General features: G+C 38.9%; 39 protein-coding genes. 31 read left to right on the top strand and 8 right to left on the bottom strand.

From position 1 onward, the window contains the following. Nucleotides 1–106: 106 nt before the first annotated feature. The 20 genes from BIV60_RS18345 (at nucleotide 107) to BIV60_RS18250 (ending at nucleotide 23,660) form a co-directional block, all read left to right on the top strand. Nucleotides 107–2,353: an AAA domain-containing protein gene (locus tag BIV60_RS18345; protein ID WP_071357154.1), complete on the top strand. Its 2,247-nt coding sequence runs from the start codon at nucleotides 107–109 to the stop codon at nucleotides 2,351–2,353. Nucleotides 2,354–3,060: 707 nt separating this feature from the next. Further along, nucleotides 3,061–4,425 carry an NAD(P)-dependent oxidoreductase gene (locus BIV60_RS18340; protein WP_071357153.1) on the top strand — a complete coding sequence of 455 codons (1,365 nt, stop codon included), beginning with the start codon at nucleotides 3,061–3,063 and terminating at the stop codon, nucleotides 4,423–4,425. Between the two features lie 45 nt (nucleotides 4,426–4,470). After that, nucleotides 4,471–5,754 (top strand): NAD-dependent dihydropyrimidine dehydrogenase subunit PreA, encoded by a 1,284-nt coding sequence (gene preA / locus BIV60_RS18335; protein WP_071357152.1) that lies wholly within the window; start codon nucleotides 4,471–4,473, stop codon nucleotides 5,752–5,754. A gap of 12 nt (nucleotides 5,755–5,766) precedes the next feature. Then, nucleotides 5,767–7,182: a dihydropyrimidinase gene (gene hydA / locus BIV60_RS18330; protein WP_071357151.1), complete on the top strand. Its 1,416-nt coding sequence runs from the start codon at nucleotides 5,767–5,769 to the stop codon at nucleotides 7,180–7,182. 119 nt (nucleotides 7,183–7,301) lie between these two features. Then, nucleotides 7,302–7,499, top strand: coding sequence for a hypothetical protein (locus BIV60_RS18325; protein ID WP_071357150.1), 198 nt, complete (start codon nucleotides 7,302–7,304; stop codon nucleotides 7,497–7,499). Between the two features lie 153 nt (nucleotides 7,500–7,652). Further along, entirely contained in the window at nucleotides 7,653–9,266 is a 1,614-nt protein-coding gene (locus BIV60_RS18320) for a PucR family transcriptional regulator (RefSeq protein WP_071357149.1), read from the top strand. A 166-nt stretch (nucleotides 9,267–9,432) separates the two neighbouring features. Continuing rightward, nucleotides 9,433–10,893 carry a CoA-acylating methylmalonate-semialdehyde dehydrogenase gene (locus tag BIV60_RS18315; protein WP_071357148.1) on the top strand — a complete coding sequence of 487 codons (1,461 nt, stop codon included), beginning with the start codon at nucleotides 9,433–9,435 and terminating at the stop codon, nucleotides 10,891–10,893. A 96-nt stretch (nucleotides 10,894–10,989) separates the two neighbouring features. Then, a complete protein-coding gene (locus BIV60_RS18310; RefSeq protein WP_071357147.1) occupies nucleotides 10,990–12,345 on the top strand; it encodes an aspartate aminotransferase family protein in 1,356 nt (451 codons plus the stop codon). A 258-nt stretch (nucleotides 12,346–12,603) separates the two neighbouring features. Further along, a complete protein-coding gene (locus BIV60_RS18305; RefSeq protein ID WP_071357146.1) occupies nucleotides 12,604–13,566 on the top strand; it encodes a DNA-binding transcriptional repressor DeoR in 963 nt (320 codons plus the stop codon). 155 nt (nucleotides 13,567–13,721) lie between these two features. Continuing rightward, on the top strand, nucleotides 13,722–14,018 hold the full coding sequence (locus BIV60_RS18300) for a EutN/CcmL family microcompartment protein (RefSeq protein WP_071357145.1): 297 nt from the start codon (nucleotides 13,722–13,724) through the stop codon (nucleotides 14,016–14,018). Between the two features lie 320 nt (nucleotides 14,019–14,338). Beyond that, nucleotides 14,339–14,617, top strand: a complete 279-nt coding sequence (locus tag BIV60_RS18295; protein WP_071357144.1) for a BMC domain-containing protein — start codon at nucleotides 14,339–14,341, stop codon at nucleotides 14,615–14,617. Between the two features lie 127 nt (nucleotides 14,618–14,744). Then, nucleotides 14,745–15,200 (top strand): ribose 5-phosphate isomerase B, encoded by a 456-nt coding sequence (rpiB, locus tag BIV60_RS18290; RefSeq protein WP_071357143.1) that lies wholly within the window; start codon nucleotides 14,745–14,747, stop codon nucleotides 15,198–15,200. A gap of 15 nt (nucleotides 15,201–15,215) precedes the next feature. Next, on the top strand, nucleotides 15,216–15,500 hold the full coding sequence (locus tag BIV60_RS18285) for a EutN/CcmL family microcompartment protein (RefSeq protein ID WP_071357142.1): 285 nt from the start codon (nucleotides 15,216–15,218) through the stop codon (nucleotides 15,498–15,500). A 3-nt stretch (nucleotides 15,501–15,503) separates the two neighbouring features. Next, nucleotides 15,504–15,779, top strand: coding sequence for a BMC domain-containing protein (locus BIV60_RS18280; RefSeq protein WP_071357141.1), 276 nt, complete (start codon nucleotides 15,504–15,506; stop codon nucleotides 15,777–15,779). After that, a complete protein-coding gene (locus tag BIV60_RS18275; protein ID WP_071357140.1) occupies nucleotides 15,779–16,039 on the top strand; it encodes a EutN/CcmL family microcompartment protein in 261 nt (86 codons plus the stop codon). The genes BIV60_RS18280 and BIV60_RS18275 overlap by 1 nt, the downstream gene beginning before the upstream one ends. Before the next feature lie 177 nt (nucleotides 16,040–16,216). After that, the gene (gene deoC, locus BIV60_RS18270) at nucleotides 16,217–16,864 is read left to right on the top strand and encodes a deoxyribose-phosphate aldolase (RefSeq protein WP_071357158.1); all 648 of its coding nucleotides are present in this window, start codon (nucleotides 16,217–16,219) and stop codon (nucleotides 16,862–16,864) included. 203 nt (nucleotides 16,865–17,067) lie between these two features. Continuing rightward, nucleotides 17,068–18,372 (top strand): FAD-dependent oxidoreductase, encoded by a 1,305-nt coding sequence (locus BIV60_RS18265; RefSeq protein WP_071357139.1) that lies wholly within the window; start codon nucleotides 17,068–17,070, stop codon nucleotides 18,370–18,372. A gap of 406 nt (nucleotides 18,373–18,778) precedes the next feature. Then, complete coding sequence (proB, locus tag BIV60_RS18260) at nucleotides 18,779–19,903, top strand: glutamate 5-kinase (RefSeq protein ID WP_071357138.1); 1,125 nt, start codon at nucleotides 18,779–18,781, stop codon at nucleotides 19,901–19,903. After that, nucleotides 19,900–21,141, top strand: a complete 1,242-nt coding sequence (locus BIV60_RS18255) for a glutamate-5-semialdehyde dehydrogenase (protein WP_071357137.1) — start codon at nucleotides 19,900–19,902, stop codon at nucleotides 21,139–21,141. Before proB ends, BIV60_RS18255 begins: the two co-directional genes overlap by 4 nt. 239 nt (nucleotides 21,142–21,380) lie before the next feature. Further along, nucleotides 21,381–23,660 (top strand): ATP-dependent DNA helicase, encoded by a 2,280-nt coding sequence (locus tag BIV60_RS18250; protein WP_071357136.1) that lies wholly within the window; start codon nucleotides 21,381–21,383, stop codon nucleotides 23,658–23,660. 42 nt (nucleotides 23,661–23,702) lie between these two features. Here BIV60_RS18250 and BIV60_RS18245 read toward each other — a convergent pair whose 3' ends face one another. From BIV60_RS18245 to BIV60_RS18235, 3 genes are all read right to left on the bottom strand, one after another. Continuing rightward, on the bottom strand, nucleotides 23,703–24,929 hold the full coding sequence (locus BIV60_RS18245) for an MFS transporter (protein WP_071357135.1): 1,227 nt from the start codon (nucleotides 24,927–24,929) through the stop codon (nucleotides 23,703–23,705). 178 nt (nucleotides 24,930–25,107) lie between these two features. Then, entirely contained in the window at nucleotides 25,108–28,551 is a 3,444-nt protein-coding gene (gene pyc / locus BIV60_RS18240; RefSeq protein ID WP_071357157.1) for a pyruvate carboxylase, read from the bottom strand. A gap of 203 nt (nucleotides 28,552–28,754) precedes the next feature. Beyond that, nucleotides 28,755–29,636 carry a LysR family transcriptional regulator gene (locus BIV60_RS18235; RefSeq protein WP_071357134.1) on the bottom strand — a complete coding sequence of 294 codons (882 nt, stop codon included), beginning with the start codon at nucleotides 29,634–29,636 and terminating at the stop codon, nucleotides 28,755–28,757. A 363-nt stretch (nucleotides 29,637–29,999) separates the two neighbouring features. Here BIV60_RS18235 and BIV60_RS18230 point away from each other — a divergent pair, with 363 nt between their 5' ends. After that, nucleotides 30,000–30,269 carry a DUF1292 domain-containing protein gene (locus tag BIV60_RS18230; RefSeq protein ID WP_071357133.1) on the top strand — a complete coding sequence of 90 codons (270 nt, stop codon included), beginning with the start codon at nucleotides 30,000–30,002 and terminating at the stop codon, nucleotides 30,267–30,269. Between the two features lie 34 nt (nucleotides 30,270–30,303). Here the strand turns inward: BIV60_RS18230 and BIV60_RS18225 are convergent, their stop codons facing one another. Further along, nucleotides 30,304–31,593 (bottom strand): NCS2 family permease, encoded by a 1,290-nt coding sequence (locus BIV60_RS18225; RefSeq protein WP_071357132.1) that lies wholly within the window; start codon nucleotides 31,591–31,593, stop codon nucleotides 30,304–30,306. A 258-nt stretch (nucleotides 31,594–31,851) separates the two neighbouring features. On the opposite strand from BIV60_RS18225, the gene BIV60_RS18220 reads away from it, so the two are divergent. Beyond that, entirely contained in the window at nucleotides 31,852–32,100 is a 249-nt protein-coding gene (locus BIV60_RS18220; RefSeq protein ID WP_071357131.1) for a hypothetical protein, read from the top strand. 62 nt (nucleotides 32,101–32,162) lie between these two features. Beyond that, a complete protein-coding gene (locus BIV60_RS18215; protein ID WP_071357130.1) occupies nucleotides 32,163–32,459 on the top strand; it encodes a 4a-hydroxytetrahydrobiopterin dehydratase in 297 nt (98 codons plus the stop codon). 20 nt (nucleotides 32,460–32,479) lie between these two features. Here BIV60_RS18215 and BIV60_RS18210 read toward each other — a convergent pair whose 3' ends face one another. Next, the gene (locus tag BIV60_RS18210; protein ID WP_071357129.1) at nucleotides 32,480–33,850 is read right to left on the bottom strand and encodes an aldehyde dehydrogenase; all 1,371 of its coding nucleotides are present in this window, start codon (nucleotides 33,848–33,850) and stop codon (nucleotides 32,480–32,482) included. A 100-nt stretch (nucleotides 33,851–33,950) separates the two neighbouring features. Further along, entirely contained in the window at nucleotides 33,951–34,298 is a 348-nt protein-coding gene (locus BIV60_RS18205) for a hypothetical protein (RefSeq protein ID WP_071357128.1), read from the bottom strand. A gap of 214 nt (nucleotides 34,299–34,512) precedes the next feature. On the opposite strand from BIV60_RS18205, the gene speB reads away from it, so the two are divergent. After that, entirely contained in the window at nucleotides 34,513–35,454 is a 942-nt protein-coding gene (gene speB, locus BIV60_RS18200; protein ID WP_071357127.1) for an agmatinase, read from the top strand. A gap of 118 nt (nucleotides 35,455–35,572) precedes the next feature. Beyond that, on the top strand, nucleotides 35,573–36,154 hold the full coding sequence (locus tag BIV60_RS18195) for a TetR/AcrR family transcriptional regulator (protein WP_071357126.1): 582 nt from the start codon (nucleotides 35,573–35,575) through the stop codon (nucleotides 36,152–36,154). A gap of 226 nt (nucleotides 36,155–36,380) precedes the next feature. Here BIV60_RS18195 and BIV60_RS18190 read toward each other — a convergent pair whose 3' ends face one another. Continuing rightward, nucleotides 36,381–36,920 (bottom strand): helix-turn-helix domain-containing protein, encoded by a 540-nt coding sequence (locus BIV60_RS18190; RefSeq protein WP_071357156.1) that lies wholly within the window; start codon nucleotides 36,918–36,920, stop codon nucleotides 36,381–36,383. Between the two features lie 240 nt (nucleotides 36,921–37,160). Here BIV60_RS18190 and BIV60_RS18185 point away from each other — a divergent pair, with 240 nt between their 5' ends. The 5 genes from BIV60_RS18185 (at nucleotide 37,161) to BIV60_RS18165 (ending at nucleotide 40,457) form a co-directional block, all read left to right on the top strand. Continuing rightward, nucleotides 37,161–37,805: an alpha/beta hydrolase gene (locus BIV60_RS18185; protein ID WP_071357125.1), complete on the top strand. Its 645-nt coding sequence runs from the start codon at nucleotides 37,161–37,163 to the stop codon at nucleotides 37,803–37,805. Between the two features lie 39 nt (nucleotides 37,806–37,844). Next, the gene (locus BIV60_RS18180; protein ID WP_071357124.1) at nucleotides 37,845–38,267 is read left to right on the top strand and encodes a DoxX family protein; all 423 of its coding nucleotides are present in this window, start codon (nucleotides 37,845–37,847) and stop codon (nucleotides 38,265–38,267) included. A 24-nt stretch (nucleotides 38,268–38,291) separates the two neighbouring features. Next, nucleotides 38,292–39,071, top strand: coding sequence for a dioxygenase family protein (locus BIV60_RS18175; protein ID WP_071357123.1), 780 nt, complete (start codon nucleotides 38,292–38,294; stop codon nucleotides 39,069–39,071). A 143-nt stretch (nucleotides 39,072–39,214) separates the two neighbouring features. Then, a complete protein-coding gene (locus tag BIV60_RS18170) occupies nucleotides 39,215–39,637 on the top strand; it encodes an OsmC family protein (RefSeq protein ID WP_177177337.1) in 423 nt (140 codons plus the stop codon). A 28-nt stretch (nucleotides 39,638–39,665) separates the two neighbouring features. Next, on the top strand, nucleotides 39,666–40,457 hold the full coding sequence (locus BIV60_RS18165) for an alpha/beta fold hydrolase (RefSeq protein WP_071357122.1): 792 nt from the start codon (nucleotides 39,666–39,668) through the stop codon (nucleotides 40,455–40,457). A gap of 42 nt (nucleotides 40,458–40,499) precedes the next feature. Here BIV60_RS18165 and BIV60_RS18160 read toward each other — a convergent pair whose 3' ends face one another. Next, a complete protein-coding gene (locus BIV60_RS18160; protein WP_071357121.1) occupies nucleotides 40,500–41,654 on the bottom strand; it encodes a glycoside hydrolase family 18 protein in 1,155 nt (384 codons plus the stop codon). Between the two features lie 162 nt (nucleotides 41,655–41,816). On the opposite strand from BIV60_RS18160, the gene pepF reads away from it, so the two are divergent. Further along, nucleotides 41,817–43,604: an oligoendopeptidase F gene (pepF, locus tag BIV60_RS18155; protein ID WP_071357120.1), complete on the top strand. Its 1,788-nt coding sequence runs from the start codon at nucleotides 41,817–41,819 to the stop codon at nucleotides 43,602–43,604. Nucleotides 43,605–43,656: the final 52 nt, after the last annotated feature.

Genomic DNA, 43,656 nt, shown 5'->3' with positions numbered 1-43,656 from the left:
CGAAAAGATGCCACGAAGCATTTAGTTATACGGGACGATGAACTTTTACGAAAAACAACAATCTATGCGAAAATAGCTTTAGTTAAATATAAAAAGGATGTAAGCAATGAGTTCAACAACAACAGTTATAAAAGAATGGCAGCAGACACTCCAAAATGAAATCAACTATTTAAAAAAGTTCGGCAGTAATAAGCTGATTGTTTTAAATGGACGCATTTTAACCAATGACAGGGCTTTTAGCTATTATTTCGATACCTTAAACCCATTAAAAATTCCTGTTGGATCGTCGATTAGACTCGAATGGGGAGAATTAAAACAAAACGGAAGGATTTTATCATCAGAGGGAAGAGGAATCATAATAGCCTTGGAACAGTCATGGGGTGAAGTTATTTCAGAGGCTTTTTTATTTCATGATCCGTGGGAATTATTGGAACAGCTGATTCAACGTTTGGATCAAATCAAAAAAAGCAAACAAAAACGCCTTAGAGTAAAAAGGTTAATGGATCCTTCGATGCCTGCCAAGCATCCCGTCGATAAAATTAAAAGTAATGTTCATGAATTGGTTTTACGCTCCAAATATAATCCCGTTACCTTTGTCTGGGGTCCGCCTGGTACAGGGAAGACCTATACACTGGCGAGAGTGGCAGCGAATAAATATTTTCAGAAAAAAAGAGTCCTGATTCTTTCACACAGCAACCAGGCTGTAAACGTATTAATTAGCGAAATTTCAAGCTTTATTATTAAAATGAAGCGTTTCCGAGAAGGGGATGTCCTCCGCTATGGATTCCATTCTGGTGAAGGCATGGCGAATGGACATGCCCTGACCACCAGTCAGTTAATCGAAAAACAGGACCCTGGACTTGCAGAAAATAAAAATGGCTTAATGGAAGAACGGAAGATGTTGAAACAAGACTTGGCCCACTCATTCAGTAAAAGAGATACTGCTCAATTATTAGAGCTTGAAGCAAAGATTGCCAAGGTATTGGAAAAAATTCGTCAAAAAGAATTACAGTTTGTAAAGGATGCAATGATTGTTGGTACAACACTTGCAAAAGCGGCCAGTGATGCTGCGATATATGAAATGGACTTTGATGTCGTCATTTTGGACGAAGCGAGCATGGCCTATGTACCACAGGCTGCCTTTGCGGCAGCATTGGGAAAACACGTCATTATTTGCGGCGATTTTAAACAATTGCCCCCGATTGCCTCAAGCCGTGATTCTTTAGTAGAGAAATGGTTAAGGGAGGATGTGTTTCATCGCTCAGGTGTTGCTAATTTGGTAAACAATGGACAGCTGCATCCACATTTATTTTTATTAAAAGAACAAAGAAGAATGCATCCTGATATTTCTGCATTTACAAATCGGTTTATTTATCACTCGCTTGTTGGGGATCATGACAGTGTCCTGAAAAGCCGCAATCAAATTGTTGATCAAGCACCGTTCCCGCAAAAAGCATCTGTATTGATAGATGCCAGCTATGCAGGTGCTTACTGTATAACAGAACGGACTTCCAAATCCCGTATAAATTTATGGCAGCTATTTATATCCTTCCAGTTGATCCATGAATCCTATTTAGGCGGGGCTAAATCAATCGGCTATGTGACCCCATACCGTGCCCAGGCAAATATAATGGAGCTTCTATTAGATGATTTATATCAAACGGAACGGAGCTCAGCCGATATCATCGCAGCAACCGTTCATCGCTTTCAAGGGAGCGAAAGAGATGTGATGGTGTTTGATACGGTTGACAGCGGGCCGATGCAACGGGCAGGAATGCTATTAATCGGCAAAGATAGTGAACGGTTGATTAATGTAGCCATTACTAGAACAAAAGGGAAATTCATACATGTCAGTAATCAAGCGTTTATCCGCAAGCATGTTTATTCTGGTAAGACCTTAAGGCAATTGGTCGAATACCAGGTAAATCATGATCAAACGATTACCCAAAGGGAGATTGGGAAGTGGATTCAGCATCAACTTCCCAGGTTGCAGTGGGTGCATGCTTTAAAGCTGGAAAAAATTTTTAAGGATCTCGACAAGGCGAATTATTCCATTTTCATTTCGTTACCGAAACATACCGTTTTGCCTGAGCTTTGGCGGAAGAAATTAAACACCCGAAGTAAACACGTTCAATTGAAAATTTTATCTTCAAGGCGATGGACAGAGCTTTCCGCTGACGAATGGTTCATGAATGACCCGTCTTTCCCCTTCTTGATCATTGATGAAAGAATTTTATGGTTGGGAGTACCGATGGAAGCGGGAATCGACATTCGTCCACCTTTCGTTGCTGTCCGTCTCGATTCCAAAAATCTTGCGAATTATTTATTGGACCAATTTCAAGTTCAATTATAAATGTAAAATTATTTTTGTTTAGTCGTGTCTTTTATAGGAATGCTAATTTTGTTTCAATTGAATTTTTTCCAAAGGAGTTAACAGGCTGCAGTAAAACTTCAGCAAAACGAACCGTTACGGAAGCGGAATGGTAATGAAGGAAAATTAATAATGTTTTTAAAAAGTGACCTAAATAATTCTAGGCACTTTTTTACTTTCCAACAATATTCTGATACTGTCGAAACTTTTTTTAATTTATAGGGAAGATAAATTCATTAATTAGTAGTTTACTATTAATAGAAATGTGCAAAAATAAAGATTTTTTATTTCTTTAGCTTAAGTCTCCTATTAAAGAAAAAAATTTACATTCGAGTAATTTTTACAAAATTTTTAAATAGTTTATGTTAAATTGGGTAAGTATTCAAAAAAGCTAGACAAGAATTCCCCCTCACATTTTTGTTCACTTTTCATCCTGCCAGAATCAACAATATTACTATTTTCAATACGATCAGAAAATTCATTTTACATAATGGTTAATAATTAACTTACACTATTTTACAGTTTGTGTAATGCAATACTATTTTCCGGTCTGTAAAATAAGGATTAAGGTGCAGAATTTTCTGTAATGTTTTTAAAAGGAGGTTGATTTTTTCCGAAATCTATTAAAACGACAAATATAAAGCGCTTACATTTTACTAGAATCCTATTTATATAAGGAGGGTTTCTCATTGGCAAGTGAAAAGTTACAGCGTATTTCCTTAATCAATCTTGAAAAGAACTTTCAAGAGGTAGAACCGGCCCTGACGAATCGTGAGGCGGTCGAAGAGGCGAATCGATGCCTCTATTGTTATGATGCCCCGTGTATAAAGGCCTGTCCAACCGGGATTGATATCCCGACATTTATAAAAAAAATTGCCTCTGGAAATTTGCTTGGATCAGCAAAAACAATTATGTCCTCCAACCCTGTCGGCGCCAGCTGTGCAAGGGTATGTCCAACTGAAGAGCTTTGTGAGGGTGCATGCGTCCTTAACCACTCCACTAAGCCAATCATGATTGGAAACCTCCAAAGATATGCAACCGATTGGGCGATTCAAAATGAACAAACACTTTTTGAGCCTGGAGAATCTAACGGAAAAACAGTTGCCGTGATTGGCGGCGGCCCTGCAGGATTATCAGCTGCAAGAGAACTCGCCCGGTTTGGCTATGATGTAACGATTTTCGAAGCGGAAGAAAAAGCGGGCGGGTTGAACACCTTCGGGATTGTCTCCTTCCGTTTACCACAATCCATTTCCTTCTGGGAAGTCCATCAAGTTGAAAAATTAAATGTAAAAATTAAGACAAACACAATGGTGGGCAGAGACGTGTCCCCTGAATACTTAAACGAAAAATTCGATTTGATTGTTCTGGCAGCAGGGATGGCACATGTTCCGAACCTTGGGATTGAAGGGGAAGAAGTGGATGGTGTTCATGATGCAATCGAATTTGTAAAAGCAACAAAAAGCGGGCGGTTATCGAATGATTTTGTTGGAAAACGTGTGGTCGTTATTGGGGCCGGGAATACCGCCATCGATGGCGCTACTTGTTCCGTCCGTTTAGGTGCTGAAAATGTAAAAATTCTTTACCGGAGAACAGAAGAGGAAATGTCCGCTTATGACTTTGAATATGAGTTTGCCAAACAGGATGGAGTCGAGTTCCGCTGGCTGACGGCACCAAAACGAATCCTTGGAGAAAACGGCAGGGTAACCGGTATTGAGTGCATAAAAATGGAGCTTGGCGAACCGGAAAAGGACGGCCGCCGCAGTCCAATTCCAATTGAAGGCTCTGAATATGTCCTGCCGGTTGATGCGGTAGTAAAAGCCATTGGACAAACAAGGCATCTGCCTTTAATAGAAGCACTTGGATTGGAACATAAAGGCGGAGTTGTGCAGGTTAATCCGGAAACTTTCCAAACATCAAATCCGAAAATTTTTGCCTGCGGTGATATTGTGTTCGGTAAAGGAAAAGGTGATGCAATGGTGGTTACCGCGGCCCAGCAAGGAAAACGGTCTGCCTATGCCATTCATAAGCAATTGACTGCTGTCGGTACAGTTTAATCGTTTATAGATTTATATTTTGGAAAATAGAAGGGAGTAAAAAGGATGGCAGATTTACGAATTAATCTTGCGGGGATTAAGTCTCCAAATCCGTTCTGGCTTGCTTCGGCACCTCCTACAAATTCCGGCTACCAGGTACAGCGGGCATTTGAGGCCGGTTGGGGAGGAGCTGTTTGGAAAACTTTGGGTGACCCGATTTTGAACGTGTCTTCAAGATTTGCAGCTGTCAGCTTTAACGGACAAAGGGTGGCCGGGTTTAATAATATTGAATTGATTACCGACAGGCCACTGGTTGTCAATTTAAAGGAAATCTATGAAACGAAAAAACGCTTCCCGAATCATGCGATCATTGCTTCCTTAATGGTCGAGCCGAAACAGGAAAAATGGCATGAAATTGTTAAGCGTGTAGAGGATGTCGGGGTTGACGGTCTGGAATTAAACTTCGGGTGTCCGCACGGGATGGCAGAGCGCGGCATGGGTTCTGCTTCAGGGCAGGTGCCGGCCCTTGTCGAACGTCAAACCTTCTGGGTGAAAGAAGTGGCGAAAACACCGGTCATTGTTAAACTGACTCCCAATATTACGGATATTACCGCTACAGCAGAAGCGGCTGTTCAGGGTGGAGCAGATGCCATCAGTATGATCAATACTATCAATAGTTTGGCCGGGGTCGATTTGGACACGTGGAATACGATACCGCATGTTGCCGGTAAGGGTGCCCATGGAGGCTATTGCGGCCCTGCGGTTAAACCAATTGCCCTTAACATGGTAGCTGAATGTGCCCGCCGTACAAGAATAAATGTGCCTATTTCTGGAATCGGCGGAATCTCGAATTGGAAGGATGCGGTCGAATTCTTACTGATGGGTGCAACAGGTGTACAAGTATGTACCGCTGCCATGCATCACGGCTTCCGAATTGTTGAGGACATGATTGAAGGTTTAAGTAACTATTTAGACCAAAAGGGAATTGCTTCAGTCAGTGAAATTGTTGGAAAATCCGTTCCTAAATATTCGGATTGGGGTAATTTGGACCTTAACTACAATATTGTTGCCAGGATTAATTCAGATGTCTGTATCAATTGTAATAAGTGCCATATCGCCTGTGAAGATACGTCCCATCAATGCATTGATATGCTGACGGATGCAAATGGCAAAGGCTATTTGAAAGTGCGAGAAGAGGATTGTGTCGGATGTAATTTATGTTCAATTGTTTGCCCGGTTGATGGGGCAATCGACATGATTGAAGTTCCAAACGAACTGCCGTCAATGACATGGAATGAACGCCAAGCAGCACTAAATGCCGCTACGGAATGTAAAGTTGATATTAAATAGGGGGATATTCCAATGAAAAAATTAATAAAAAATGGAACAGTGGTCACCGCTTCTGATATCTTTCGAGCGGAAATTTTAATCGAAGATGGAAAGGTATCACAAATTGGTACGAATCTCCCAACACTTGGTGCTGAAGTTATTGATGCAAATGGATGTTATGTATTCCCTGGAGGAGTTGACCCGCATACCCACTTCGATATGCCTTTTGGAGGTACGGTTACAAAAGATGATTTTGAAACCGGTACAATTGGCGCGGCATTTGGCGGAACAACAACCGTGATTGATTTTTGTTTAACCGATAAAGGTGTGCCATTAAAAAATGCGATTCAAACCTGGCATGAAAAGGCAGGAGATAAGGCAGTCATTGATTATGGGTTTCACATAATGATCGGCGAAATTAATGATGATGTACTTTCCCAGCTTCCGCAAGTCATTAATGAAGAGGGAATTACCTCCTTTAAGGTATTTATGGCTTATAAAAATGTCTTGCAGGCAGATGATGAAACATTATACCGTACACTTGCCTTCGCAAAAGAGCATGGTGCTTTAGTAATGGTTCATGCCGAGAACGGCGATGTCATTGATTATTTAACGAAAAAAGCGCTCGCCGAAGGAAATACCGATCCGATTTACCATGCATTAACAAGACCGCAGGAATTGGAGGGGGAAGCAACAGGCCGTGCAGCAAAGCTTGCAGGACTGGCAAACTCGCAATTATATGTGGTACACGTGACATGTGCCGATGCAGTTGAGCAAATTGCTGAAGCACGAAAAAAAGGCTTTAATGTCTGGGGTGAGACTTGCCCACAATATTTGGTTCTTGACCAAAGCTATATAGAAAAGCCAAATTTTGAGGGCGCCAAATATGTTTGGTCACCGCCGCTCAGGGAAAAGTGGAATCAAGAAGTGCTTTGGAATGCATTGAAAAATGGAGAGCTACAGACACTTGGTTCTGATCAATGCTCGTTTGATTTTAAGGGACAAAAAGAATTGGGTCTTGGTGATTTCTCAAAAATTCCAAATGGTGGACCAATTGTTGAAGATCGACTATCCATTTTGTTCTCTGAGGGAGTTAAGAAGGGTAGAATCAGCTTAAATCAATTTGTTGAGCTCACCTCCACAAGGGCAGCAAAACTATTTGGCCTTTTCCCGAAAAAAGGGACGATTGCAGTCGGAGCAGATGCCGATATCGTCATATTTGATCCAAATGTTGAACGGGTCATTTCCGCAGAAACCCACCATTTGGCAGTTGATTATAATGCTTTTGAGGGTATGAAGGTTACAGGTGAACCTGTTTCTGTAATGGTTCGCGGAGAATTTGTCGTCCGCGATAAGCAGTTGGTTGCTAAACCAGGGTCAGGCCAATTTTTAAAAAGAGCGAAATACAATACACCTGTAAATCAAAACGAGTCTCTGCCAATTAACTAAAATAAATTTACGAATCTGTAATTGTTTGATCAAGCAATTGCAGATTCGATATTTTTTTGGAAGGAAACAATGGGCTTTTTGTAGAATGATAGAGTATAGCATTTAATCGGAGGGATATCATGTCAGAGCATCAGCAGTTTCTAGATGAACGAGATAAAATTGATTATCTTATTCAAAAAGGTTTTCGTATTCATCGAGTTAATGAACATTTAAATGGTGCATCCGTAGATTTTGTTCATCCTGAAGAAAACAAGACCGAAACACTTTTAATTGGTAATGCTAATGCGAGAAAGTATTTTTCAAGTTTGCTAATTTAACAAAATCAATGATGAAAAAAATAAATGAGGATTGGTTTTGACGCCAATCCTTTTTTATAATGAATGGCTCTGTTAAAGGTGCTTATTGAGAGTAATTCAATGGGAAATTTTAACACAGCCAATGGAATGAATACATAAAAAGGGGCCAGATACATGAAAGAAAATTTCCAGCTAAAGGTCTCAGATATTTTGCGGCGAAAACACTTCCAGAATGCTTTAGTGGTTGCAGGTGCAGAAGGGCTGCAACGAATTGTAAAATGGGTTCATGTTGTGGAAGTAAAAAGTATTCGAAACTTATTGAGCGGACAGGAACTTATATTATCAACTGGTGTTGCCTGGCAGGAAGACCACCTATTTTTCACCATGGTAGAACAATTAATTGAAAATAATGCAACTGGCCTTTGCATCGAGTTAGGAACTTATTTAACGGAAATTCCAACAAAAGTGATTGAAATCGCTAATCAGCATCATTTCCCCATCATTGCTTTTCAACAAGAAGTGCCATTTGTTGAGATTACACAGGATATCCACACCGTGATGATTAACCAACAATATCGGATGATTTCCGATTTAGAAAACTATTCACAAAGCCTGAACAAACGGCTTTTATCCATTGAAACATATGAGGATATCCTCCAATTTATTTTTTCTACCTTAGATGTTCAAATTATTTTCCGGTTAAGAAATCAGGAATATGATTTTGTTCCTGAAATCAATGGTGATGAACAAAAGACATTAATAAAAGAATTGGAAGGAGCAAAGACGCTTGCGAATCATCACTTTGCCTATGCTCCGATTCACTTATTTGGGCAGGAATATGCCGAGCTATATCTTTTTTCGCCCGAACTTCCAATCAGTGAATTCGATTTACTGATATTAGATCGTACCGCAACAGCTTTGGCACAGCATTTATTAAGGGATTTGTATGTGGAGGAGAAAAAGCGTGTCGAAGAATTTGAATGGCTCCAAGGGTGGCTGGACGGAGAACATTCAGAGGAAGGGATTAACGAATATTTACTTGAACAAAGCATAAGACCGAAAACAAGCGACGCGGTGGCTTTAATTGCAAAAGTTTCAGCCGTGAAGGAAAAATCCAGTCAAGATGTAACCTATTTAAAGCTTTTATTCCGCTCTGTTTTCGAACAAAATGGGTTTGCCGTTTTCTCTGTTGAAAAACGGAATACCTTGGTGTTTATTTTGTTAAATAATCGAACGAAAAAGAACTTAAAAGAACGAATCAAAAAGGCAATTGAGTCCATCTATGAATCGGAGTTTATGAAAAAACAGGGCAATTCCAAAATGTTCATTGGAACCGGTAAGTTTGTCGAATCTCTTAGTGAACTACATAAAAGTTATTTTACTGCAAAGGAAACAGTAAGAATTCATCAGGAAATGACCAATAAGCAACTCTACACCTTTTATGAGGATTTACATTTATATCGACTTATTTCGCAAATCAACAAACATATTGATTTACAGGAACTTGTCATAGAATATTTACAGCCCGTTATACACTATGACCAAAAATACAATGGTAAGCTGCTAGAAACTTTGAAAGCCTATTTAGAATGTAACGGGTCGAAACAGGAAACTTCAAACAAGCTTTTTATCGTAAGGCAGACCCTTTATCATCGTCTCCAAAAGCTTGAAAACTTGTTGGGTGCGGATTTCATGGATCATGAAAAACGTGTCGCGATTGAATTTATGATTCTCGTAAAAGATTATTTAGCCCCATCAGGGCAGCAAAAAGAATATAAGGCCCGTTAGACTTCTATGTTCGAATATTTTTTAGAAGAGTGTTCACAATGTTGAAAAATTAATGCTTCCAATTTTACACTTTGTCTAATGAAAGCCTTTTAATAATGAGCGATAATTAACGCATAGGGATTTTTAATATTCATAAAATTTCAATTTAAAATAAGGAGGCCAAAACATGAGCGTAACCAAAAATGATACTGAAGTATTAAAAAATTATATTAACGGTGAGTGGGTCAGCTCTAACAGCGAACAAACTCTTGATGTTCCAAATCCAGCGACTGACGAAGTGATTGCCAAAGTTCCGGTTTCTACAAAGGAAGATGTTGCAAAAGCCGTTGCTGCAGCAAAAGAGGCATTTAAAACTTGGAAAAATGTCCCTGTTCCGAAAAGAGCAAGAATCCTTTTTAAATATCATACTCTTTTAACTGATCATCATGAAGAACTTGCCAGATTAATTACTTTGGAAAACGGCAAGGCCTACAAAGAAGCATATGGTGAGGTTCAGCGCGGAATTGAATGTGTGGAATTCGCTGCAGGTGCACCAACTTTAATGATGGGTGAATCGTTATCAGGGATTGCTGAAGATATTGATTCAGAAATGTTCCGTTATCCATTAGGAGTAGTTGGAGGAATCACTCCATTTAATTTCCCAATGATGGTACCGCTTTGGATGTTCCCGCTCGCAGTTGCCTGCGGTAATACATTTGTCTTAAAACCATCAGAACGTACTCCACTATTATCGAATAAATTAGTAGCATTATTTACTCAAGCAGGCGCACCTAAAGGGGTTTTAAATGTTGTACATGGTGCACATGATGTAGTGAATGGCTTACTCGAACATAAGGACATTGCCGCGATTTCGTTTGTTGGCTCACAGCCTGTTGCTAAATATGTTTATGAGCGTGCTGCTGCAGAAGGTAAGCGTGTCCAAGCCCTTTCAGGTGCAAAGAATCACCATATCGTGATGCCTGATGCCGATATAGATAAGGCTGTTCAAAATGTCATTAGTTCCACATTCGGAAGTGCAGGCCAGCGTTGTATGGCATGTAGTGCAGTTGTTGTTGTTGGTGACAATGCACCGTTTATTGTAGCATTAAAAGAAAAAGCAGATGAATTAATCATCGGGAACGGAATGGATGATGAGGTACTATTAACTCCAGTTATCCGTAAGGAACACCGTGAAAAGGTTCTCGGCTATATTGAAAAAGCCGTCGAAGAAGGTGCAGACCTTATCAGGGACGGGCGCAGGGAAATGGGCGAATTCCCGGAAGGCAATTTCTTGGGTCCAACTATTTTTGATCATGTTACTTCTGATATGACTATTGCGAAAGAAGAAATTTTTGGTCCGGTCCTAAGTCTCCTTCGAGCTAATGATTTAGATGAAGGATTGGATTATATCCGTAAATCGAGATTTGGAAACGGTGCAAGCATTTATACGAATAATGCAAAAGCTGTACGTCAATTCCGTGAAGAGGCAGAAGCAGGTATGCTTGGCATCAACGTTGGTGTTCCAGCGACAATGGCGTTCTTCCCATTCTCAGGATGGAAGGATTCCTTCTACGGGGATATGCATGTAAACGGAAAAGACGGAGTAAACTTCTATACTCGTAAAAAGATGATTACTTCCAGATTCTAATTTGAAAACTTTTACGTAAAGATCAGGGGCATTATTCTCTATGACCCTTGGTGATGAATAATATATTGTATAGTTACAAAAAGGAGTGAGCGTAGAATGGTTCAAACAAGCGGTTCTCAAGAAACATTACTCGAGCAGGATGATCGTTATCTTTGGCATGCGATGAAGCCTTATAATCCGAAAGCAACTATCGTGGCACAAAAGTGTGAAGGTTCTTGGATTACCGATACGGAAGGAAACCGCTATTTAGATGCCATGGCAGGTTTATGGTGTGTGAATGTTGGTTACGGAAGACAGGAACTAGCTGAAGCAGCCTATGAGCAATTAAAGGAAATGGCTTATTTTCCGCTTTCACAAAGTCACGTTCCAGCTATTAAACTGGCAGAAAAGCTTAATGAAATACTTGGGGATGAGTATGTTATCTTTTTCTCCAACAGCGGTTCAGAAGCAAATGAAACCGCATTCAAGATTGTCCGTCAATATCATCAGCAAAAGGGTGATTACAACCGTTATAAGATTGTTTCCCGCTACCGCGCTTACCATGGAAACTCAGGAGCAGCTCTAGCGGCAACTGGCCAGGCACAAAGAAAATACAAATACGAACCGCTTTCCGCAGGTTTTGTTCATATCGCTCCACCGGATTCATACCGAGATAATACAAATGTGTCAGATCCGCATGAGTTGCAATCCGTAAAGGATATTGATAAGGTGATGACTTGGGAACTGAGTGAAACGATTGCAGCAATGATTATGGAACCAATCATTACTGGCGGGGGAATTCTCGTTCCACCGGATGGATATATGAAGGCGGCGAAAGAAATCTGTGAAAAGCATGGTGCCCTCCTAATCGCGGATGAAGTTATTTGCGGATTTGGCCGGACCGGTAAGCCTTTTGGATTTATGAACTACGGCGTGAAGCCTGACATCATTACGATGGCAAAAGGAATTACAAGTGCCTATCTCCCATTGTCAGCAACAGCTGTTCGTAAAGAAATTTATGAAGCATTTAAAGGCACGGAGGAATATGATTATTTCCGCCATGTCAATACATTTGGCGGTAACCCGGCAGCTTGTGCCTTGGCACTGAAAAATCTCGAAATCATGGAAAACGAAAAATTGTTTGACCGTTCCCGTGATTTGGGAGCAAATCTCTTAAATGATTTAAGGAACTTGCTGCAAAATAATCCATATGTAGGGGATGTCCGCGGTAAAGGGCTTTTAATTGGGATTGAATTAGTGAAGGATAAGGAAACAAAAGAACCGCTGGATGTTGCGCTAGTGAATCAGGTTATAGCAGGCTGTAAAGAGAAGGGACTATTAATTGGCAAAAACGGTGCAACCGTTGCTGGCTACAATAACGTTTTAACCCTTTCACCACCATTAAATATTGAAGTGGAAGATTTGGAGTTTGTTGTAAAAACATTAACGGAAGCACTTAATAAACTGGTATAAGATGAGAGTTTGCACCCGTATTCCTTGGATTACGGGTGTTTTCTGTTGGGCAGACTTTTATAGACACTTACCATGTAATTGTAGGATTTTTTTCAATATCTTTCGATAATGTCGGAATTTTCCGATAGATTCAATTGACAGTAAAAAATGGTAAGTTATAATAAAATTAACAAAAGTTCAAAAAAAATTTCACATAATTTCAAAATTCATTTGAAATGTAAACGTTTTCTTTTTGAATAAATTAAAGGAGAATCACATATGGCGGATGAAAAAATTTCGCGCTTGGTGGAAGTCGCTAAAATGTATTATCAATTAGACTACAGCCAGCAGGATATTGCAATGAGACTAGGTATATCACGTCCCACCGTTTCCAGACTGCTAGTCCAAGCAAAACAAGAGGGCATTGTCCAAATTAAAATCTATAATCCAGAAGAAGATGTGGAACAAATTGCACAGCAAGTGATGGAAAAGTTTCGGCTTAAACACTGCGTTATTACCCCCGTAGCAAGCTTTGAGGATCCGTTAATAAAGGAAAAGCTGGGAGAGGCAGCAGCCAATTACCTTTATCAGATTGTTGAAAGTGGCGATACAATCGGAATAACATGGGGGACCACTTTATATCAACTAGTAAAAAAAATGCAGCCGAAGAATGTCAAGGATGTTACCATTGTCCAACTGAACGGTGGGGTTAGTTATTCAGAGTCCAATACGTATGCAGCTGAAATTGTTAATGGCTTGGCAAATGCTTTTAATACAACCCCTCATTTTTTACCAGTACCGGCGATTGTCGATTCGATTGTTGTCAAAGAGGCGATTGTGGCTGACCGGCATGTAAAAAAAGTACTGCAGCTTGGGAAAAAGGCCAATATTGCCATTTATACAGTTGGAGAACCGGGCGAGCAATCGACATTGATGCAAGCAGGCTATTTTTTCGACAGTGATATTGAAATCTTAAGGGAAAATAAGACGGTTGGAGATATTTGTTCCCGGTTTATTGATCGGAATGGTCGAATATGTAATGACAATTTGAATGATCGTACAGTCGGAATTGAACCCATGGATTTATCCGAAAAAAAATATGGGATTCTCCTAGCTGGCGGAGCATCCAAAATTGACGGTATTTACGGCGTTTTAACAGGCAGTTATGCCAATATCCTGATTACGGATCAATATACAGCAAAGGCATTACTCGAAATGGAGAGTGCTGACCGAAATAGATAAGGAAAAAATACTAGCGATTGTTGAGGAAGCTGTAAAAGCTTCCTTACAAACATCAAAATATGTACCTATTACTGCAAAAAGCAAGGTAACCCCTGTTACCATAAACCTCACTAAAGAATTTAACATCAAAATCAATCTTTGAAAGGGGTAAAGTAATGATCATTGGGAAAGTGGTCGGAACAATTGTGTCCACCACCAAAGCAGAGAAATTAGTCGGCAAAAAGCTCCTGATTGTCACACCACTCGATATCAAAACATTCAAAGAAGATAGTAAAACGCTTGTGGCGATTGATACAGTAGGATCGGGTGAAGGCGAGGTTGTCTTGGTTGTAAGTGGTAGTTCGGCTAGACAAACAGATATCACGAATGGTGTCCCGGTTGATGCAGCAATTGTGGGGATTGTCGATCAAATTGAAATAGAAGGGTCGCTAACTTTCGTCAAAGGAGGTTGATAGTTTTGCAGATTACCGAATACGATATTAAGAAAATGGTTGAGAAGTTCTCTTGCAACTAGGCTCTAAAACTGACAATGCTGAACCTGAAGATATTTTTCCTCTCGAATCCGATGTATTCATAGCCTTAACCATCGCCAGACCAACTGTTTAGGGATTTACCTCTGCCAAAACGTTTAATCAGCGCCGCTGTGTTTTAGTAGATGGATTAATAATTATCTAGTGTGGTGAAGTTGATTGCCAGATTTACAAGATGTGGGTAAAAAGAAACGACTAAAAAGAAAAAATCAAATTCAGCGGTCCAAATAGGAGGAATAAACATGAGTCAAGAAGCATTAGGAATGATCGAAACAAAGGGATTAATCGGTGCTATTGAGGCAGCGGATGCAATGGTGAAAGCTGCAAACGTAAGGTTAGTCGGAAGAGAATTTGTCGGAGCCGGTCTTGTTACAGTTATGGTTCGCGGGGATGTCGGTGCTGTAAAAGCTGCAACCGAAGCAGGAGCCGAGGCTGCACAGCGTGTTGGAACACTTCTTTCAGTACACGTGATTCCACGTCCAAACAGTGAGGTAGACGGAATGTTACCGAAAGCTGAATAAGGTGACTCAACCTGGAAGCACCGATTGTAAGCTATATTAAAAATCTTGTTAGATATGCATTTTGAACCTTCAAGTCCCAGTCGTTTGACGGAATCATTGATGTATTTGCTAAAGGAGAACATTAGGAATGAAAAAAGTTGCAATAGGCTGTGACCATGGTGGATACGAACTAAAGGAATCATTAAAAGAATATTTAACCGATTTAGACTATGAATATCTCGATTTTGGCTGCCATGCTAAAGAATCAGTTGATTACCCTGATATTGCTTTTTTAGTTGGTGAAACCGTTGCCACGAACCCAGACTATGTGGGCATTATGATTGATGGTGTCGGGATTGGCAGCGGTATGGTTTTGAATAAAATTCCCGGAATCCGTGCTGGAGTGTGCTGGGATTTATCCTCTGTGATCAATAGCCGTGAGCATAATAATGCCAATGTTCTCTCAATTGGCGGGCAATTTATCGGTGAAGGTCTTGCCAAGCAATTAGTGAAGGCATGGCTTGAGACAGACTTCGCCGGTGGCCGTCATGATCGTCGAGTAACGAAAATCATGGAGATAGAAAGTCGCTTCTTAGGACGTTAGAAAGAGGTTTTTAATATGTTCGTAGCCAGAGTGATTGGGAATTTAATCTGCACCCATAAAAATGATAATTTAAGAGGTTTAAAACTGATGATTGTACAGCCAGTTGACGAAGGGTTGAATGATAAAGGAAAACCACTTGTGGCTATCGATACTATAGGACAGTCCGGTGTGGGAGACCTCGTTTACCTGGCAAAAAGTAAGGAGTCTTCCATCCCGCTTGGAAAAGATTTAATCCCTTCGGATGCAGGGATAATGGGAATGATTGAATTTTACAATGTGGAAAAGCGAATGGAGGAATAATAGATGAGCAACGCATTAGGTATGATTGAAACAAAAGGTTTAGTCGGGGCAATTGAGGCTGCAGACGCGATGACGAAAGCCGCAAATGTATCATTATTAGGAAAAGTGCAGGTTGGCGGCGGTTTGGTTACGGTAATGGTTCGCGGTGATGTAGGTGCCGTTAAAGCGGCAACCGAAGCCGGTGCTGATGCAGCACAACGCGTAGGCGAGTTTTTATCCGTGCATGTAATCCCACGTCCACACTCGGATATTGAAAAAATCCTTCCAGCTGCAAAATAATGAAACTGGCAAAAGTCATTGGGAATGTCGTTTCAACGATTAAAACACCCAGTCATCAAAATAAGAAGCTCATGGTCGTTATACCGGTGGATGCATATGGAAAAGAGTGCGGTGATGCAATGATTGCAATTGATCATTTTCAGGCTGGGGTTGGCGATTATGTTCTTGTCATTGAAGAAGGCGGGTCGGCACGGGAGATTTTAGGAGACCCAAAGGGAGCCTTTGATGCTGTGATCGCCGGAATCGTTGATCGATTATAATAAGATGGGGTGAGCACGATGCAAATTGAAGCATTAGTCGAACAAATTACCAATCAAATATTACAACAATTAACCAATAAGGGAGAATTAAAAGAAGCGAAACCCGTCATTTCAGGGAATGTTAGCAATAATGAAGGTTCCGCATCATCCATTATCACGGGACCTGCTGTAGCCAGGATGATTGATCATACTCTATTAAAACCGGAAAGTACGAAGGAACAAATTATTAAGCTATGTAATGAAGCAAAAGAGCATCATTTTGCTACTGTTTGTGTGAATCCGTATTGGGTATCAACGGCAGCCGCGGAATTGAAAGGATCTGGGGTTGGAGTCACTACGGTTGTCGGATTCCCGTTCGGTGCAACAAGCACGTTTGTAAAAGTCGCTGAGGCACGTGATGCGATTGCGAACGGGGCAACGGAGATTGACATGGTTATCAATATCGGAGCACTGAAATCAGGCGAGTTTGAAACCGTGAAAAAGGATATTGAAAGCGTCGTTTTAGCCGCAAAAGGCCATGCTCCGGTAAAAGTAATAATCGAAACCGGTCTTCTTGAGACGGAAGAGAAGAAAAAAGCTTGTATTCTAGCAAAAATGGCGGGGGCTGATTTTGTAAAAACTTCTACTGGTTTTGGACCGGGATGTGCAACGGCTGAAGATATTAAGCTGATGCGTGAGACGGTTGGGCCGGAAATGGGTGTGAAAGCCTCTGCCTGCGTAAGAGATTTAGATACGGCGAGAACGCTGATTCAAGCAGGTGCAACCAGAATTGGTGCAAGCTCAAGTATTGCGATTATTACGGGCGGTCAAGGTACCGGGTACTAACTTTTGAGAGTTTCTTTTAAGGGATTGCGATTGGGGATGTGTCGATTTAATAGATTTAAGTAAGAGCTCTTGGTTTTGGCCGGGGGCTTTTATTTTAAAGGCAGATTGGCAAATAAATAGGCTTAAGTGGAAAATAAAATTAACCTTTTAAAATACCACCTTGATTAAAATAAACATATAAATACCTTCTGCGGAGGTCATAAATGAACAAAGACATAAAAGCGATCATCATTGGCGGGGGAATGGCAGGTAAACTCGTTGCCGCGGCACTTGCTCCCCATTTTACAAATGTACAAATACTAGAAAAAGATGAAAAACCAAATCAGAAAAAAGAGATCCGTCCTGGTGTTTCACAAGCCCATCAAATTCATGTCTTACTTCAAGCTGGAGACCAGGCTATGGAGATTTTATTCCCCGGCTTTAAAGAGGATATGATTTCTCGTGGCTCAATTAAAATTGATTCCGTCCAGGAAATGGCTTGGTTTCATTATGGAGTTTGGAAGCAGCGTTACAGCACTGAATTAACCACATTGCTTCAAACAAGGCCATTACTGGAGTCCTATGTGGAAGAAAGAATCAATCTGCTTGAAAATGTTACCTATACATACGGAGTTAAAGTGGAAAACATTCTAATGCAAAAAAACCGAGTATGTGGTGTTTTAACGAAACAAGAAACATTTACAGCCGATATCATCATTGACACAAGTGGTGCCGGCTTATTATCGAAATCGTGTATACAAAAAATGGGTAAGAACATATCAGAGGAAAAAGTTGAAATTGGGCTTTGCTATGCAACGAGACAATTTGAATTAGCGGAAAGAGAAAGAGATTTTAAACTGAAGCTTATTTATCCTGAACCCCCAAAACAAAAATTGGGCGGTACTTTATCAATAGTCGAGAATCAAAAATATATTGTCACTTTAATAGGCTACTTGAATCAAATTGACACAAAGGAAATAAAAACCGAAGAAGGATTCTTGCAATACGCAGAAAAATTGGCTTTACCTGATTTGGCACAAGAATTAAAAGACGGTAAATCCTTAACTGAAACGAAAACCTATCAAATTCCCCATATTGTCTGGAGAAGGTTTGATCATGTAGACCTTCCGGAAGGACTGCTAGTCGCAGGTGATTCTTTTTGTCGGGTTGACCCCGTATTCGGGCAGGGGATGAGTGTCGCAGCCTTGGAAGCACTGGCAATCAGGGAGTTTTTCGAAGCATCTCCAAAACAGAAGAACCTAAATATATTACAGAAGAAATTAGCAAAAATCGTTGCTCCAGTCTGGTCCATGGTTCTTTGCGAGGATTTTCGCTATGAAAAAGTAAAGGGGAAGAAACCGTTTGGACTGAAATTTCAGCAATGGTATGTAAAAAAAATTTTTTTGCTCTCCGCAAAAAACAGAAAAATTTACGATGATTTAATAAAAGTTATGAATTTGCTTAGTCCACCAACGATTCTCTTTAAGCCATATATTTTCAAGGAAGTTTTTAAAAGAACAACAAATTAAAATTTTCAAAAAACAGTCTTGACAAATTGTGATTTCATTTGGATAATATCTAATAAATCTTGAAATCGGAAAAGTATGGGACTAGTAAATTTTTGGAACGTGTTAGAGAGTGAAACCCGATGGCTGAAAGGTTTCTCACGGAAAGATAGTTGAACCTACCCCTAAATAACTGCTTATGTAAACATAAGTCGTATCCCTCGTTACGGGCTTTGAGTTGGGTGCTTGGCACCAATAAAGGTGGTACCGCGGAAACGATTTTTCCGTCCTTTTCTAAGGGCGGAAGAATCGTTTTTTTTATTTGGCTGTGTTAAAGGACATTTTGATTTTTTAACCCTGTTGATTGGAGCGGAAATCAACAAACAAGTTTAACACAGCCTTTTATTTTAAAAAGGAGGGTCTAACAGGTATGAAAAAACAACTAGTCGTTGTGAAAATCGGAAGCAGTTCGTTAACTGATGCTTCCGGGGTCATTTCAAAAGAAAAAATGTACGATCATGTACATGCATTGGCCCTATTAAAAGAACAAGGCCATGACGTGATTCTTATATCATCGGGAGCCGTTGCGGCTGGATTTTCCTCACTCGGATATCCGGTCCGTCCGAAAAATACAGCAGGAAAACAGGCTTCTGCTGCTGTCGGGCAAGGGTTATTAATGCAGAATTATCATTTACTATTTCAAGAGTTAAAGATAATCCCAGCACAAATTCTCATCACTCGTGAAGATTTTTACAGCCAAGAACGGTTCCACAATCTTTTTTCAACCATCCATGAACTACTGCAAAGAGGTGCTGTGCCAATCATCAATGAAAATGATTCGGTTTCCATTGAGGAATTAACATTTGGTGACAATGACATGTTATCAGCGCTGGTCAGCGGATTTTTACATGCAAATGCTTTAATGATTTTAACCGATGTTGATGGTCTATATGACGGGAATCCGAAGCAATCAAAGGATGCCAAAAAATATCATTTTATTGCGGAAGTCTCAGATGAACTTCTTGGAGTGGCAGGTGATTCTGGATCATCAGTGGGAACAGGCGGAATGAAATCAAAACTGCTGGCCGCGAAAAAAGCCCTTTCCCTCGGAGTCAGTGTATTTGTAGGAACTGGCAAAGGAAAAGAGAAGCTTGTCGATATTTTAGAAGGAAAAGGCAATGGAACCTATATTGGCGGTCCTTTCCAAACGCAAATGCAAATGAGAAAGCAGTGGATTGCTTATCATTCACCTGTCAGCGGTGCGATTGAAATCGATGAAGGAGCAGAAAAAGCTATTGTACAACTTGGAAAAAGCCTTCTTCCTGTTGGTGTGACTAAGGTGATAGGTAAATTTAACCCCTTTGATGTTGTCATTGTCCGAAACGCTAAAGGGAAAACCATCGGTAAAGGGCAAATCTATTATTCTTCTGAAGTTTTACAAAAAGTAAAAGGATTATCTGGTGATTATTCGAAGAATTTTTCTATTAATCAAAGGGCGGAAGTTATCCATCGTGATAATTGGGTGGCGATTTTAAAGGAGGAAGCGGAAGTATGAGTGAACTAATTGAAAAAGCAATCAAACTAAAAAATGCAGCAAAAGTCTTAGGGGGGCTGTCGTCTGAGGATAAAAACGCTTCTTTGGGGAGAATGGCGGACTGTTTACTAAACGAAAAAGATTGGATTTTAGAAGAGAATGCAAAAGATATCGAAGCTGGTCGCAAAAAAGGTCTTTCAGAATCATTATTGGACCGCTTGCTTTTGACAAGAGATCGCATTGACGGGATTGTGGATGGGATTCGTCAGCTAATAGAGTTAGAGGATCCGATTGGAGAAACGATTGAATCATGGGAGCGCCCAAACGGCTTGCAGATTAGGACCGTTCGGGTGCCGCTTGGTGTCGTCGGTATGGTATATGAAGCAAGACCTAACGTGACGGTTGATGCTGGAAGTCTATGTTTAAAAGCAGGAAATGCCGTGTTGTTACGGGGAAGTTCTTCTGCACTGAATTCTAATAAAGCTCTAGTTGAAGTCATGCAAAGGGCACTTGCTGGTTCCAAAATTCCGTCAGATGCGGTGCAGTTGTTGGAGGACACAAGCAGAGAAATGGCTGCACAAATGTTCAAGCTAAATCAATATCTTGATGTACTGATTCCACGCGGAGGGGCTGGATTAATTCAATCGGTCATTCATAATGCAACCGTTCCTGTCCTTGAAACGGGCGTAGGCAACTGCCATGTGTTGGTTGATGAAACGGCACAAGAAAAAATGGCAGTAGAGATTGCAGTAAATGCCAAGCTGCACCGCCCATCTGTTTGCAATGCGGCAGAATCGCTGTTGATACATGAAAAATGGCCATTTGTTTCCGAGCTTTTGAACGTTTTACATGAAAAGGGTGTTGAATTACGTGGAGATGAGCGTTTATGCGGCGAATATTCGTTTGTCAAAGAGGCTGTAGATGTGGATTGGGGAACTGAATTTTTAGCGCCTGTTTTGGCCATAAAATTGGTCAAGGATGTGGCAGAAGCAATCGACCATATTGATCGGTATGGAACAAAGCATTCAGAAGCAATCATTAGCGAAAACACTGAAAATGTTGGATTATTTTTCAAACAAGTGGATGCAGCTGTTTTGTACCATAATGCTTCGACTCGTTTTACCGATGGGGAACAGTTTGGTTACGGTGCGGAAATAGGTATCAGTACACAAAAACTGCATGCTCGCGGTCCGATGGGACTGAAGGCTATAACGACAACGAAAGCGTTGGTATTGGGAACGGGCCAAGTTCGTGTTTAAAAATGAGTACTTGGAAGATAATTTTTTGATTCGCAAATAAACTGGTCCAATATGCAAATAAATTGTTGTAATTCGCAAATAAATTGGTTCTATTCGCAAATAAACTACTATACTAAGCTAGAAAATTGCATTTTTACACAAAAAATGCAGCTTCTGCCGGGATGAAACTAGTTGAACATATCAAAATTTGCTATAATCAATACAAACATACATTCCCTAATCGGTAAGCTGGTGATTTTTTGTCGTATGAAGTTCAAATTTCAGTGCGTTCCTTAGTTGAATACGTTTTTAGTAGCGGAAGTATCGATAACCGTTTTCGATCCCAAACCACTCTATTAGATGGAACAAGAGCCCATCAAAAAATCCAGAAAACCTATCAAGAGGAAGATCAAAAGGAAGTGTATCTGCGCGCGGAATACCCTTTTGAAAACCTACTATTCATCATTGATGGCAGATGTGATGGGCTTTTGTTCCGCGATGATGAAGTCATTATAGACGAAATTAAGTCTTCTAAACAGCCGTTGGTCCAAATCGCAGGGGATGGCTATCCCGTCCACTGGGCACAAGCGAAAATGTATGCTTATATCTATGCAAAAGATCGTGGCTTACAGGAAATATCCGTTCAATTAACTTATGTCCATGTTGAATCCGAAGCGAAAAGATATTTTAAAAAGAAATTAAGTTTATCTATACTTGAGACATTTGTGAGAGAGCTCGTAAAGGGCTTTGCTCCTTATGCAATACTCTGTCATGACCATTTAAACAAACGAAATCAAAGCAGCAAGGAATTACCTTTCCCATTTGAAACTTATCGCGAAGGCCAGCGGAAATTGGCCGGTGCTGTCTATAAAACAATTTCTGAGAAGAAAACTTTATTTGTAAATGCACCAACAGGAATTGGGAAAACCATTTCAACACTTTTCCCAGCCATAAAAGCAATTGGCGAAGGACATCTATCAAAGTTTTTTTATCTGACAGCTAAGACAACTACACAAACAACAGCAGAAGAAGCATTAGAGCGTATGCGAAACTGTGGTGCCTGTATCAAGTCGGTTACGATAACGGCAAAAGACAAGGTGTGTTTTAAGGATGAAACTAATTGTCAAAAGGATTATTGTGAATTTGCGGGTGGATTCTATGATCGAATTAATGATGCCGTTCTTGATATCCTAGCAAATGAGGAAAGTCTGACTCGGGAGGTCATCGAATTCTACGCCCGAAAGCATTCAGTTTGTCCATTTGAATTTTCAATTGACCTTGCCTATGCCGTTGATGTCATTATTTGCGATTACAATTATATTTTTGACCCGCGTGTCTCTCTAAAACGCCTTTTTGAAGAACAGAAAAAGGTAACGGGGTTACTAATCGATGAAGCCCATAACCTAGTAGATCGTGGCCGAGAAATGTTCTCTGCCACCATCAGTAAAGAATCCTTTCTCCAGCTGAAGAAAGAATTCAAAGGTAAAGACAAAGCGATTTATGATGCAGTAACAAAAATAAATTCAACATTTATTATTTTAAAAAAGGATTACCCTGATCAAAATGAGTTCGTCATAAAGGAATTGGATTCACAATTTATTGAACAGCTTCATCTATTTGAAAAAGCTGCCGAGCAAGCTCTTTTACTTTCCATTGGCAGCCAAACTTTATTGGAAACTTACTTTAAGATTCTTAATTTCTTAAAAATCGTTGAATTACTGGACGAACATTATTTGATTTATGGTGAAAAAAATAGAAATGATCTTTCCGTCAAATTATTTTGTATAGACCCGTCGAAGCTATTAAAACAGATGGGAAAGGGGTATCGCTCAAAAGTATTTTTCTCTGCAACGCTATTGCCAATGCCTTATTATCAGGATATCCTCGGTGGCGGGGAGGACGACTATTGCCTTTCGCTTCCATCGCCATTTTCAGAGGAACAGGTCGATGTTTTCATAAAACCTTTGTCAACCAGATATCGTGATCGCGATCAGACTAAGGAGACCATTGTAAAGATGCTTCAATCATTGCTCAATAAACGGCCGGGCAACTATCTGATTTTTTTCCCGTCCTATCAGTACATGCTTGCAGTCTATGAACGATTTAATGAAATGAACGAAGAAACAAAGACACTTCTCCAAACTACTGGAATGAATGAAGCAGAAAGAGATGCTTTCCTAGGGGCATTTCAGCCAAATCAACAGGCAACTATAATCGGCTTTGCTGTTTTAGGCGGAGTTTTTTCCGAAGGTGTCGATTTAATAGGGGACCGTTTGAATGGTGTAGTGGTGTTAGGAGTGGGGCTTCCGCAATTATGTTTTGAGAGAAATCAGATGATGGAGCATTTTTCTAATAAAAAGAAGAACGGTTATGAATACGCCTACTTGTTTCCCGGTATGAACAAGGTATTGCAGGCTGGCGGCAGGTTAATTCGTTCTGAGGAAGATCATGGAACGATTGTTCTTATCGATGACCGTTTTTTACAGCGGCAGTACCAAGTGCTTTTACCAAAAGAATGGAGGAAATTTACGGTTATTTAAGACAATGAAAACGGGCAAAACCAATAGGATTTGCCCGCTATTTTAGTTGCTTTTTATTAACTTTTTATGAGAAGATACCCTTAATTTATTTTTTCCTGTATTCCCCAAACGAATGGATACCACTATCGAAATCAATGCAAGGGCGATAATCATGGTGACTACTCCCGGCCAGCCGAAATCACTATAAAATATCCCGCTTACAGTTCCACCAATACTTGAACCGGCATAATAGAAAAATAAATATAATGATGCTGCCTGTGCTTTATCATGAGTAGCCACTTTTCCAACCCATCCGCTTGCAATTGAATGACCGGCAAAAAAGCCAAAAGTAAAAACAGCGATTCCTAAAATCTTTACCCATAAATTGGCATTTAAGGTGATACAGACCCCGATTAATAAAATAAACAGAGATAACTGTAAAATTTTTCTTTTACCATGTTGATCAGCCAGCATTCCCATCCACGTTGAACTAAAGGTTCCAACGATATATACGATAAAAATAAATCCAACCAAGGTTTGACTCAATGAATAGGGCGGTTTGATTAACTGAAAACCAATATAGTTATATAAAGAAACAAAACCTCCCATTAATAAAAATCCAATAATAAATAGATAAATGAGGCCGGGTTCTTTAAATTGGCTAAACAATGATTTAACGAGTGGTTTCATGGCAAATTTCTGCGGCTCAAAATGAGTCGATTTAGGTAAAAACAACATAAAAACAGCACTTGCCAGTAAACTAATGATTCCAATCCCTATTAAAGCAATATGCCAACTAAAATAATCTGTTAAAACTCCGCTGATAATCCTGCCTGCCATCCCGCCGATGGAGTTCCCGCTGATGTATAAACCCATCGCCATCCCTAAACTTTTTGGTTCGATTTCTTCACCCAAATATGCCATTGCCACGGCAGGTAACCCGGCAAGCGAAATTCCTTGGATGATTCTGCTTAAGAGCAATAAATGAAAATTTGGAGTAAATGCAGTTATGAGTGCAAGAATCGACGATGCAATTAAAGAGATTGTCATAACCGATTTACGGCCAAATACCTCGGATAAAGACCCGGCGATTAAGAGACTAATGGATAAAGCAATTGTTGTTGCTGACAGACTTAAACTTGAAACCGCTGGAGAAACGTGGAATTCTCTTGAAATATCCGGTAGTAATGGCTGCGTGCCCCAAAGAATGGCAAAGGTGCTAAAGCCACCAGCAAATAAGGATAAATTAACCATTTTAAATCTGCGTGTCCCACGTTGAATATAACTCATTTCTAATTGATACTCCTTTATTTTAAATAAATACTTAGCTTTGTATAAAACAGTATACTCTCTTTTTTAATTAACTTCTAATTGTTAATATGCATAAAATTCATGCATATAAGTTATTAATTATATTGAGTGCAAAAAAAAAATCTCCTATCGATGTGATAGGAGATTTTTTCCGAGCTTAATTTGATAATTCTATCAATAAATCACCAGGCTCAATGGTATCATTATTATTTATATAAATTTCTTTAAGCGTACCGCTAAATGGTGCTTGAATGGTTGTTTCCATTTTCATGGCCTCCGTAATCATGAGATGATCACCTTTTGAAACAGTTTGGCCCTTTTCAACAAGAAGTTTCAGCACCGTTCCTGGCATAGATGCACCGATCTGGCTTTGGTTACCGGGATCTGCTTTTAATCTTGCTTGCACAGTCGTTTTAATATTTTCGTCTTTAATTAGTACCTCGCGCGTTTGACCATTTAATTCAAAATAAAGCACACGTGTTCCATCCGCTCTCGCTTCGCCAATGGAAACGAGTTTGACAATAAGGGTTTTCCCTTTTTCAATTTCTACCTCGATTTGTTCTCCTAAACGCATTCCGTATAAGAATGTTGGCGTATCAAGAACGGAAATATCTCCGTATGTTTCGACCGTTTGATGGTATTCCATGAACACCTTTGGATATAGGGCATAGGCAATCACATCATGGCTTGTGACAGGGCGGTTTAATGAACGGTAAAGGGTTTCTTTAATTTCCTGAAAGTCCACAGGTTCCAGGAGTTCACCAGGGCGAACTTTTATAGATTCCTTGTCTTTTAAAATAATGCGTTGAAGTTCAAGTGGAAAACCCCCGTGTGGCTGTCCCAGATAACCTTCAAATAATTCGACAACCGAGTCCGGAAAATCAAGTGTCGCACCGCGTTCAAAAATATCTTTTTCCGACAAATTGTTTTGTACCATATAAAGAGCCATATCTCCAACAACCTTTGAAGATGGTGTTACTTTTACAATATCTCCAAACATCTGATTTACGCATGAATACATTTCTTTCACTTGTTCCCAGCGATCGCCTAAACCTACCGCTTTTGCTTGTTGTTGCAGGTTACTGTATTGACCGCCTGGCATTTCATGAACATATACTTCAGTATGTGGAGCATTCATGCCACTTTCAAAATCGGCGTAATAATGGCGGACATCTTCCCAGTATTGGGAAATTTGTTCTAAACCATGAATATCCATGAGCGGTTTCCGGTTATGCCCGTCTAAAGCATAGTAAAGGGCGCTAGCACTTGGCTGTGATGTTAATCCAGCCATTGAGCTTGCAGCTACATCAACAATATCAACACCTGCTTCGATTGCCTTTGCGTATGTGAAAATACCATTGCCGCTTGTATCATGGGTGTGTAAATGAATCGGAATTTCAACAGTTTCTTTTAAGGCAGAAATTAAGTCATATGCTGCCTGGGGTTTTAACAAACCAGCCATATCCTTAATTCCTAAAATATGCGCTCCGGACTGTTCCAGTTCTTTAGCCAGATTTTTATAGTATTGTAAATCATATTTTCTTCTTGACGGATCGAGGATATCACCTGTATAACACATAGCTGCTTCTGCGATTTTCCCATTTTCCCGTACAGAATCAATAGCAAGTTCCATACCCTTTACCCAATTAAGACTGTCAAAAATGCGGAAGACATCAATTCCTGCCTGCGCAGACTTTTTTACAAATTCCTTGATTACGTTGTCCGGATAATTTTTATAACCAACTGCGTTGGATGCACGAAGAAGCATTTGGAATAGTGTATTCGGCATTGCTTGACGCAGTTTCAATAGGCGGAACCACGGATCCTCCTTTAAAAAACGGTAGGATACATCAAATGTTGCACCACCCCACATTTCAACTGAAAATAAATTCGGAAGTAGTCGGGCAGTTGGTTCGGCAATTCGCATTAAATCGCTCGTACGCACTCGAGTAGCCAACAATGATTGATGGGCATCACGGAATGTTGTATCGGTCAATAATACTTGATTTTGTTCTTTAATCCAGTTCATAACTCCAACAGGACCTTTTTCATCAAGAATTTGTTTCGTTCCATTTGGAAACGGTTCAGATTGACTTACTTTTGGCAATCTTGGATTATCAAAAAGGGGCTTTTTCTTTTTAGCCACTCCCGGAAAACCATTTACCGTCACGTTTCCAATATAGGAAAGCATTTTTGTCCCACGGTCTTTGCGTTTTGGGAAAACAAACAGCTCCGGTATTGAATCGATAAACGATGTGTCATAGTCACCTTTGAGGAATTTCTCGTGCTGCACCACTTTTTCAAGGAATGGAATGTTGGTTTGGATTCCTCGGATCCGGAATTCTCTTAAATTTCGAACCATTTTCGCGGCAGCTTGATCAAAGGTTAATGCCCATGTTGTTACTTTTACAAGAAGGGAGTCATAATAAGGGGTAATGACCGCACCCTGAAAGGCATTACCTGCGTCCAAACGTACCCCAAACCCTCCGCCTGAACGGTAGGCCATTATCCTTCCCGTATCGGGCATAAAATTGTTCAACGGATCTTCTGTCGTTACTCGTGATTGAATCGCAAACCCATGCACTTGAATATCTTCTTGCTTTGGAATTCCCACTTCTTTACTATGTAATGAAAACCCTTCTGCAATTAATATTTGTGATTGAACAATATCAATACCAGTAATCATTTCGGTTATCGTATGTTCAACCTGTACCCGCGGATTAACTTCAATAAAATAGAATTCTTTATCTGTCACAAGAAACTCTACTGTTCCAGCGTTTAGGTAGGAAACGTTTTTCATTAAATGAACAGCTGCTTCACATATAACTTGGCGCAAGTCTTCAGGTAATGAAACGCTTGGCGCAACTTCGACCACTTTTTGGTGGCGGCGTTGTACAGAACAATCTCGTTCATATAAATGAACGATTTTTCCATCATGGTCACCTAATATCTGTACCTCAATATGTTTGGGGTTTTCCACAAATTTTTCGATATAGACTTCATCGTTTCCAAACGCTGCTTTTGCCTCGGATTTTGCCCGATCATACGATTCTTTTAAGCTGCCTTCATCTCGTACAATCCGCATTCCTCGACCCCCGCCGCCAAGAGATGCCTTAATCATGAGAGGATATCCGTGCAGATCTCCAAACACTCTAGCTTCCTCTATGCTGGAAATTGGTCCGTCACTTCCGGGAATAACCGGAATATTGGCTTGAATTGCTTGGTGGCGTGCCTTCACTTTATCGCCGAACATTTGTAAATGATCCGATTTAGGTCCAATGAAAATGATACCTTCGTCTTCACAACGTTTCGCAAATTCTACATTTTCTGACAAAAAACCATAGCCTGGGTGAATAGCGTCAACCTCATGTGTCTTGGCAATTTCGATTATTCCTTCAATATCAAGGTAGGCCTCAATTGGCTTTTTTCCTTCCCCGACTAAATAGGCTTCATCTGCTTTATACCGATGAAAAGAACCGGTATCCTCTTTTGAGTAAATTGCAACTGTTCGGATATCTAACTCAGTACAAGCCCGAAAAATCCGAATAGCAATTTCCCCACGGTTTGCTACTAAAACTTTTTTAATTTTTTTTGTTGTCAGACTCAAAGACGATCAGTCCTTTCATATTTACAAAATAATTAGAATTAATCTAATCCTATAATAAATTAATAATTCTAACATCGTATTGTACCCATTGTAGCATGCTTGAACATGGAAATTCATACATATTTTAGATTATATTAATCTTGTTATTTGATTGTTTAGTTGAAAAAGCAGGTGTTAACTCTTTATCCATTTGCTCTTTATGTGATTTTAAATAAACGAAAAACAAATTCAATAAACCGTTCGACAGCAGGTGAAGAGTACCTATCCTTTAACCAAGCAATTCCTATTTCTCTATGACATATTGGATTTTTTACACGAATAAGCTTGATCTTGCTTTTATCCAAGACTTGTATATCCGGTACTAATGAAACGCCTAATTTTGCACCTACTAAACCGGATACTGTACCAATATCCTCACCTTCAAATACAATGTTTGGAGAAAAACCGGCCTCTTGGCATAAATGATATATAATGGATTGCAGTTCATTCACATCTTTAAAGGAGACAAATGGTTCATTTTCTATCATTTTTAAATCAATTTCATGATAATCAGCAAGCGGGTGGTCAATTGAAACGATCAAAAATAGTTCCTCTGTTAAAAGTGGTGTACATAAAATCTCTTTCTCCTCATGATGCATCGAGATTAAGGCAAGATCGACTTTCCGCGATTTTAATTGTTCCACGATCTGCCGATTCGAATTTTGGTTTAGCTGAAACTTAACATTGGCACAGGTTTTTTTATACGTGCTTAAAATTTCTGGGACTACACTTATGCCAAGTGAGGGCAAGAACGATAGGGAAATAGTTCCATAATCTGGATGCACTTCATCTGATATTTCTTTTTTTCCTATCTCAATTTGCTTGATAGCTTGTTCTACACGATTTAAGAACATTTCTCCATATCTGTTTAAATAAATATTCCTGCCTTTGCGATCAAAAAGCTGCACATTTAACTCTTCTTCAAGATTCGCAATGGAACGGCTAAGAGCAGGCTGGGAAATGGATAATAGCTTAGCCGCACGTGTAATATGTTGAACCTTTGCTACAGTTTGAAAATAATTGATTTGATCCCATTCCATTTTTTATACCCCATCTTTTTTAGTATTCTTTTATCATACTTTCTTTTTCTGTAATTTCTAATTGTCAATAAGTATAAATTAATACATTTTAGTTATTATTTATCTTACAGATAAGGATTCATTTTTTGAAGAGAACATGGAAGCTAGTTTTGAAGAAATACAAAAAGTCCTTCATAACTCAACTATTCGATATAGGTTTTTTCTATCACTTAAATATTTCCCGATGATTTTCCTGGGAAAGCGCAAGAAATGACAATTTTAGTAATATAAAATACAAAATCGGACAATTTTAGCATGAAAAAACTCCTAGTTTGGAGATACTGTTGCTAGATGCAAATTGTGAAAAGAGAGGAGAAGTACAGAATGGAAAAAGTTGAAGTAGGCGAAGTATTTACGATTGGTGAAGCGAATGATGAGGGGCAAGAAGTAGAAGTACTGGCCGTTTTAACAATTGAAGGAACAGACTATGCAGCCGTTGGTTTTGTAGAAGACGTAAGGGAGGAAACCAATGAAGATATCGATATTTTCTTCCTAAAAGTGGATGAAGAAGGCGATTTATCAGCGATTGAAAGTGATGAAGAATTTACAAAAGTCTCTTATGCCTTTGAGGAAATATTGGCTGATAAAGAATAAAAAGAGAGGCGAGAGCCTCTCTTTTCGTTTCATGCTATCCAACATAGTGTAGCAGGAAATTCGTTAAAAATAAGAATGAAATAATAAAGATTGGTAATGACAATTGCTTGTGTTTATTTGTAAACAGTTTAACTAACGGATAGGCAATGAATCCAAAGGCAATTCCGTCCACGATACTATAAGTTAACGGAATCATCAGGATGATTAAAAACGCAGGAAATGCTTCCGTGAAATCCGTAAAATCGATGTTTACAATATTCGTTAACATTAATCCGCCCAAAATAATCAAAATAGGTGCGATGGCCGCATTTGGAACCAATTTAATCAAAGGCAGGAAGAAAAGGGACATTAAAATAAGGAAACCTGTTACGACAGAGGTTAGACCTGTTCTTCCACCAGCAGTAATCCCTGCAGCCGATTCAACCGTTGAAACCGGAGGGCTGGTACCTAAAAGTCCGCATAAAATCGCAGAAATGGAGACTGCACGCAATGCTTTACCGTTTTTCTCAGGCGCTTTTAGCATGCCATCCACCTGAGAATGGAGAATTCCAATGTTCTCAAACACCAATACCAGTGTTAATGAGAAGGTCGCAGTCCAAAATGGAATGGTTGCTATTTTTCCAAAATCAAAGCTCATGAAAACATTTCGATACTCGTTAATTGAAATGAACCCTTTGTCCATATGGGAAAAATTAATCACACCTAAAAAATAGGATGTCAAAGTACCCAAAATAATACTAATTAAAAAATTCCCCGGAACCTTTTTCAAAAATAAAAACAAGGTTATCACCAGGTTAATGATCGAGGCAAGCACAATTGGAGACGACAAGTCACCTAATGCTACGAAATTATTGGGATTTTCGACAATCAGGCCGCTTTTTTGCAAGCCGATAAAGGCGATAAACAAGCCAATTCCTACGGTGATAGCTTCCTTTAATGACGTTGGAATCGACCTTGAAATAATTGAAGCTAATTTGGAAAAAGCGATAATCGCAAATAACACACCTGAAACGGTTACTGCTCCTAAGGCTTCCTGATAACTCAATCCAAGTGATCCAACAAAGGTATACGTGAATAAAGCATTGATGCCCATTCCTGGAACAATCATTAATGGCGCATTAGGTACAAAGGCAGCGAGTAAGCACCCCGCAAGCGATGCAAATATGGTTGCGATAATTCCTGCTTCCAGCGGCATTCCTGAATCATGCAAAATATGTCCATTTACTGCAATAATATAGACGATGGAAAAAAATGATGTAAACCCTGCCATAACCTCCTTTTTTAAATTAGTTTTGTGTTCTTTAAGCTTGAAAACTCCTTTCATTTTTTATCACACTTTCGTATTCTCCCTCTCCCACCCGCATTTAGTATTTATATACTTATGCCGAAAAACATTATAACACAGAAACACAGAATGAAAGCTGGTAAATGAAAGGTTTTTCGAAGAAACTTATCATAATTATTTGAAAAAGATAATTTAATATTGGGAGAAAGTTATTTCTGAATATGGTAAAATTATGTATGTATAAATTTGGTCGAGGCATACTATTAGCAAATGAATTAAAGGAGTAGGAGTTATCAAATGCTAATAGAAGAAGGGACAAAATATCAAATTTCTCAAGGTATTCAAGGGAATTTCAATTCCGCGGAAACAATGACGATAACAAGTAACAACGGAATCACGGTTCAATTTTGTCTTGGAGAAAATAAAGGTAGAGGTTCCATGCCGGTCGAACATTTGTCTTACTTATTAAAAAAGGCTAATCTAACACAAATTCCTAATAAACGGTTATTAATAAATTTGGAAAATAATGAAGAACAAATCAGCTAGGGGAAAAAAAGACACTGCTTTCTTTTTTAAAGTAGTGTCTTCGTTTATGAGGGGGAGAGGTAATGGAAAAGTTAACAGAAGAGGAAATTCACGAGAGATTAGCTATTGTGCCTAGTTGGAAGTTGACAGAGACAAAATGGATCGAACGAAAGTATCGGTTTAGTGAATATTTAAATGGTGTGGAGTTTGTTCAACAAGTGGCTAATCTTTCTGAGAAGGTTAATCACCATCCGTTTATTTCAATTGACTATAAACTGGTTACCTTAAAGATTACCTCTTGGCATGCAAAAGGGCTAACTGCATTAGACTTTGATTTGGCGAAGAAATATGATGATTTATTTTTGCAAATTAAAAGGTAGACCCAGCCGATTGGCTGGGTTTACTTTATAAATCTCTTGATTTGTTTTAATGCATTTTTGCGGTTCGGATAGCGAAAGGGCAGGTCAAAGGAAGTTGTTTGTTTTAGGATGCTTTTTTCATGGGAAAAGACGTCAAAGCTGCCTTTTCCGTGGTAGGCACCAATACCGCTTTCGCCCACGCCGCCAAATGGAAGATAAGGGGAACTGAGATGATAAACGGTATCGTTAATGCAGCCACCGCCGAAGGAAATCTGGTTTAAAATCGATGCTTGAAATTCAGAGCTTTCTGAAAAAAGGTAGAGTGCAAGCGGCTTTGGACGGGCAATTATTTTTTCAACCATTTCCTCTGCATCGTCATAATCTAAGACAGGGAGGATGGGCCCAAAAATTTCTTCCTGCATGATGGAATCCTTCCACGAAATTTTATCAAGAATGGTGGGTTCAATCGTTAGAGACCCTAAATCATCATTTCCACCATAATATACATTTCCATCTGAAATAAAACCGACCAAACGGTTAAAATGCCGTTCACTAACAATTTTTGTAAATGTTCCGCTGTTAAATACATTGTCACTATATAGTTCATTAATGACGGATACGAATTCTTTTAAAAATTCATTTTTAACCCCTCTATGGACATAAAGATAATCTGGAGCAACACATGTTTGCCCAGCATTTAAAAATTTCCCCCAGGCAAGGCGTTTTGCCGCTAATTTCAAATTAGCATCCTCATGAACTATACATGGGCTTTTGCCACCCAACTCCAATGTAACAGGGGTTAAATTTTTTGCTGCTGCTTCCATGATTACTTTTCCAATCGAGACACTACCGGTAAAGAAGATATAATCAAAATTCTCTTGTAATAATGCTTGGCTTGTTTCCACGGCACCCTCGACAACCGTAATATACTCTTCAGGAAAGGTTTGAGAGATTAATACTGCCAATAGTTTGGAGGTTTCCGGTGTTAGTTCTGAAGGCTTTAACATAGCGCAATTTCCTGCTGCAACCGCACCTATTAACGGGGCAATCGCCAGTTGAAAAGGATAGTTCCATGGTGAAATAATCAATGTGACTCCGTATGGCTCAGGATAGATATAGCTTTTGGAACCTATTTGGGCAATTCCAGTTTTTACTTTTCTAGGTTTGGCCCATTTTCTAACATGCTTAAGAGTAAAACGGATCTCCTCTAATACAATTCCAATTTCTGTTATATAGGAGTCAAATTCGCTTTTATTTAAATCCTTTTTCAATGCAGACATGATTTCTTTTTCATTGGTGCGGATCAATTTCCTGAGGTCTTGTAAGGCTTGGATTCGAAAGGAAACATCCTTTGTTTTTCCGGTTTTTAAAAATTGTCGTTGTTTTGTTACTAATTCAGAATAATTTTCCATTACATCCACCGTCCGTATTTGGTAACGTTATTTTATCATAATGTTTGCGGGCATAGAAAAAGGTGTAAAAGGGCTGTGACTTTTACACCATTAAGCAAAATTAATGACTGGGAGAAATACCGAGAAAATGTCCATCCATAAAAGCAAACATTTCGACAGAACCATCTTTATTTATAAAAGGAACACCTACTAATATAATACCATTATCATTATCCTTTATAACCTCAATAGCTTTTACGCCTTTCCATGAATATCCTTCGTGGATTGAATTCAGTTTTACTTTTTTAAACTCTTCATTACTTATTAATTTTGCAACAATTTTATTTTTTTCAGCCCCTACAATGGGTGAAACATTACATCCGCAATCCGCCTTTACCGGACTGCCAGGCACAACAAACATTAATAGAATAATAAAACCAGCCATAAATAAAGATAAAAACTTCTTCATTTAATCTTCCTCCTTTTTAAATTCTAATAATATATTCCTCTAAAACTGACAAATTCCTGCAAATTATTTAGGAAAATTGTTGGGCTCATCCTATAAATCTATTGAAATGTAAATATTTTTTTAAAGAATTGTTTGACTATTCAATACTGTCACCTTATAATTTAATTAAACTAACTACCGGTAGTTAATATATGATTTCAAGGAGACTAATAATATGAAATATCCATTAACCCCTGATGTGAAACCAGAATTTTGCACAACCGGAACATTTATGCGATTACCATCATCTCAAGAGGACGCGAAACTGGCAATTGTCGGGATGCCTTTTGATACTGCGGCTTCCTTCCGTGTTGGAGCTCGTTTTGCTCCACAGGCTATCCGCCAAGCTTCGATGACGTTATTTCCTTATCATCCAATTCATAAGGTTTACCCATTTGATGATACCAATGCAATTGATATCGGTGACGTTTCCGTCATCCCACACAATATCCATCGCAGTTATAAATTAATTGAAGATGCGATGTTTGAATTAATGGATCAAAATATCATCCCAATTGGGCTTGGAGGAGATCATTCAGTTACATTGGCAAACCTCCGTGCTGCAGCAAAGAAATATGGTCCAGTGGCAATGATTCATTTTGATTCCCATACAGATACATGGGATACCTATTATGATGAAAAATACTGGCATGGTTCCCCATTCATTCGGGCGCATGAAGAAGGTTTATTGATTCCTAATAAAGTATTTCAAATCGGGATTAGGGGGACATTAAACCATCCTGGGGACTTAGAGGCAAGCTATGATTTAGGCTACAACGTCATTACCACTCCGGACATTCATGAACGAGGCTTTGCGGATATCTTACGGGAGATGAAAGAAGTAATCGGCGATACGCCATGTTTCTTAACTTTCGACATCGACTTTGTGGATCCGTCCTGTGCACCTGGGACAGGGACACTTGAAGTAGGCGGATATAATAGCCTCGAAACTTTGAAAATGGTTCGTTCTTTAACTGATTTCAATTTTATCGGTTTTGACTTAGTGGAAGTATTGCCATCGTATGACCCGACACAAATTACTTCATTGTTAGCGGCTACGCTTGTACATGAATTTGCTAGTTTAGCAACTTTGAAGATTAAAAAAGAAACGGTATAAACATAAAAAAGTTCTGTTTTCGTGTTTAAAACAGAACTTTTTTAACTGTCTCCTTTAGACTTTTGACATCATTAAGGTTTATAATTGACGAAAGATGTTATTTTTTTGGGGGACAGTTATGACAAAGGATAAGATTCTTGAAGCAGCATTAGCTCTTTTTGCAAAAAATGGATATGAGGGAACCAGTTTAGCAGAAATCGCAAAGACAGTAGGAATCCAAAAGCCATCAATTTATAACCATTTTAAAAGTAAAGAAGAGATTTTTTTAACAATTTATGAAAATATATTGTTGTTTCATGTACAAAAAATAAAAAACATAATGGATAGTATTAAGGAATTATCGGCCAAAGAGAAGTTAAATCAGATTCTTACGGTAACTTTTCAGTATTATATTGAGTTTGAGGACCAATCCTCCTTTTTAAACAGAGCAATGGTTTTCCCTCCTGAGCTATTAAAGGAGCAATTACATAACCAGTTTTTCCGTTCGGAAGAAGAAATGTCTGATATTCTTCGTTCGATTATTAAAGCAGGAATGGAAAAAGGGGAAATTCGAAAAGGAAATATCGAAGATTTTATTATGTCCTTCTATTGTTTAATTGACGGGATATTTATTGAATTATCCTTTTATGGTGTAGAAAAGATGAAACCAAGAATAGAGAATATATGGAAGAATTTTTGGTGCGGAATTAAAAATGATTAAAACAGCTGCGAAGCTTTTCGCAGCTGTTTTAATTTTTAGGCTATGTTAAAGGTCAATGTTGATTATTAACACTGTTGATTGGAGCGGAAGTCGCGAAGACTCCTGTGGGAGTACGGGTCAGGGGAGACCCCGCAGGAGCGAAGCGACGAGGAGGCTCCCCGGACCGCCCACGGAAAGCGAAGCGCCTGGAGCGGAAATCAACAACCAAATTTAACAGAGCCAATTTTTAAAATAGATCCTTCAATTCTGTATCTGAATAAATCGAAATTAATACAACTGCTATTGTGGCTCCGATATTTTTAACAAAATGAGGAACACTTGCATTCCAACTGAAGGAATCGCCTTCTTCTAAAATAACGGAATCCTCTCCCTGCTCCGCGAGAACCTTTCCTTCTAAAACTAAATGACATTCTTCTCCTTCATGTGCATTGGCTTCTCCCATGGATGCTCCTGGCGGGAACTCCACACTCATCATACGCAATCCACCCTTAGATGAGATATGTTCGATTTTTAACGTATTATACGTTGTTTGAGATCGTTCATTTTTTCTCACTACCCGCATATGCTGTTCTTTTTTTAACAATAAATAAGGCATAGGAACATCAAGAAATTCTGCAATGGTTTGCAGGGTATTAATGGATGGGGATGTGTTATTGTTTTCGACATTACTGATAAATCCCTTTGAAAGCCCCGTACCTTCACACATTTGGGCAATGGTGATTTTTTTTCTCTTTCGTATTGCCCGAATTTTTGCTCCAATATCCAGAAGTACCACCTCTTAAGTTTTCTATTATGAAACATATTTATATATTAGCAAAAAAACAATTGACAATCTATAAAGTATATTGTTATCTTATAAATAAATAATATTCATATTAAGAAACAAAATATCTCTATAAGTTTTGTAATATGAATTTATTATCACTATTTAAATACATCAGGCCGTGGATTTTAATGTTGATAAATAGCCAACTTAGTAGTAAAGCAAAAGAAAGGATGATTAAGTATGAGTTCACCGTTGATTTATGAACTAAGAAAACCAAAACATGTTGATCCAAACAAAACTTATCCAGCTTTGTTTGTAATGCATGGGATCGGCAGCAATGAACAAAATATGCTGACTTTAGTAGAGGGGCTGGATGAGCAGTTTTTCATATTTAGTGTTCGGGGACATTTAACACAACCGCCTGGCTATGCTTTTTTTACGATTGAAGGGTATGGAAAACCGCATCGAGAGGTATTTGATGAAGGGATTCGTAAGCTAACAAGTTTTATTGATTATGTAAGCGAACAGTATCCAATCGATTCAAATCATTTGTACCTTCTTGGCTTTAGTCAAGGGGCAATTGTTTCTATGACGCTCGGATTGACGTTAGGAAATCGAATTAAAGGAATTATTGCACTCAGCGGATATATTCCTGGATTTGTTAAAGAAGAATATGAAATCAAACCAGTAAATGATCTGTCCTTATTTATTTCCCATGGTGATATGGATCAGGTTCTTCCCTATGAATGGGGAGTTGCAAATCAAGAATATTTTCGCGACTTAGGGGCACAAGTAACCTTCAAAACCTACCATGAAGGCCATAGCGTTTCCTTGAGGAACCAGCAGGACTTCATGGAATGGATCGCAGACAGTTTAAAGAATTAATTTTTTTAAAAAAAGTGGAAAAATAGGGAGGAAGAAAAAATGATAAATAAATATGAGGTTGGTACGATTATATTACGTGTAATTTTAGGGATAACATTTTTCATTCATGGTTTAGCTAAGTTCCAAGGCGGGATTGAAAATATTGCCGGTTGGTTCAGCAGCATGGGATTACCTGGATTTATGGCTTATGTCGTTGCTTCATTTGAAATCCTTGGAGGTATTCTCCTTGTCATTGGTTTAGGAAGCAGAGTAGTTGCAGCCTTATTTGTTTTGTTAATGGCTGGGGCAACGTTAAAAGTAAAATTAGCTGTCGGATTTTTAGGGAATGGTCAAATGGCTGGTTATGAATTAGATCTTGCATTCCTGGCAATGGCAATCTTTATCGCAATCAATGGAAGTAAACTGTTTTCAATCGATTCACTAATTGTTAAAGGACAAAAAACGAATTCAACTTCTGTTTAATTTTAAAAGTGAGGAGAAAATAACATGATGCCATCACTATTTATCGCACACGGAGCTCCGTTGCTCGCAATTGAAAACAATGAGTATACACAGTTTATCACCCAGTTGGGACAATCGATGCCACGCCCAAAAGCGATTGTTGTGTTTTCAGCTCATTGGGAGTCTAATGTTCAAAAAGTGAGTGAGGTCGATACCTATTCCACCATTTATGATTTTGGTGGCTTCGACCCAGCTTTATATACAATTCAATATCCAGCAAAAGGCCAATTGGAAACGGCAAAAGAAATCGAAGAATTGTTCACCCAAAATGGGGTACCTTTTCAAATTGAAACAACTCGAGGTTTAGATCATGGATCTTGGGTAGTGCTTCGTTTGCTTTATCCTAATGCGGATATCCCAGTTATTGCTATGTCTGTTAATCCAAATCTTACACCAGAAGAGCAATATAAAATTGGTCAATCTTTAGCAGCTTTAAGAGAAAAGGATATTTTAATCATTGGGAGCGGTGGAACTGTTCATAACCTTAGAGCAGTGAAATGGGCGGATAATGGCCAAGTTGATTCATGGGCACTTGAATTTGATGAATGGCTAGCATTTCATTTGAAAAATTGGGATGTAGATACTCTTTTCAATTATGAGAAACTTGCTCCAAATGCTCCATATGCGGTTCCACCTTATGGAAATGAACACTTTGTTCCGCTTTTTTATGCATTGGGAGCAGCGGATGATACAAAAAAAGCAGAATTACTCCATAGAAGTTTCCGCTATGGAAATTTGAGTCATAGTGTTTGGCAATTTGGATGATTAATTTTAAAAACAGACTATTATTGGTCTGTTTTTTCTTTGTTTAAAATCAATACTAGTTTGGAATATTATGATATGAATTGTACTAATATGGAAATTGACTACATAAAAATTTTTAGTTAATAAATTAGGGGGTTTTACTAGTGAAGACAAAAATAGATTGGACAGGAAAAATGGCTTTTGCGAGTACGACACCATCCGGTCATGAAATCAAAATGGATGCTGCAGAAGAAGTAGGAGGTACGAATAGCGGAGCAAGGCCGACTGAATTATTGCTTAATGCTGTTGCAGGCTGTACAGGGATTGATATTATCTCTATATTGACAAAAATGCGGTTGAATCCTTCTAAATTTTTCATGGAAGTAGAGGGTCATCGGGCCGACGAACATCCGAAAAAATTTACAGAAATTCTTATTCATTATGCATTGGAAGGGGACCTCCCTGAAGATAAGGTCATTCGTGCCATCCAGCTTTCTATGGATAAATATTGTTCCGTATCCCATTCATTAAGTGCAGATATCCATGCTAGTTACTCAATAAATGGCGGGGAAACAAAAAGAATTTAAATGGTTTAGAAAGGAATGTGACATTAAAATGGAAGCCCAATCTATTGAATTGAAAAATGGAACAATTGCATATATCGATAAAGGAAATGGAACACCCATAATTCTCCTTCATGGTTTTTGCGGAAGCAGCCGTTATTGGGAGGAAGTTATTCCAAGCTTAACAAAAAATTACCGGATTATTGCTCCAGATCTGCCGGGTCATGGTGAAACCTCTGTATTTAAAGATAGTGAATCCATTGAACTTTTTGCAGACGTCATCAAAGAGTTTTTAGATAATCTAAAGATAGATAAGATAACGATGTTTGGCCACTCATTGGGAGGGTACATAGCACTTGCTTTTGCGGAGAAGTTTAGTGAGCGGTTAAATGGATTTTCCCTTATTCATTCAACCGCCTTCCCGGATTCTGAAGAGGCAAAAAAGGGGAGGGATGCGAATGCAGATAAGGTTAAACAGTCCGGAATTCGGGCTCTCATTGATGGGTTAGTTCCAAAGCTCTTTTCACCAGAAAATGTTGAAAAGAAAGCTGAATACGTTGAAATGGCAAAACAGATCGGGTATACCACTCCACCAGATGGAGCGATTGGAACATTAGCTGCCATGAAAAATAGGCCGGATCGAAATTCTGTGTTAGATAATACAACTCTTCCCGTTTTGTTAATTGCCGGTGAAGATGATCAAATAATACCGAAAGAAAAGACTTTTTCCGTGTCTAAACCGAATATTAAGCAAGAAGTGATAAAAGACTCAGGACATATGAGTATGTATGAAAATCCTAATGTACTCATTGCCGAAATAACTAAATTCTTAAAGGAAATATAATCAAAAAAGCAGTTATCGGCTACAAGATAACTGCTTATGTCATTACTGCTTATACGTATATTGTTTTGATTCATTCAAAGCATCAAAAATCGCACTGGTTAAACTTTCTGGACCTTTGGCATCATGGCCGGCTTCCCACATCATCATTCCGCCGAAGCCATGGTCAAGCGCCAGCTTGGTTTTTAGTTTCATTGTCGTTCCACCATTATAGTAATAGGTAGTACCGTTCATTTTCACGACATTCTTAGTGGCATTGGCCGGATCTTTATGAATAATTGCTGCATAGGAAACCTGTTTAATTTTTGGATTTACCGGCTGTGCATATGCTGGAACCCCCAACACAAGTTTTTCAGTTGATAAGTGATTTGTTTTAAAAAGGTTCGTCCAATAGTTTACAATTTTCTCCGTGTATGGATATGGTGACAAGTTAGAAGCGTGGTAACCGCCGTCCCATTGCCCGTCATACGCCATGATATTAACATGATCGGTATATTGAAACATGGAAGGCTCATACACAACAAATCCTATTACAGTGCCGGTAACTGCATGAATTTTTGAATAAACTGCCATCGATAGTTCTTTCTTTTTAGAATGTAGCTTTTCGCTGAGCTCTTTTGTAAAAATAGCTAGGTTGTGTGCATCTGCCGAGGAACGCGGGAATTCAAAATCAATATCAATTCCATCAAGTTTTTCCCGGTCTGCTAAACTTGTAAGCTCGTACACTAGTTTTGTACGGGAAACAGGATTAGAAATAGCTGCTTTAAAATATTCATAGGATTCCCCACCATTCATATGAGACCAGCCGCCAACAGCAACTATGGCTTTTACATTGTGGCTATGTGCTTTTTTAACCATTGTCCTGAGATTCATTAATGCTGTATTACCATTTAATGCAATACTTCCATCTTTCATTGGATGAGCAAAAGAAAAAATCACGTGAGTCATTTTTGCATAATCGACAACATTAGGATCACGAAAGTCCTGGACATAGCTGATTAGGACCTTTGATTTTTTCTTCTGCTGCTCCCATTTTGAAACTGGCTTTTGTCCCGGTTTTACCGCCGAACTTGGCGCTTGATCTATTTTAAGTGTTTTTGTTTGTTCTGTGTTTTTATTAGTATAGAAGATTCCTGAGAAAAATCCTCCTGTAAAGGTAATCAAGATTACCAGTGTAAGGAGGATTGTGCGTTTTTTCATGTTTCGATTCCTCCTACATGTATTTCCCTTAAAAATTGTAACAGAAAAAAAGCCAAGAAAGGGCTGGTAATAAATAGGGTAAAACAGAAGTAAAATATTTTAATTATGTCATTTATCATGTGATAATAGTAACTAAGAAAATTGTGGAAAAGGAGTCCTAATATGACAACCTATACAGATCGAAAAGAAATACCCGTACATGAAAAATGGAATTTAGCTGATTTATACGCGGACGAAAGCATTTGGGAAGAAGATTACCAGCATATTGAGAAAATGGCAGAGAAACTTAAACAATTTGACGGAAATATAACGGATGGCCACTTCTTGTATCAATATTTGAAACTGAGTGAGGAGTTATCTTTTGATTTTAACAAATTATATGCGTTTGCGATGCTACAAGTGGACGAGGATACAAGAGAAACTTCTTCTCAGGTTTACTTGGACCGGGCAAAGCAGCTAAGTGTGAAATTTAGTTCATCTACTTCCTTTTTCATGCCATTCTTATTGAGCTTGGAAGAAAAAACATTAAATGATTATATTGCATCCGAAGATGGCTTAGAATACTTTAAAGAAGATCTTCTTGAATCATTCCGCTATAAGCAGCATGTATTAAGTAAAGAGCAGGAAGAACTTCTTTCTCAATTAGGTGAAGCACTTTCCGTTCCGAGTCATACTTTTGGAATGATCAATAATGCGGATATTAAGTTTGGTGAAGTGACGAAAGAAAATGGGGAAAAGGTGGAACTCACTCGTGGGATGTATTCAAAATTAATTGAGGATGAGAACCGGGAAAAGCGAAGAGAGGCATACACGGCTTATTATCAGCCATATGTACAGTTGAAAAATTCGATTGCTTCCACACTTTCAGCCGCGATAAAAAATAATGTAAAGCTGGCAAAAATTCGTCAATACCCATCTGCGCTCGAAAAAGCGTTATTTGGTGATAAGGTTCCAAAAGAGGTTTATGAAAATCTGATCCAAACCACAAAAAACAATATTGCTCCGATGCACCGCTATACACGCATTCGCAAGGAAAAATTGGGACTTGAAGAACTTCGTCAGTATGACTTAAGTGTTCCGCTCGTAAGCGGTGTTAAGCAGGTGATTTCTTATGATGAAGCATTTGAGATTATGTGTAAAGCATTAGCTCCATTGGGTGAAAATTATATCAACATCTTAAGTGAGTTTAAGGTCGGAAGATATATTGACGTTCATGAAACACCTGGAAAGCGGTCAGGTGCCTATAATCTTGGTGTGTACGGTGTCCATCCGTTTATCTTATTGAATCATCAAGATGATTTGGACAGTTTGTTTACTTTGGCACATGAATGCGGTCATGGAGTCCACAGTAGGCTCAGTTCTAAATATCAACCACAAATTACAGCAAGATATAGTATTTTTGTAGCTGAAGTAGCTTCAACGGTGAACGAAGTATTGTTAATTAATTATTTATTAAACACTGAAAAAAATCCTGATATCAAGAGGCATTTACTTAATCATTTTATCGATCAATTTAAAGGAACTTTCTTCACTCAAGTTATGTTTGCTGAGTTTGAAATGAAAACGCATGAAATGGCTGAGCAAGGGAAACCGTTAAATGTGGAAGTGTTTAACCAATTATACGAATCCTTATTCCGTGAATATAATGGAGATGAAATTGTTTTTGATGAGGAAGTAAAGTATGGCTGGTCAAGGATTCCGCATTTTTACCGTCCGTTTTATGTTTACAAATATGCAACAGGCTTTGCATCGGCGATTCATTTGGCAACGAAGATTTTGGAAGGGGATCAGCAAACATTGGATTCCTATATTGAGTTTTTAAAAAGTGGAAGTTCCGATTACCCGCTTGAATTATTGAAGAAAACCGGAGTTGATTTGATGACGTCCTACCCAATTGAAAATTCCTTAAAACGATTTGGGGAATTGGTTGAAGAGTTTTCGAAACTATAGACAAAAACCCACCTTGCTTGAACTGCACCCCAATTGTTAGACACCATCTATC

The sequence above is a fragment of the Bacillus sp. MUM 116 genome, assembly GCF_001866655.1.
In the GTDB taxonomy this organism is placed as follows: Bacteria; Bacillota; Bacilli; order Bacillales; family Cytobacillaceae; genus Neobacillus.
Note: the sequence above shows the minus strand (reverse complement) of the source record. Positions and strands in the feature narration are given on the sequence as shown.

Bases quoted from the DNA above. Each gene is read 5' to 3' on its own strand.
- BIV60_RS18325 (WP_071357150.1), top strand. From the start codon at position 7,302: ATGTCAGAGCATCAGCAGTTTCTAGATGAACGAGATAAAATTGATTAT.
- BIV60_RS18310 (WP_071357147.1), top strand. From the start codon at position 10,990: ATGGTTCAAACAAGCGGTTCTCAAGAAACATTACTCGAGCAGGATGAT.
- proB (WP_071357138.1), top strand. From the start codon at position 18,779: ATGAAAAAACAACTAGTCGTTGTGAAAATCGGAAGCAGTTCGTTAACT.
- BIV60_RS18160 (WP_071357121.1), bottom strand. From the start codon at position 41,654: ATGAAAAAACGCACAATCCTCCTTACACTGGTAATCTTGATTACCTTT.
- BIV60_RS18295 (WP_071357144.1), top strand. From the start codon at position 14,339: ATGAGTCAAGAAGCATTAGGAATGATCGAAACAAAGGGATTAATCGGT.
- BIV60_RS18210 (WP_071357129.1), bottom strand. From the start codon at position 33,850: ATGGAAAATTATTCTGAATTAGTAACAAAACAACGACAATTTTTAAAA.
- BIV60_RS18230 (WP_071357133.1), top strand. From the start codon at position 30,000: ATGGAAAAAGTTGAAGTAGGCGAAGTATTTACGATTGGTGAAGCGAAT.
- BIV60_RS18345 (WP_071357154.1), top strand. From the start codon at position 107: ATGAGTTCAACAACAACAGTTATAAAAGAATGGCAGCAGACACTCCAA.
- pepF (WP_071357120.1), top strand. From the start codon at position 41,817: ATGACAACCTATACAGATCGAAAAGAAATACCCGTACATGAAAAATGG.
- BIV60_RS18315 (WP_071357148.1), top strand. From the start codon at position 9,433: ATGAGCGTAACCAAAAATGATACTGAAGTATTAAAAAATTATATTAAC.
- BIV60_RS18255 (WP_071357137.1), top strand. From the start codon at position 19,900: ATGAGTGAACTAATTGAAAAAGCAATCAAACTAAAAAATGCAGCAAAA.
- deoC (WP_071357158.1), top strand. From the start codon at position 16,217: ATGATTGATCATACTCTATTAAAACCGGAAAGTACGAAGGAACAAATT.
- BIV60_RS18180 (WP_071357124.1), top strand. From the start codon at position 37,845: ATGATAAATAAATATGAGGTTGGTACGATTATATTACGTGTAATTTTA.
- BIV60_RS18265 (WP_071357139.1), top strand. From the start codon at position 17,068: ATGAACAAAGACATAAAAGCGATCATCATTGGCGGGGGAATGGCAGGT.
- BIV60_RS18205 (WP_071357128.1), bottom strand. From the start codon at position 34,298: ATGAAGAAGTTTTTATCTTTATTTATGGCTGGTTTTATTATTCTATTA.
- BIV60_RS18185 (WP_071357125.1), top strand. From the start codon at position 37,161: ATGAGTTCACCGTTGATTTATGAACTAAGAAAACCAAAACATGTTGAT.
- BIV60_RS18275 (WP_071357140.1), top strand. From the start codon at position 15,779: ATGAAACTGGCAAAAGTCATTGGGAATGTCGTTTCAACGATTAAAACA.
- preA (WP_071357152.1), top strand. From the start codon at position 4,471: ATGGCAGATTTACGAATTAATCTTGCGGGGATTAAGTCTCCAAATCCG.
- BIV60_RS18300 (WP_071357145.1), top strand. From the start codon at position 13,722: ATGATCATTGGGAAAGTGGTCGGAACAATTGTGTCCACCACCAAAGCA.
- BIV60_RS18165 (WP_071357122.1), top strand. From the start codon at position 39,666: ATGGAAGCCCAATCTATTGAATTGAAAAATGGAACAATTGCATATATC.
- BIV60_RS18235 (WP_071357134.1), bottom strand. From the start codon at position 29,636: ATGGAATGGGATCAAATCAATTATTTTCAAACTGTAGCAAAGGTTCAA.
- BIV60_RS18320 (WP_071357149.1), top strand. From the start codon at position 7,653: ATGAAAGAAAATTTCCAGCTAAAGGTCTCAGATATTTTGCGGCGAAAA.
- BIV60_RS18225 (WP_071357132.1), bottom strand. From the start codon at position 31,593: ATGAAAGGAGTTTTCAAGCTTAAAGAACACAAAACTAATTTAAAAAAG.
- BIV60_RS18215 (WP_071357130.1), top strand. From the start codon at position 32,163: ATGGAAAAGTTAACAGAAGAGGAAATTCACGAGAGATTAGCTATTGTG.
- rpiB (WP_071357143.1), top strand. From the start codon at position 14,745: ATGAAAAAAGTTGCAATAGGCTGTGACCATGGTGGATACGAACTAAAG.
- hydA (WP_071357151.1), top strand. From the start codon at position 5,767: ATGAAAAAATTAATAAAAAATGGAACAGTGGTCACCGCTTCTGATATC.
- speB (WP_071357127.1), top strand. From the start codon at position 34,513: ATGAAATATCCATTAACCCCTGATGTGAAACCAGAATTTTGCACAACC.
- BIV60_RS18220 (WP_071357131.1), top strand. From the start codon at position 31,852: ATGCTAATAGAAGAAGGGACAAAATATCAAATTTCTCAAGGTATTCAA.
- BIV60_RS18305 (WP_071357146.1), top strand. From the start codon at position 12,604: ATGGCGGATGAAAAAATTTCGCGCTTGGTGGAAGTCGCTAAAATGTAT.
- BIV60_RS18195 (WP_071357126.1), top strand. From the start codon at position 35,573: ATGACAAAGGATAAGATTCTTGAAGCAGCATTAGCTCTTTTTGCAAAA.
- BIV60_RS18285 (WP_071357142.1), top strand. From the start codon at position 15,216: ATGTTCGTAGCCAGAGTGATTGGGAATTTAATCTGCACCCATAAAAAT.
- BIV60_RS18280 (WP_071357141.1), top strand. From the start codon at position 15,504: ATGAGCAACGCATTAGGTATGATTGAAACAAAAGGTTTAGTCGGGGCA.
- BIV60_RS18245 (WP_071357135.1), bottom strand. From the start codon at position 24,929: ATGAGTTATATTCAACGTGGGACACGCAGATTTAAAATGGTTAATTTA.
- BIV60_RS18175 (WP_071357123.1), top strand. From the start codon at position 38,292: ATGATGCCATCACTATTTATCGCACACGGAGCTCCGTTGCTCGCAATT.